General features: G+C 41.9%; 50 protein-coding genes (2 of these 50 only partly in view). 35 read left to right on the top strand and 15 right to left on the bottom strand.

The genetic code is table 11. The features are described 5' to 3' along the window. Positions 1-774, bottom strand: partial view of a tRNA nucleotidyltransferase gene (locus IMPJCBKJ_RS12350; RefSeq protein ID WP_138619270.1) — the 5' portion only. 336 nt of this gene lie to the left of the window's left edge; 774 of the gene's 1110 nt are visible here — the first part of the coding sequence; the start codon lies at positions 772-774; the stop codon falls past the left edge of the window. A 125-nt stretch (positions 775-899) separates the two neighbouring features. On the opposite strand from IMPJCBKJ_RS12350, the gene IMPJCBKJ_RS12355 reads away from it, so the two are divergent. Both IMPJCBKJ_RS12355 and IMPJCBKJ_RS12360 read left to right on the top strand, forming a co-directional pair. Further along, positions 900-1820 carry an AAA family ATPase gene (locus IMPJCBKJ_RS12355; protein WP_166340591.1) on the top strand — a complete coding sequence of 307 codons (921 nt, stop codon included), beginning with the start codon at positions 900-902 and terminating at the stop codon, positions 1818-1820. A 13-nt stretch (positions 1821-1833) separates the two neighbouring features. Then, the gene (locus tag IMPJCBKJ_RS12360) at positions 1834-2883 is read left to right on the top strand and encodes a general secretion pathway protein GspB (RefSeq protein WP_166340592.1); all 1050 of its coding nucleotides are present in this window, start codon (positions 1834-1836) and stop codon (positions 2881-2883) included. Between the two features lie 20 nt (positions 2884-2903). Here the strand turns inward: IMPJCBKJ_RS12360 and IMPJCBKJ_RS12365 are convergent, their stop codons facing one another. Next, a complete protein-coding gene (locus IMPJCBKJ_RS12365) occupies positions 2904-4112 on the bottom strand; it encodes an HD-GYP domain-containing protein (protein ID WP_054551117.1) in 1209 nt (402 codons plus the stop codon). Positions 4113-4264: 152 nt separating this feature from the next. After that, entirely contained in the window at positions 4265-8068 is a 3804-nt protein-coding gene (gene putA / locus IMPJCBKJ_RS12370) for a bifunctional proline dehydrogenase/L-glutamate gamma-semialdehyde dehydrogenase PutA (protein ID WP_166340593.1), read from the bottom strand. Positions 8069-8234: 166 nt separating this feature from the next. Between putA and IMPJCBKJ_RS12375 the strand changes: the two genes are divergently transcribed. Beyond that, positions 8235-8717 carry a winged helix-turn-helix transcriptional regulator gene (locus IMPJCBKJ_RS12375; protein ID WP_054551119.1) on the top strand — a complete coding sequence of 161 codons (483 nt, stop codon included), beginning with the start codon at positions 8235-8237 and terminating at the stop codon, positions 8715-8717. Between the two features lie 72 nt (positions 8718-8789). Here IMPJCBKJ_RS12375 and IMPJCBKJ_RS12380 read toward each other — a convergent pair whose 3' ends face one another. Beyond that, on the bottom strand, positions 8790-9317 hold the full coding sequence (locus IMPJCBKJ_RS12380; RefSeq protein WP_166340594.1) for a TetR/AcrR family transcriptional regulator: 528 nt from the start codon (positions 9315-9317) through the stop codon (positions 8790-8792). Positions 9318-9437: 120 nt separating this feature from the next. Here IMPJCBKJ_RS12380 and IMPJCBKJ_RS12385 point away from each other — a divergent pair, with 120 nt between their 5' ends. Then, complete coding sequence (locus IMPJCBKJ_RS12385) at positions 9438-9638, top strand: hypothetical protein (protein ID WP_054551121.1); 201 nt, start codon at positions 9438-9440, stop codon at positions 9636-9638. A 74-nt stretch (positions 9639-9712) separates the two neighbouring features. On the opposite strand, the gene IMPJCBKJ_RS12390 is transcribed toward IMPJCBKJ_RS12385, so the two are convergent. Further along, positions 9713-10312, bottom strand: coding sequence for a TIGR04211 family SH3 domain-containing protein (locus IMPJCBKJ_RS12390; protein WP_054551122.1), 600 nt, complete (start codon positions 10310-10312; stop codon positions 9713-9715). 213 nt (positions 10313-10525) lie between these two features. Between IMPJCBKJ_RS12390 and IMPJCBKJ_RS12395 the strand changes: the two genes are divergently transcribed. Both IMPJCBKJ_RS12395 and IMPJCBKJ_RS12400 read left to right on the top strand, forming a co-directional pair. Further along, entirely contained in the window at positions 10526-12046 is a 1521-nt protein-coding gene (locus IMPJCBKJ_RS12395) for a CYTH and CHAD domain-containing protein (RefSeq protein ID WP_166340595.1), read from the top strand. A 37-nt stretch (positions 12047-12083) separates the two neighbouring features. Continuing rightward, positions 12084-12695: an START domain-containing protein gene (locus tag IMPJCBKJ_RS12400; RefSeq protein WP_166340596.1), complete on the top strand. Its 612-nt coding sequence runs from the start codon at positions 12084-12086 to the stop codon at positions 12693-12695. A gap of 40 nt (positions 12696-12735) precedes the next feature. On the opposite strand, the gene metK is transcribed toward IMPJCBKJ_RS12400, so the two are convergent. Continuing rightward, positions 12736-13887, bottom strand: a complete 1152-nt coding sequence (gene metK / locus IMPJCBKJ_RS12405; RefSeq protein WP_054551125.1) for a methionine adenosyltransferase — start codon at positions 13885-13887, stop codon at positions 12736-12738. Between the two features lie 266 nt (positions 13888-14153). On the opposite strand from metK, the gene tkt reads away from it, so the two are divergent. The 7 genes from tkt (at position 14154) to IMPJCBKJ_RS12440 (ending at position 22441) form a co-directional block, all read left to right on the top strand. Beyond that, entirely contained in the window at positions 14154-16145 is a 1992-nt protein-coding gene (tkt, locus tag IMPJCBKJ_RS12410; protein WP_166340597.1) for a transketolase, read from the top strand. A gap of 264 nt (positions 16146-16409) precedes the next feature. Continuing rightward, the gene (locus tag IMPJCBKJ_RS12415; protein ID WP_240921030.1) at positions 16410-17084 is read left to right on the top strand and encodes a winged helix-turn-helix domain-containing protein; all 675 of its coding nucleotides are present in this window, start codon (positions 16410-16412) and stop codon (positions 17082-17084) included. Positions 17085-17257: 173 nt separating this feature from the next. Next, positions 17258-17584 carry a hypothetical protein gene (locus IMPJCBKJ_RS12420; protein ID WP_166340599.1) on the top strand — a complete coding sequence of 109 codons (327 nt, stop codon included), beginning with the start codon at positions 17258-17260 and terminating at the stop codon, positions 17582-17584. An 89-nt stretch (positions 17585-17673) separates the two neighbouring features. Next, positions 17674-17985 carry a pyrimidine/purine nucleoside phosphorylase gene (locus IMPJCBKJ_RS12425; RefSeq protein ID WP_054551131.1) on the top strand — a complete coding sequence of 104 codons (312 nt, stop codon included), beginning with the start codon at positions 17674-17676 and terminating at the stop codon, positions 17983-17985. A gap of 182 nt (positions 17986-18167) precedes the next feature. Then, positions 18168-18524, top strand: coding sequence for a ribosome-associated translation inhibitor RaiA (raiA, locus tag IMPJCBKJ_RS12430; RefSeq protein WP_054551132.1), 357 nt, complete (start codon positions 18168-18170; stop codon positions 18522-18524). Between the two features lie 324 nt (positions 18525-18848). Next, positions 18849-20081: a divalent metal cation transporter gene (locus tag IMPJCBKJ_RS12435; RefSeq protein WP_166340600.1), complete on the top strand. Its 1233-nt coding sequence runs from the start codon at positions 18849-18851 to the stop codon at positions 20079-20081. 182 nt (positions 20082-20263) lie between these two features. After that, positions 20264-22441 (top strand): putative Ig domain-containing protein, encoded by a 2178-nt coding sequence (locus IMPJCBKJ_RS12440; protein WP_166340601.1) that lies wholly within the window; start codon positions 20264-20266, stop codon positions 22439-22441. A gap of 34 nt (positions 22442-22475) precedes the next feature. Here the strand turns inward: IMPJCBKJ_RS12440 and IMPJCBKJ_RS12445 are convergent, their stop codons facing one another. Genes IMPJCBKJ_RS12445 through IMPJCBKJ_RS12455 form a run of 3 tightly spaced genes read right to left on the bottom strand, consistent with a single transcriptional unit; the run spans position 22476 to position 24784 of the window. Further along, positions 22476-23663 carry a VWA domain-containing protein gene (locus tag IMPJCBKJ_RS12445; RefSeq protein WP_054551134.1) on the bottom strand — a complete coding sequence of 396 codons (1188 nt, stop codon included), beginning with the start codon at positions 23661-23663 and terminating at the stop codon, positions 22476-22478. Position 23664: 1 nt separating this feature from the next. Further along, a complete protein-coding gene (locus tag IMPJCBKJ_RS12450; protein ID WP_138618538.1) occupies positions 23665-24513 on the bottom strand; it encodes a MoxR family ATPase in 849 nt (282 codons plus the stop codon). A 52-nt stretch (positions 24514-24565) separates the two neighbouring features. Beyond that, positions 24566-24784 (bottom strand): DUF1653 domain-containing protein, encoded by a 219-nt coding sequence (locus IMPJCBKJ_RS12455; RefSeq protein ID WP_138599734.1) that lies wholly within the window; start codon positions 24782-24784, stop codon positions 24566-24568. A gap of 78 nt (positions 24785-24862) precedes the next feature. On the opposite strand from IMPJCBKJ_RS12455, the gene IMPJCBKJ_RS12460 reads away from it, so the two are divergent. Genes IMPJCBKJ_RS12460 through rpoS form a run of 11 tightly spaced genes read left to right on the top strand, consistent with a single transcriptional unit; the run spans position 24863 to position 32439 of the window. After that, complete coding sequence (locus IMPJCBKJ_RS12460; protein ID WP_138599731.1) at positions 24863-25345, top strand: DUF2947 domain-containing protein; 483 nt, start codon at positions 24863-24865, stop codon at positions 25343-25345. Positions 25346-25404: 59 nt separating this feature from the next. Next, the gene (locus IMPJCBKJ_RS12465; protein WP_054560904.1) at positions 25405-26037 is read left to right on the top strand and encodes a hypothetical protein; all 633 of its coding nucleotides are present in this window, start codon (positions 25405-25407) and stop codon (positions 26035-26037) included. 22 nt (positions 26038-26059) lie between these two features. Continuing rightward, the gene (gene ftsB / locus IMPJCBKJ_RS12470) at positions 26060-26350 is read left to right on the top strand and encodes a cell division protein FtsB (RefSeq protein ID WP_054551139.1); all 291 of its coding nucleotides are present in this window, start codon (positions 26060-26062) and stop codon (positions 26348-26350) included. Then, the gene (ispD, locus tag IMPJCBKJ_RS12475; protein WP_054551140.1) at positions 26340-27041 is read left to right on the top strand and encodes a 2-C-methyl-D-erythritol 4-phosphate cytidylyltransferase; all 702 of its coding nucleotides are present in this window, start codon (positions 26340-26342) and stop codon (positions 27039-27041) included. The genes ftsB and ispD overlap by 11 nt, the downstream gene beginning before the upstream one ends. After that, entirely contained in the window at positions 27038-27520 is a 483-nt protein-coding gene (gene ispF / locus IMPJCBKJ_RS12480) for a 2-C-methyl-D-erythritol 2,4-cyclodiphosphate synthase (protein ID WP_166340602.1), read from the top strand. The genes ispD and ispF overlap by 4 nt, the downstream gene beginning before the upstream one ends. Beyond that, entirely contained in the window at positions 27517-28545 is a 1029-nt protein-coding gene (locus IMPJCBKJ_RS12485; RefSeq protein WP_166340603.1) for a tRNA pseudouridine(13) synthase TruD, read from the top strand. The genes ispF and IMPJCBKJ_RS12485 overlap by 4 nt, the downstream gene beginning before the upstream one ends. Then, positions 28546-29310 carry a 5'/3'-nucleotidase SurE gene (surE, locus tag IMPJCBKJ_RS12490; RefSeq protein WP_138599729.1) on the top strand — a complete coding sequence of 255 codons (765 nt, stop codon included), beginning with the start codon at positions 28546-28548 and terminating at the stop codon, positions 29308-29310. Next, on the top strand, positions 29300-29938 hold the full coding sequence (locus tag IMPJCBKJ_RS12495) for a protein-L-isoaspartate(D-aspartate) O-methyltransferase (protein WP_054551144.1): 639 nt from the start codon (positions 29300-29302) through the stop codon (positions 29936-29938). The genes surE and IMPJCBKJ_RS12495 overlap by 11 nt, the downstream gene beginning before the upstream one ends. Positions 29939-29949: 11 nt before the next feature. Continuing rightward, positions 29950-30528 (top strand): YqaA family protein, encoded by a 579-nt coding sequence (locus IMPJCBKJ_RS12500; RefSeq protein ID WP_166340604.1) that lies wholly within the window; start codon positions 29950-29952, stop codon positions 30526-30528. Positions 30529-30570: 42 nt separating this feature from the next. Then, on the top strand, positions 30571-31395 hold the full coding sequence (locus tag IMPJCBKJ_RS12505) for a peptidoglycan DD-metalloendopeptidase family protein (RefSeq protein WP_166340605.1): 825 nt from the start codon (positions 30571-30573) through the stop codon (positions 31393-31395). Between the two features lie 60 nt (positions 31396-31455). Continuing rightward, on the top strand, positions 31456-32439 hold the full coding sequence (gene rpoS, locus IMPJCBKJ_RS12510) for an RNA polymerase sigma factor RpoS (protein ID WP_054551147.1): 984 nt from the start codon (positions 31456-31458) through the stop codon (positions 32437-32439). A 101-nt stretch (positions 32440-32540) separates the two neighbouring features. Here rpoS and mutS read toward each other — a convergent pair whose 3' ends face one another. Next, on the bottom strand, positions 32541-35114 hold the full coding sequence (gene mutS / locus IMPJCBKJ_RS12515; protein WP_138618548.1) for a DNA mismatch repair protein MutS: 2574 nt from the start codon (positions 35112-35114) through the stop codon (positions 32541-32543). 21 nt (positions 35115-35135) lie between these two features. Here mutS and IMPJCBKJ_RS12520 point away from each other — a divergent pair, with 21 nt between their 5' ends. Together IMPJCBKJ_RS12520 and recA are read left to right on the top strand one after the other, a co-directional pair. Then, the gene (locus IMPJCBKJ_RS12520) at positions 35136-35633 is read left to right on the top strand and encodes a nicotinamide-nucleotide amidohydrolase family protein (RefSeq protein WP_138618550.1); all 498 of its coding nucleotides are present in this window, start codon (positions 35136-35138) and stop codon (positions 35631-35633) included. Between the two features lie 58 nt (positions 35634-35691). After that, complete coding sequence (gene recA / locus IMPJCBKJ_RS12525; protein ID WP_054551150.1) at positions 35692-36738, top strand: recombinase RecA; 1047 nt, start codon at positions 35692-35694, stop codon at positions 36736-36738. A gap of 201 nt (positions 36739-36939) precedes the next feature. Here the strand turns inward: recA and IMPJCBKJ_RS12530 are convergent, their stop codons facing one another. From IMPJCBKJ_RS12530 to IMPJCBKJ_RS12540, 3 genes are all read right to left on the bottom strand, one after another. After that, positions 36940-37293: a hypothetical protein gene (locus IMPJCBKJ_RS12530; RefSeq protein WP_166340606.1), complete on the bottom strand. Its 354-nt coding sequence runs from the start codon at positions 37291-37293 to the stop codon at positions 36940-36942. Between the two features lie 153 nt (positions 37294-37446). Then, positions 37447-39564, bottom strand: coding sequence for a TonB-dependent siderophore receptor (locus IMPJCBKJ_RS12535; RefSeq protein ID WP_138618552.1), 2118 nt, complete (start codon positions 39562-39564; stop codon positions 37447-37449). A gap of 191 nt (positions 39565-39755) precedes the next feature. Next, complete coding sequence (locus IMPJCBKJ_RS12540; protein ID WP_138618554.1) at positions 39756-40922, bottom strand: DcaP family trimeric outer membrane transporter; 1167 nt, start codon at positions 40920-40922, stop codon at positions 39756-39758. 292 nt (positions 40923-41214) lie between these two features. Between IMPJCBKJ_RS12540 and acs the strand changes: the two genes are divergently transcribed. Both acs and IMPJCBKJ_RS12550 read left to right on the top strand, forming a co-directional pair. After that, entirely contained in the window at positions 41215-43155 is a 1941-nt protein-coding gene (gene acs, locus IMPJCBKJ_RS12545; protein ID WP_166340607.1) for an acetate--CoA ligase, read from the top strand. Between the two features lie 96 nt (positions 43156-43251). Next, positions 43252-43902: a response regulator transcription factor gene (locus IMPJCBKJ_RS12550; RefSeq protein ID WP_054551155.1), complete on the top strand. Its 651-nt coding sequence runs from the start codon at positions 43252-43254 to the stop codon at positions 43900-43902. Positions 43903-43954: 52 nt separating this feature from the next. Here the strand turns inward: IMPJCBKJ_RS12550 and purU are convergent, their stop codons facing one another. Next, a complete protein-coding gene (purU, locus tag IMPJCBKJ_RS12555) occupies positions 43955-44785 on the bottom strand; it encodes a formyltetrahydrofolate deformylase (protein WP_054551156.1) in 831 nt (276 codons plus the stop codon). Positions 44786-45125: 340 nt separating this feature from the next. Between purU and IMPJCBKJ_RS12560 the strand changes: the two genes are divergently transcribed. Together IMPJCBKJ_RS12560 and IMPJCBKJ_RS12565 are read left to right on the top strand one after the other, a co-directional pair. Continuing rightward, complete coding sequence (locus IMPJCBKJ_RS12560; protein ID WP_166340608.1) at positions 45126-46487, top strand: DUF4397 domain-containing protein; 1362 nt, start codon at positions 45126-45128, stop codon at positions 46485-46487. Between the two features lie 105 nt (positions 46488-46592). Next, positions 46593-49196, top strand: coding sequence for a DUF2339 domain-containing protein (locus IMPJCBKJ_RS12565; RefSeq protein WP_166340609.1), 2604 nt, complete (start codon positions 46593-46595; stop codon positions 49194-49196). A gap of 35 nt (positions 49197-49231) precedes the next feature. On the opposite strand, the gene IMPJCBKJ_RS12570 is transcribed toward IMPJCBKJ_RS12565, so the two are convergent. Next, entirely contained in the window at positions 49232-52672 is a 3441-nt protein-coding gene (locus IMPJCBKJ_RS12570; protein WP_138618560.1) for a PAS-domain containing protein, read from the bottom strand. Positions 52673-53059: 387 nt separating this feature from the next. Between IMPJCBKJ_RS12570 and IMPJCBKJ_RS12575 the strand changes: the two genes are divergently transcribed. From IMPJCBKJ_RS12575 to IMPJCBKJ_RS12595, 5 genes are all read left to right on the top strand, one after another. Then, a complete protein-coding gene (locus tag IMPJCBKJ_RS12575) occupies positions 53060-53323 on the top strand; it encodes a DUF4212 domain-containing protein (RefSeq protein ID WP_054551160.1) in 264 nt (87 codons plus the stop codon). A 10-nt stretch (positions 53324-53333) separates the two neighbouring features. Further along, positions 53334-55058 carry a sodium:solute symporter family protein gene (locus IMPJCBKJ_RS12580; protein ID WP_054551161.1) on the top strand — a complete coding sequence of 575 codons (1725 nt, stop codon included), beginning with the start codon at positions 53334-53336 and terminating at the stop codon, positions 55056-55058. Positions 55059-55177: 119 nt separating this feature from the next. Further along, positions 55178-57016, top strand: coding sequence for a DUF294 nucleotidyltransferase-like domain-containing protein (locus tag IMPJCBKJ_RS12585; RefSeq protein ID WP_054551335.1), 1839 nt, complete (start codon positions 55178-55180; stop codon positions 57014-57016). Between the two features lie 8 nt (positions 57017-57024). After that, positions 57025-57648 (top strand): 3'-5' exonuclease, encoded by a 624-nt coding sequence (locus tag IMPJCBKJ_RS12590; protein WP_166340610.1) that lies wholly within the window; start codon positions 57025-57027, stop codon positions 57646-57648. Next, positions 57645-57671: the start of an isoprenylcysteine carboxylmethyltransferase family protein gene (locus tag IMPJCBKJ_RS12595; RefSeq protein ID WP_166340611.1), read on the top strand. 435 nt of this gene lie beyond the right edge of the window; only the first 27 of its 462 coding nucleotides appear in the window; the start codon lies at positions 57645-57647; the stop codon falls past the right edge of the window. Before IMPJCBKJ_RS12590 ends, IMPJCBKJ_RS12595 begins: the two co-directional genes overlap by 4 nt.

Here is a 57671-nt window from a genome sequence, read left to right on the forward strand (position 1 = left end):
GCTAGCTATCGCTTTTATCTCATTGCTTGAAAGCGCTAAGGTAACTTGGCTGAATAATAACGCAGTGTCACTAATTTGTTGTTCATTCGCATAGGCAAAGCGAGCTTGTAAGGTACGGTAAAGCTCATCACACCATTTACTTTCAAGCTCAGGGCTAATTACATACAGACCATGGATGCTGGCAAGTACATTCAGAAACTCGCTAAATGCGCCATCACTGAGGGATTTTTCGCATTCTAACCAAACGCGTTCAGCAGTTAGCGTGTTCAGTTCACCGGCTTTAACCATCTCGGTCAATAGTGACTGGGTTTCTGGCGCAATAGTAAAACCTAGGTAATGATAACGAGCAGCAAAGCGGGCTACTCGCAATATGCGTAGAGGGTCTTCACTAAAGGCATCTGAGACATGGCGTAAGACACGATTTTCAAGATCCTGCTGGCCAGAGAATGGGTCAACTAAGCTGCCATCTTGGGCTTGTGCTATGGCGTTTACGGTGAGATCTCGACGAACTAAGTCTTGCTCTAATGTGACATCCGGCGCGAAATCACAAATGAAGCCAGTGTAACCTTGACCTTGTTTTCGCTCGGTGCGCGCCAGCGCATATTCTTCTTTACTTTGTGGGTGTAAAAATACCGGAAAATCTTTACCAACTTGTTGATAACCTTGGCTGATCAGTTGTTCTGGCGTGGCACCAACTACCACATAGTCGCGTTCTTTAACGTCACGACCAAGTAGGGCGTCTCTGACTGCGCCACCGACTAAATAAACCTGCATAAAACACCTATAATTTTACCTTTTCGCTATTTTACGTTATTTAACCAATAAAATGTAAACAAGGTTTTAAGTAGCGATGTTTTTTGCCATTATAGACCGTGATTTTAAACGCAAGGAATAACACGGTGTATTTAAGCTATTTTGGCTTGTCAGAAAAACCCTTTTCGATTGCCCCAAATCCTGAGTATTTATTTCTTAGTGAGCGCCACAAAGAGGCATTAGCGCACCTTACCTATGGATTAGGTGAAGCGGGAGGCTTCGTATTATTAACAGGCGAAGTGGGTACAGGTAAAACAACACTAACAAGAAGCCTGCAAGAGCAGTTACCTGAAAACACGCAAGTGGCACAAATTCATAACCCAGCTTTGTCACAGCTTGAGCTGCTTGCCAGTATTTGTGACGAATTAAAGATTGAGTATGACAGCGCGAATGCGACTCTGAAGACACTTACTGATGTGATTAAAAAGCACCTTGAGGTAAATAATCAAGCGGGCGGTCATACCATTTTAATTATTGATGAAGCTCAATTACTCGCTCCTGATGTGCTAGAGCAATTGCGCCTGTTAACCAATATCGAAACAGATCATAAAAAGCTACTGCAAATTGTGTTAGTAGGGCAACCTGAACTGCAAGAGTTATTAAAACGCACTGAATTAAGGCAGCTTGCCCAGCGCATTACGGCTCGTTATCACTTATTGCCACTTACTGAAGGGCAGGTGTTTGCCTATGTTAAGCATCGTTTATTTAAAGCGGGGACAGAGCAAGCCTTGTTCTCAGGGGATGCGTTAAAAGCGATTTATCAGGTTACTCAAGGGGTGCCGAGATTAATCAATTTGTTGTGTGAGCGGTGCCTCGTTGGTGCATTTTCACAGCAAAAGCTAAGTATCGACAGTGAGCTTGTAATGCTCTCTGCTGCTGAGGCTCTTCCTCCAACCAGTACCCCTGTTGCAACAGTAACAAATAAAGAGCCGAGTTATGTTTGGCTTTACCCAGTTTCATTTTTAGCCGTATTAGGAATGGGTATTGGTTTATCCTACCTAATATAACGAGTGTTCATTTATGTCCTTATTATTAGATGCAATTAAACAGTCTGATCAGCATGCACAAACTGCTGTAGATCATGACCAAGCCGCTCTTGCGCTCAAACAACAGCAAGAATTAACGCGCTATCGCCGTTTGGCCTTTTCATTTGGCCTATTACTGGCGGCGATATTAACCCTTATGGCAGGTTTTTCGATTGGTAAATGGTTACAGCAAACTAAAGTTGCTGAGCAGCCAAAGGTTGTTAATAACAGTAATGAAGCCGCAGAAAGCGTTGCGACTGAAGTTGAGGCAAACCCTGAAACACAACAACCAACGATGCAACAGCAAGTAGCACAAAGCCAAACCCCGCAAGTGACCAATAACTCAGGGCAATCAGCTGCCATGCCACAAGTGCAAGTGCAACAATCTGTACCGCAACAAATGATGCAGCAGACTCCGGTGCAAGGTCAGCAATATCAGTGGGTGCAAGTACCTGTCAATTCAGCCCCTGTGTATGCTAATCAAGGTTATCAAGTTCAGCCTCAGTACCAGCAGCAAGCAATGTATCAAAATCAGCCAGTGTATCAATCACAGCCACAGTTTTCGCAGCCAATGCAGCAAATCAATCCGCAGCAAATGAGCAGTAATGGCATTGATTTAAGTAAATATAAGGTGCTAGGCAAGCCGCTTGATGGTCAGCCAAGTCAACCGGCTTCTCAACCATCAACAAATGATGAATTAAGAGATGTGCCAGATACATTGAAAGATGCCTTTGCTAAAGCAGTTGAAGATGTTGATAACAAACATAGTGTTGATATTACCCGTAGCACTAAAAACACGTCTTATGCAGAGCCTATTGAGCTTTTGCCAGATGCATTACAAAGCCTTATTCCTACCATAAAATATCAAGCTCACATTTATGCTTCAGAAACATCGAAGCGCTGGATTAAGTTAAATGGTCGTGAGTTATATGAAGGCGATAACATCGGCGTGTTATCAGTAATTGAAATTACCCCAGAGCAGAGCTTATTAAGTTACGATGGCTATGAGTTTACCTTAAAAGCATTACAAGACTGGCCTGAATAGCCAGTCCTGAGCTTAAGGGATTAAGGTAAAATTGAGTTCTTAAAAAAGCGGATCAGGTCGATGTTGAACTCAGTCGGCCTGACGGCGGCTTCTAAACTGTCGTGACAGCGACTATTTGCTAAGTTTATATCCTGTATTTCGGTATAGCGTGCATGTTTAGCGTTATAGAACACTTTAACTTGAGGTTTTAAAGGGCTAGTAGGGTTACTGTGAGTGACCACACCTAATTTTTGGCTTTCAAGTTTCACTAAGGTGCCGACTGGGTGAACACCGATGCACTGAATAAACTTAGTGACTAGGTCTCCGTCAAAGCTATCGGGGCAGCCATCTTTGAGTATCTTAAATGCCTTAATTGGCTCCATACCAGCTTTATAGACCCGCTCTGCGGTTAATGCATCATAAACATCAACAATCGAAGCCATACGTACGTACAAGCTAATCTCTTCAGCACTTTTACCAAATGGGTAGCCACTGCCGTCTAAGCGTTCGTGATGGAAGCCTGCTATATCAACAGCAATTCCGCTCAAGCCTGCTTGTTCTAAAATTTCTTTACTAAAACGAGCATGGTCTTGAATAGTTTGGTATTCGGCATCGGTTAATTTGCCGGGTTTATTGAGTATTTCATCGGGAATATTTATTTTTCCAATATCGTGCAGTAAAGCACCGGTCGCAAGCTCCTCAATAATGGTTTTTTCGATACCTAAGTGTTTAGCAAAGATACTAATTAAAATCGAAACATTGATTGAATGTTCAAGTAGATAAGTATCTTTGTCACGCATACGGGTGATACAAGCAAGCGCATCTTGGTTACGAAAAACCGAGTCAATAAATCCAGTCGCGAGCTCTTGAAAAGGGGCAATATCAATTTTGTTGCCATTACGAATATCGTCAAAGGCTTTACTTTGTAATGATCTTGCTTCGTTATATAAGTTATTGGCTTTAGTCATTTCTGCCGACACACTGTGAGTGGTGTGCCAAGGATCGAAAGCGGCAGCGTCTCCTACTGGTTGCGGATTGTGTTGCTGCTCAACCACTTTATTGTCACTGTCTAAGGTCAGTGTTTTGTCTGGATCGATCGCAATTTCTAATATGCCAGCTTTGATCAGCTTGTCTATACTTCCCTGTGTTTTAACCCAACCTTGGTTTTTAATACGGATCTTGCCTGTTTGTTTTGTCACGCTCTGTACAAACATGCCCGGCTTAAGTTGATTGATAGGAAGTGTTTTCAAGACCTTTACTTCTAAACGACTACAATAATATAAAATTAGCAGAAAGTTCGTGCATCAGTAAATAATAATAGTAAAAAGGAGGGGTTTTTATGGCTGTAAACAAAAAGCCCTCGACTAGCGAGGGCTTTCTCATTTAGTTATTGCAATACAACTTACTCGTCGTCTTCAACCAAGGTCATTAGTGATGTGTTACCACCTGATGCGGTTGTATCAACGCTGATTGTTTTCTCAGTCAGTAAGCGCTTGATTAGCGTATCGTAGTACTCAGAGCTGATCACTGGCAGGATTGCACCTTTACGTTGTGCTAGCTGCTGGCTAAAGTAGCCTAAACGTGATGAACGAGCTGCAACAACCGCACCTGCAAGGTGAGGGTGCGCTAAGATAGCTTGTAACTGATTAGGTTTAGCAACTTGGAATACGCCTTCAGCGATACCTGTAGAGATAAACTTGTCTCTGAATGCAACCGCTTCGTCAAAGAATAACTCAGAAGCAACCGTGATTACCGTGTTACCTGCAGCAAGTGCTGTGATAATCGAAATTGCCCAGAAGTTAAATGACGTACTCTTATCTGCATAACAAACCACACAACCACGAGGCTCTAAGTGAAGTGTGTTTGACTCACCCGTTGGCCCAGGCAACACAGTGTGCTTACGCATGTGTTTTTCAAGACGGTTAAGTTGCGCACGAGCATCAGCTAGCGTTAATGCTAAGTCATCGGCAAGCTCGTCAATAATTTCTACAGTCGCTACTTTTGCAAGTAATTGACGTACAGCAGAAACTCGGTCGTTTAGTGGTGTCGCACGCCAGATCTTCTCATCGCGTAATGAGTTATCCATTAGCTTAGCAACTTGCTCAGCTGCACCTGAATAGTGGTGAGTATCTAACTCATCAGGTGTTAGGTTTGTCATTTGTACGTTATCTGGTGATGCTTTTTCTTTCACAAGGCGTTGTAGGTAGTTAGGGCCGCCCGCTTTAGGGCCAGTACCAGATAAACCACGGCCACCGAAAGGTTGTACGCCAACAATCGCACCGATCATATTACGGTTGATGTAAACGTTACCTGCACGTGACATTTTCGCTAGGTATTCACAGCGCTCTTCGATACGTGAATGCACACCCATCGTTAAGCCAAAGCCCGTGCCATTGATTTGGTCAATCACGTTATCAAGCTCTGTGCCTTTAAAGCGGATGATATGTACACAAGGACCAAATACTTCGCGCTTAAGTACAGATAAATCTTTGATTTCGTATAAACGAGGCGCAAAGAAGTAAGCACCATTTTCACTGTTATCAGGAATAGCACACTCATAGTGAAGTGTTGCATTACCTTTTAAGTATTCAACGTGGTCACTTAAGTTTTTAAGTGCTTTTTCGTCGATAACCGGGCCGATATCAGTTGAAAGTAATGAAGGATCGCCAACGTGAAGTTCTTTTAAAGCGCCTTTGATCATCTCAATGATGCCATCGGCAACGTCTTCTTGTAAGAATAATACACGTAGTGCAGAACAGCGTTGACCAGCACTTTGGAAACCTGAACTGATCACATCATCAACAACTTGCTCTGGTAGAGCAGTTGAATCAACGATCATACAGTTTTGACCACCCGTTTCAGCAATAAGCGGTACTTGAATATCATTACGCGCAGCCAATGTTTGCGAAATAACAGTACCGGTTTCTGTAGAACCTGTGAACATAACAGCTTGAATACGCTCATCAGGAACGATGGTTTTACCTACTTCGCTACCACGAGCAATAACAGGTTGTACAACGTGCTCAGGTAAACCAACAGATAGCATAAGTTCAATGGTACGAAGTGCAATTAAGCTTGTTTGCTCAGCAGGTTTAGCAATAACTGTGTTACCTGTCACGATTGCCGCAGCAACTTGACCTAGGAAGATTGCAAGTGGGAAGTTCCATGGGCTGATACATAAGATCACACCACGTGCTTCAAAACGCTCATCTTCAGAAAGTTCTTCAGCGCGTGCAGCGTAGTAGCGGCAGAAATCCACTGCTTCACGAACTTCATCGATACCATCTTGAGTTACTTTACCTGCTTCTTTGATACATAGTGCCACTAACTCATCGTGGTGACGCTCTAAGATATCAGCAACGCGGCGTAATAGGTTTGCGCGCTCTTTTACTGGCGTTTGTGACCATGACTCAAATGCTTTTTCTGCATTTTCTAAAAGTGCAGTCATTTCGTCTGAAGATTGTAGCTTCACATGACCAATGATTTCTTTGTGATTCGCAGGGTTCTTCACCGGAAGAGAGCCTTCTGGCACATCGCTTAATTCAATGCGGTGCTCAGCAAACCAGGTATCAAGGTTTTCTTTAAATGGTGTGATTACATTGATATCAGTTAAGTCCATGCCTTTTGAATTAGCACGTTCTTCACCGTATAAATCAATTGGCATCTTAATTTGCGTGTTGTACTTGTTACGTAAACCTTGCAGTGTTTCTACAGGGTCAGGTAACAGTGATTCAACAGGCTTAGTGGTATCAACAATCGCATTTACGAATGATGAGTTTGCACCGTTTTCTAATAAGCGACGTACTAAGTAGGCAAGTAAGTCTTCATGTTGACCTACAGGCGCGTAAACACGACATTGAATTTTTTCTTGGCTTACGATTTGGTCGAATAACGACTCACCCATACCGTGTAGGCGTTGGAATTCAAAACCTTCGTTATCACCTTTTGCAACTTCTAAGATTGTTGCTGCAGTGTAAGCGTTGTGTGTAGCAAATTGCGGGTACAATACATCACGTGCTTCAAGTAGTTTGATAGCACAGGCTTTGTAAGAAACGTCTGTGGTCGCTTTACGCGTGAATACAGGGTAGTGATCTAAACCATCTTGTTGAGTGGTTTTGATTTCTGTATCCCAGTATGCGCCTTTTACAAGACGAACCATTAGTTTACGACCAACGCGACGAGCTAGCTCTGCAACCCATTCAACCACAAAAATAGCGCGTTTTTGGTATGCTTGAACTGCTAAACCAAAGCCGTTCCAGTTACCTAAATCGTCATCACTGAATACTGCTTCAATAACATCTAAAGAGATATCTAAGCGGTCAGCTTCTTCAGCATCAACAGTAAAGCCGATATCGTAGCTTTTCGCTGCAAGTGCAAGTTCTTTTAACTTAGGTACGATTTCAGCAATAACACGTTCACGATGTGTGAACTCATAGCGTGGGTGAATCGCAGAAATTTTAACTGAGATACCAGGGCTCTTGATTGGACCACGGCCATTTGCTGCTTTACCAATTGCGTGGATAGCTGTCATGTAGCTGTTGAAGTAACGCTCTGCATCTTTCATTGTGCGTGCGCCTTCACCTAGCATATCGTATGAGTATACGTAGCCTTTTTGCTCTTTATCGGCTGCACGTTCAATCGCTTCGTTGATAGTACGACCCATAACGAATTGCTTACCCATGATCTTCATCGCGAAGTTCACAGATTTACGAATAACAGGTTCACCTAAACGACCAATTGTTTTTTTAAGAACACCGAATTGCTGCTCTTTTGATTTGTCGCTGTAGTTAACCATTTTACCGGTTACTAACAGACCCCAAGAAGAGGCGTTTACAAATAAAGAATCGCTGCTACCTAAATGCGAGCTCCAGTCACCTTTAGCAAGTTTGTCACGAATTAGTGACTCTTGCGTTGCTTTATCTGGAACACGTAATAGTGCTTCTGCAAGACACATTAATACAACGCCTTCTTCACTCGAAAGTGAGAATTCATTTAGTAATGCATCTACACCGCTTTGACCATCCTGATCGCGACGGATATTTAAAACCATTTGACGAGCACGTTCCCACGCTCGGCTACGCGCTTTCACGCCTACTTCAGCCAAAGGCAAAATATGATCAATAACCGCATTTTCGTCAATACGGTAGAAATCACGGATCTTTTGTCTAATTGGACATTCAGTTGTCAAATCGCCATTAAATAGCATATGTAACCCTCTGGTATGTGGAGTCTAGAAATGAACTTATTGCATTTCTTACCATTGATATAATTCGTGCATTCTAATTAAAATCCAGCAGAATATGCTGGTTAAATTTTTCGATTTACGATAATTTACAGGGCATACCGTTAACTTAGCCGCATAAAATTCTGTTATGACCAGTCCGAATAGATTACGCATGTTAGATCGCATCGATTTAGCAATTTTAGACGCTCTGCAAAAAAATGGCAGAATATCGAACGTAAACCTCGCAAAACAGGTAAATCTGAGCCCAAGCCCGTGTCTAGATCGTGTAAAACGTTTAGAGCAAGAAGGCTACATCGAAGGCTATTACGCAAAGCTTAGCGAAGCTAAACTTAACCAGAGCTTGTTAGCACATGTACAGGTCTCGTTGGTGACCTCGAATACATCAGTTTTTAAAGTGTTTCGCGAATATATATTGAATATTCCGCAAGTGGTTGAATGCGACATGGTCGCTGGTGGCTATGACTACCTATTAAAAGTACGGGTCTCAGATATGGATGAATATCGCCAAGTACTGGGTGATTTAGTTGATATTCCCGGAGTGGGTACGCATCACACCTATATGGTGATCGAAAAAATAAAACAGGACACAGGCCTTAGATTCGATATTTAACGTAAGGAAACCGAGTGGTTTCCTATCTTTCTGTCGCACTGAACGAACGGCGCTACAGTTTATACAACTAACCTAATTGATATTAATTTTTGATAGTTTTGCTTTGAGTGTTGCCAGCATCGAATCGACAGAACTGTCTTCCTGATTAAGCCCTTCCATGAGCGTCATAAAGTAAATATCAATAATGATATCTGCATCTAAAGGGGTTGCTTCATTGTCATTGATCAGGCGCTTTTTGAATGCTTTAAGCTGCGGTTCAAGCTCGTTCTGTTGCCACATAATTTCTTTAAATAACTCTCGGCTAAACTCCTTTTTTGCAAGGTAAAACTCATAAAGAAAACAAGCGTAATGGTACATTCTATCTGTCGCTGTAGTACTCGAATCTGAATGTTTAGCGCGGCTTAGAATGTCTTCTAGTTCACTCTCAAAACTGTATTTAAGAATCTCAACTTTAGTCGCAAAGTGACTAAATACTGTGCCATTGGCGACATTAGCTGCTCTTGCAATATCTCGTGTGCTGGTCTGGTGGTAGCCGAGCTCTGAAAAAAGCTGCCATGAGGCTGTAAGTATCTGTTGTTTTGTTTGCTCTTTTTTGGTCACTGAACACTCCAATTTTTATGCTATTTAACCAGAAATTAAAAAAAACTCAATCAAAGGTGTTGTAAATTGAGCGCGCTCAATATTAAAATGAGCGCGCTCAATTAAATGGATGGTTGCACTATGAATAAATTAAAACGCTTAATTGGTTATGTATTATTCGTACCTGGTATTTGCTTTTATAGCTTTATCTTAGGCCCTCTGCTTATTGCAGTGCTATTGCCTGGAGGCTTGATATTGTTATTGCTTATCTTAGGTTACAAAGAGGGGTTTTTAGTGTTAAAGCAAGAAGTGTTTAATACTCTTAGACAAAAATGCTCTTGAGTAAAAAGTGGATAAGTTTAAAAAATAACCCCTGCAAAATGCAGGGGTTATTTTTGTCAAAATGGGGAGGAGGTTTATGCCCAGCCGTCGTAACGTTTACGACGAGATAACACCACGGTTAGGATAATACCAAGTAGTAAGCCGATGAACGCAATTGCGCCGCCATAAGTTAATAACTGACGTTTCTCTTTGGCACTGGCTGTTTGCTTAGCATTACGCTCAGACTCAATAGTACTTTTAAGTGCTTCAATTTGCTTGCTAAGCGCTAGGTTTTGCTCTGTTAGTGATTTGTTCTGCTCTTGTAGTTGTGGTAGTTCAATTTCAGCTTGGCGAAGCTGTTCTTGCATTACCGTCATGTCGTTATTCAGCGCTTGAAACTGTTGTTGAATACCTGCGTTTTCAGTAACAAATTTTGACTCTACCCAACCTTCACGATCTTTATCATCACGAATTTTAAAGTAGCCATTATCTTCACCCGACAATAACACTATTTGTGTGCCTGCATCGACTGAACCTAAAATGCGGTAGTTTTTGCTTGGACCTGAGTGCATAAAGGTGTACAGGTTATCGACTATGTAGGCGGTGTTTTGGCTGTCGCTGCTTGGTGCTTCTTCTGCGTAGCTAATAAAAGAGGTGGCCGCAAGGAGCAACCCAAAAATACACTGTTTTAACATCAATCTACCTTGTTAATGTGATCTTGCCTAGAAGTGGCTAAATTTATAATTTCTTTATGTATAGAGATAGTAGGGATTTCAACTATTAATAGCAAGGCTGATATTGTAATCCGTGCGTGGGCTTAACCGCAAAAAACAGGAAAAAATTTGCATTAACAGTCTGCTTTGTTTATTTTGATCACTTATTTATTTTAAATGTACTCCGCAAAGCGAATGGATACTGAGATAGAACTGAAGTTTTTGGTGTCAGATGCCGTTGTTCCACTGATCCCCGCATTAATTACCCAATTTGCAAAAACCGTTACCAATAAACCGTCACGCAACTTACAAAATGCTTATTACGATACGCCAAGCCGAGAATTACGAGCTTTAGATATTGGCCTTCGTACTCGCTGTTGTGATGGTGAGAGTGAGCAAACCATCAAGCTTGCTGGCGAAGTGGTGGGTGGCTTACATCAGCGCCCTGAATACAATTTGCCACTGTCAGGTAATCGCCCTGATTTACTTGCATTTGATGCTGCTATTTGGCCGCATGGTATGCAAGTGCCTGCCATCGCAGAAAACCTATACCCAATTTTTAGCACTAACTTTATACGCCGTACTTGGTTACTCGAAACCGAAAATGGCGCAAAAATTGAAGTGGTATTAGATAAAGGTGAAGTGGCGGCATCGAGCCAAGTTGAGCCAATCTCTGAACTTGAAATCGAACTGATTGAAGGTAGTCGCAATGAGTTGTTTGCTTTGGCAGATAAACTGGTAAGTGAAAGCCATGTTCGCTTAGGGCTTTATTCTAAAGCTGCTCGAGGTTATCGTCTTGCAGATGACAAACCATTAAAAGCAAGTAAATCAATTGGTTTTGTACCACTAAAACGTGGTGCAACCCAAGAACAAGCCTTAGTAGAAAGTATTAACTACGCGATTCGCTTTGTACAAAAACATGAAGCCTGCTACTTCATAAAACCAAGCTTAAAAACCCTTAAGCGTGTCACCGACGGTATTCGTTTAATTCGCCATACATTTTGGCTGTTTGACGATATTGTTAGTAAAGACGATACCGACTCATTACGTACAGAATTAAAGTGGTTATTAAGCGAATTAGCATGGGTTGAAAATGCTATTCAGCTAAAAACCTACACATCTAAGCGCCACGCGTACTACAAAAAAATCAACAGTGCGCCTGAGCTCACTCAAGTTATTAATGACTTAAAAGAGTTGCAGCCAAGTATTGAAGATATCGAAAAACTTTTCCATAGCACCCGATACAACCGCTTATTATTACAATTAACAACCTGGTTGATTGAAAAACAATGGCGTAAGTCATGGGGGCAAACTGAGTTTCAAGCTGCTGAAAAACCTGTTGCCGATATTGCTAAGCGTTTATTTGCTAAAGATTGGCACGATATGCACGAACTTATTCCTGAGCAGCAAGTGTTTACAGATAAAGACTATTTGGCACTGCGCACCCGCCTTGAAAACTCATTACTCAGCGGCAACTGCTTAGGCGCTTTGTTCGATAAAGAAGATCGAAACGAGTTTCGTATGCCGTGGGTTGATATCTCTCATGGTATTTATGAGTTAAGCACCCTTGAGTACTTAAAGCAGTTATGTGCAGGGCAAGACGACTTAGAGCTAACAAAAATTCAATCATGGCTTGATCAAAAGTCAGAGTTTTTGGTCAGTGCAATGGAGCAAAGTCGCCACGCGTCATTTAATACAGACCCTTATTGGTTTTAAATAAATGCGCTTGTGCCTATGGGTAGGGTTAGCATGTTTGAGTCTCTCGGCAGTGGCTAACCCTATTGAATGGCAAACCTACAAACAGCAAGACGATATAAAGGTTAGCTATAAAAAGCACGAAACTGGCATTATAGAAATTAATGCTTCTGTGCTGGTAAAAAATGCTAAGGCCAGTGACTTTATGGCGCTGTTAAGTGATACCGACAACGCGCCCAATTGGCTCGAAAATGTTAAAAGCGTGACTTTAATGGAGCGCTTAAGCCCCTCTGAAACCCTTGTTTATACTCATTTTAATTCACCTTGGCCGGTGTCAGACCGTGACTTGGTGAGTTATTCTTGTTATCACGCTTTAGATGAGCACAAAACCGAGTTACAAATCAAAAGTCAGCCTTATGCAAAAGCCGAAGTTGCAGGACTTGTACGCATCAAAGATCTCACCGCTTATTGGCGCTTAGAACAGCAACAAAGTAACTTGTTAGTAAGCCATCAAGCCTATGCTGATCCAAGCGGTTCGATTCCGCATTGGTTAAGTAACAAGGTGTCGTTAAAAAGTGTTTATAAAACTCTGCAAGCACTGAGAGAGCAATTAACCAATAATCAGTTCTCGCGAGATAACTTAATAAGTCAGTTAGGTTCGTGTTCATAAAAAAAGCGCCAAAAGGCGCTTTTTCATTTTATCTAACCTATTACAGGCCAGCAGCTGCGCGAAGTGCGTCTGCTTTGTCTGTACGCTCCCAAGGGAACTCATCACGACCGAAGTGACCATAAGCCGCAGTCGGTTGATAGATAGGACGCTCAAGATCAAGCATTTGGATTAAGCCGTAAGGGCGTAGGTCGAAGTGCTCACGTACTAATTCGATTAGACGCGCTTCTTCTAATTTACCTGTACCAAATGTCTCGATGCTGATAGATGTTGGCTCTGCAACACCGATAGCGTAAGAAACTTGTAGCTCACATTTGTCAGCAAGGCCTGCAGCAACCACGTTTTTAGCAACGTAACGAGCAGCATATGCAGCTGAACGGTCAACTTTTGATGGATCTTTACCTGAGAAAGCACCACCACCGTGACGAGCCATACCACCGTATGTATCAACGATGATTTTACGACCTGTAAGACCACAGTCACCCATTGGGCCACCGATAACGAAACGGCCAGTTGGGTTGATGAAGAACTTAGTTGCGCTTGAGATTAGCTCAGCAGGAAGAACCGGCTTAATGATTGTTTCCATTACCGCTTCAACTAAGTCGTTTTGTGAGATTGAATCACAGTGTTGAGTTGAAAGAACAACTGCATCAATACCAACAGGCTTGCCATTTTCGTATGCAAACGTTACTTGAGATTTTGCATCTGGGCGTAACCAGTTAAGCTCACCGCTTTTACGAACTTCAGCTTGGCGCTGAACTAGACGGTGCGAATAAGTGATTGGTGCAGGCATTAAAACGTCAGTTTCATTACATGCGTAACCGAACATTAGACCTTGGTCACCAGCGCCTTGCTCTTCAGGGCGAGCACGGTCAACACCTTGGTTGATGTCTGGAGATTGTTTACCGATAGTGTTTAGGATTGCACAAGAGTCAGCATCGAAACCCATGTCTGAGTGCGTGTAACCGATTTCACGTACTGTTTTACGTGTGATTTCTTCGATATCAACCCAAGCGCTAGTTGTGATTTCACCACCAACCATCACCATGCCAGTTTTAACGTAAGTCTCACATGCAACACGGGCATGAGAATCTTGCTCTAAGATAGCATCTAGAACCGCGTCAGAGATTTGGTCCGCGATTTTATCCGGATGACCTTCAGAAACAGATTCAGAAGTAAATAAATGTTTTGCCATTGTATTTCTGCTCACAAATATTGCGCTTCACAAACGTCGGTAATAGCGCTAAAAAATTAAGGGGCGTATTTTATCTAAAACAAATATGTTTGCATAGTAATTTTACGCCTAGACGTCCATTTAAAATTAGTAATAACGTATTGTTCTTAACAAACGCCCATAAATGGTGCATTTAATGCGGATTTTTAATTGCACTGTACCCTTACAATAAGTAAGAATGGGGCTTCATAAACAACCAGCGCAAATACATAAAGGTAGGAGAATTCATGCCATCACGCAAAGAACTTGCAAATGCTATTCGCGTCTTATCAATGGACGCAGTACAACAGGCCAAATCTGGTCACCCTGGCGCCCCTATGGGCATGGCAGATATCGCAGAAGTACTATGGCGCGATTATCTAAAGCACAATCCAACGAATCCAGAGTGGGCAGACCGAGATCGATTTATTCTTTCGAATGGCCACGGTTCAATGCTGATCTATTCTCTACTGCACTTAAGTGGCTATGACTTACCACTAGAGGAAATTAAAAACTTCCGTCAAATGCACTCAAAAACACCGGGTCACCCAGAGTATGGATATGCACCAGGTATTGAGACTACTACGGGTCCATTAGGTCAAGGGATCACAAATGCAGTGGGCATGGCAATTGCCGAAAAAGCGCTAGCTGCACAGTTTAACCGTGAAGGCCACGATATTGTTGATCACTTCACGTATGCATTCATGGGTGATGGCTGCTTAATGGAAGGTATTTCACACGAAGCCTGTTCATTAGCCGGTACATTAGGCCTAGGTAAACTAGTTGCGTTTTGGGATGACAACGGCATCTCAATTGATGGTGAAGTAGAAGGTTGGTTCAGCGATGACACACCAGCGCGCTTCAAAGCATACGGCTGGCACGTAGTTAGCGATGTTGATGGTCATAACCCTGATGCAATTCGCGCCGCTATCGAAGAAGCGCGTAGCATTACTGATAAGCCATCATTAATCTGTTGTAAAACAGTGATTGGTTATGGTTCACCTAATAAATCAGGTAGCCATGATTGTCACGGTGCACCACTAGGTGAAGACGAAATTAAAGCATCTCGTGAGTTCCTTGGTTGGACTGGCGATGCATTCGAAATCCCAGCTGATATCTATAGCGAGTGGGATGGCAAAGAAAAAGGTAAGCAACTAGAAGCAAGCTGGGACGAAAAATTTGCAGCTTATGAAAGTGCATACCCTGAACTTGCTGCTGAGTTTAAGCGCCGTACAAACGGTGAGCTACCGGCAGATTGGGCTGAAAAGTCACAAGCTTACATCGAAGAGCTACAAGCAAATCCTGCAAACCCTGCAACACGTAAAGCATCACAAAATGCATTAAACGCGTTTGGTCCGTTACTACCAGAATTCATGGGTGGCTCTGCTGACCTTGCTGGTTCTAACTTAACACTTTGGGATGGCTCAAAAGGCCTAGAAGCTAACGATGCTAGCGGTAACTACATTTTCTACGGTGTACGTGAATTTGGTATGTCAGCGATTATGAATGGTATTGCACTACATAAAGGCTTTATTCCTTACGGTGCTACATTCTTAATGTTCATGGAATACGCACGTAACGCAGTACGTATGGCGGCATTAATGAAGCAGCCAAGCATCTTCGTATACACGCACGATTCAATTGGTTTAGGTGAAGATGGTCCGACGCACCAACCAGTAGAGCAAATCGCAAGCATGCGATTAACGCCTAACTTAGTTAACTGGCGCCCATGTGACCAAGTTGAGTCTGCGATTGCATGGCAACAAGCTATTGAGCGTAAAGACGGCCCAACATCACTGATTTTCACTCGCCAAGGCCTTGAGCAACAAACGCGTACTGCACAGCAGTTAGCCGATGTGAAAAAAGGTGGTTACGTACTTAGCTGTGACGGTGAACCAGAGCTTATCCTTATTGCAACAGGTTCTGAAGTACAGCTTGCACAAGATGCCGCTGCAGAACTTCGTTCACAAGGTAAAAAAGTACGTGTGGTATCTATGCCTTCAACTGATTTATTTGATGAGCAAGACGCTGCGTATAAAGAAAGCGTACTACCAGCAAGCGTTACACGCCGCGTAGCAATCGAAGCGGGCATCGCAGACTACTGGTACAAATACGTAGGTCTAAATGGTGCAGTAGTCGGCATGACGACATTCGGTGAGTCAGCACCTGCAGGCGAGCTATTCAAGCACTTTGGTTTCACTGTTGAAAACATCGTAAACAAAGCAAACGCCTTGTTCTAAGCTTAAGCCGCTAAAATTTTAAAGCCCGCCCTGTATAGCACAGCGCGGGCTTTTTTGTGTTTGACTGGTAGGTTGGGTAGAACGGAGTGAAACCCAACACATTTGCTAGCACATAAACCTTACTCCTCGTGGCGTGCTCAAGTACGATCTTCAATTATCACATCATGCAAATTGTTAAGCTTTCCCTATGTATTATAAGGGATTGGTTAATAGTGGCTTTCTGCTATATTATCGTCCAGTCAAAGTAATATTTAAGGAATGAAAATGAAATGGTTGTATATGCTGGCTTTACTGTTAGCTAGTTTTAATAGCTTTGCTTTATGTTTTGATATGTCGTTTTTTCGAGTGGGTGTTTGTGGAGACGATCTTGAAAGTATTAGTATCGATTTACCATTTATTTTATGGGTGCTTGCGGTTGTTTTATTTGGGCAGTTATTAGTAAAAAGCAAGGTTAATGCTTACTTAATATCTTTACTTTTTATTCTCTCTCTACCACTTAGCCCAATTGTTCTTTTAGTGACTTACAGCTTTAAGTTAATTAGTAGAAATTATAAAAAAGTATTGAGAAAAAGTGAGCAAGAAGATACTCAAGAAGTAGAGGAAAAAAGCTTTTCTCTTTCAGACCAAAGCACTTTGATGATCGGTGAATATACATTTAATTACGAAGAAAAAAGCATTTCAAAAGATGAGCAAGTAACTTATTTAGAACCAAAAATGATGCAAGTACTTAGCTATTTAATAGAGCAACAACCTAGAGTCGTCAGCTTAGAAGAGCTACACAGCAATGTTTGGCAAAATCAAATAGTCACCGACACTGCTATTCGCCGAGTAATTAGTAAGTTGCGAAATGCCTTTTCAGATACTGATACAAAAAACCCTAAATATATAAAGTCCCAGATGAAAAGAGGGTATCAATTCATAGCTGAAGTTTTTAGCTAACTTATTGATTTATTAGTGTTATTGTTGGTGTGATTATAGTTATAACTTTGGTTATAAGTAAGTGATGATTAAGTAATGGCTAAATTATGGTGTAATTTTCAGAGTCATTTAAATTGAAATGACAGAGGCAGTTGCTTGCTTCTTTTTACTTTTAATTTAATAAGGAAATGACCATGAAATACATCGTTACAGCCATCGCTTTAATATCTATGGCAGCACTTACTTTTTACGCACTAAATACAAGTCAGTGTATATCTTTCGATCTTTTATTAGTCGAAGTTGCTTTCGGAAGCTGCGAATTGAAGGCTGAAAATACGAGCTTGTTATCGTATCTTATTCTCGCTGGCTGGCTAATTTGTAATTTCTTATATGGTAAGTTTTACATTAATGGAACATCTCCAAGAGTATTAACTCCATTGTTGTTTATTGTTGGTCTACCTGGAACTTTCTTTGTTTTCTTACTTGTTCAGTTTATTAAAGATAATAAAAAGCCAGCTTAAATATAAGTATTAATTGAATTATCTTCAGTTGCTGCACGCTTAAAATTCGGGCAGGGTGGATTAGATTTAACAAAACAACAGGAGTGAGGATGTCTCAGTTTGATAATGTAAGTGTGCTGAAAAAAGCCAATGTGTATTTTGACGGTAAAGTGTCTAGCCGTACTGTGGTATTTGCTGATGGCAGCACGAAGACGTTAGGCTTTATGCAACCGGGTGAGTTTGAGTTTGCTACGAGTAAAAAAGAGTTGATGGAGCTTAACGGTGGCAGTTGGCAAGTGCTATTACCCGGTGAGAGCGAATGGCAAACGATGCAAGCTGGAGAGTCTTTTACCGTTGATGCAAATGTTACCTTTCTAGTAAAGGTCAGCGAATTTGCTGATTATTGTTGTTCGTACAGTTAATGAGCAGTTGTTAACCTCTCTGAAAAGCCCGTGTGATGCGGGCTTTTGCATATTTTATCCGCAACGCATGATCTAAATCATCTGTGGTTACAATCAATTACTAATTATCTGCAATTTTCGCTTGTGTTAATTCAATTCGCCCCCAATACTAATTGTGAGGTAACAAGAAAAAAGGATACCCTATGAAGATTAATATTTCTGGTCATCATGTTGACGTTACTGAGGCTGTTAGAGCTCATATCAACGAGAAGTTCTCGAAAATTGCTAGCCATTTTCCATCATTAATATCACTCGATATTATTCTTTCAAAAGAACACAATAAGTATCAGGCTGAGATTAGTACAACCTATGAAGGCGCACGTTTATCAGTAAAAGCTGAAGATGATGTGATGTACCCAGCTATCGCAGGTGCTGCAAAAAAACTCGATGCATCACTGAAACATCGTAAAGGGCAAATGAAAGCCAAGCTACACGAAAAGCCGGTCAGTACAACTCCGGAAATTGCCCACGAAATCATTCAGGAAATGAACCTGAGCTAATTACAGAGCACTAGCCTAAGCGGCTAGACTTAAAACTAAATCTGAAAAAGCCAACCGTTGCGAAACGCTTGGCTTTTTTGGTTTTAATATTTAACTATCAGCTATCAGTCGTTAGAAGTCAGATTTTAAAAACAACGGCTTGACACAAGTGGTTGGCAGTCTAGTGTTGCTAACTTGCTAACTTGCTAACTTGCTAACTTGCTAACTTGCTAACTTGCTAACTTGCTAACTTGCTAACTTGCTAACTTGCTAACTTGCTCTGCTTCCAATCTCACCTAAAACGCTGTAAGTTGCTTGTAATTAAGAATAAAACACACACAACTTATGCAATCAGCAGTATCAAATTGGCAGTCTAAATTAAATGCTTTAGGGCCGGGGATTTTAATGGCTACAGCCGCCATTGGTGGCTCACATCTAGTAGCATCAACACAAGCCGGGTCGTTATTCGGCTGGCAGCTATTTTGGCTAATCATTGTAGTTAACGTATTGAAGTACCCATTCTTTCGATTTGGCATGGAGTACACCCTTGCGACCAAACAAAGTTTAGTTGAGGGCTACAAGCAAAAAGGACCTGGGTATTTCTATAGCTTTATTGCGCTTAATATAGTCGCCGCCGTAGTAAATACTGCGGGAGTTTTATTATTAACGGCCAGCCTACTGCACTATGCATTACCTGTCACAGTTTCTGTAACCTTATTATGCTGGCTGATTTTGGCTGTGTGTTTGCTCATTTTATTATTAGGGCACTTTAAGGCGCTCGATAACGTTTCAAAGCTCATTATGGGGCTGCTAACAGTTACCACTTTAGCTGCGCTTGTTGTTGCTATTAATAATGGCCCAATGGCACCGGTTGACTATGTGGGCCCGTCGCCGTATGAACTTGCAATGCTCGGCTTTATGGTCGCTCTCATGGGCTGGATGCCTGCGCCTATCGAAATATCAGCAATTAGCTCACTGTGGCTAAAAGAAAAGCAGCACCAACAACCAGTGACAAAACAACAAGGCTTGTTTGATTTTAATTTGGGCTACTGGCTTACCGCAGCACTTGCGTTAGTGTTTTTCTCATTAGGCGTATTAGTGCAATATGGCCAAGCACAAGCAGTGCAATTAGGTGGAGTCGCCTTTGCAAAGCAATTAATTGATATGTATGCCCTTACCATGGGCGAGTGGGCAAGGCCGCTGGTTTCAGGTATTGCTTTTTTATGTATGTTTGGCACCACGCTAACAGTGCTTGATGGCTACGCCAGAACATTAAATGAGTCACATAAACTGCTACCGATTAAACAATCTAAACACAGTTTAAATATGTGGTTATTACTGCAAGCATTTTCAGGCATGGCAGTGATTTTATTCTTTAAATCAGCCCTTGGCCCAATGCTTACTTTTGCCATGACCCTCGCTTTTGTAACCACTCCTGTATTTGCATGGCTGAACTTTAGTTTAGTGCGCTCAGAACCCAGCATTCATCACTCACCTTTATTACGCACCCTAAGCTGGCTAGGTTTGCTTTATTTAGTGGGCTTTGCGCTAGTGTTTTTGGTTTGGAAGGGAATGTAGATTACTTGGCATTTAACTATGCGTAAGGAATATTGTGGTTTAAGGCTACAAAACTATAAAGTTCAAGGTTTGACTACTCAATAATAAAATAGCTTGAGAATTAGGTGTTTCTTATGTGTTGCCAAAAGTGGTACTTTTTGGTTAACATATGTTTCGATTTGTAACTATATAAGGAAATTCCTATGAAAAGGATATTTAAGCTCAAACCTTTTGTTATCGTACCCGCTTTTGCTTTTTTAACAGCATGTGGCTCATCAGACTCAAATGATGATAAAGATACATCATCTGGTAATTCTATCCCAACCATCACTTCAGAAGCAGTAACTACTGCAACTGAAGACGAAAACTATAGCTACACGGTTTTAGTTCAAGACGACGACTCTGAGTTAAGTTTTGCATTAGATACAGCACCTACAGGCATGACCATATCTCAAACGGGTAAGATTGAGTGGCTGCCTACAGAAGGCGTTTTAACTTCAGGTGAGGTGATCGTAAGTGTTAGTGATAATCACAACGATAAGGTGACTCAAATATTCGAAATTACGGTGACACCAGTCAATGATGCCCCTATGGTTGCTGATATCGAAGATCAGATTATCAAAAATGGTGAGTTATTTAATTACCAGCTTAATGTAACAGATCCTGATGATACTATTGAAGGTGGGATAAGTTTCACATTATTGTCTGGTCCTGAAGGCATGGCTGTTTCTGACACTGGCTTATTAAGCTATCAAGCCAATAATACTGAAACAACAGCATATAACGTAAATATTAAAATAAATGATGGCGGTGAAGATAATGCTAGTGCTGCAACCGCGTCTTTCAATCTTGATGCTCAATATTTTGTAGATGTTACTGCGCGAATTAAAGATTACTACACAGAAGATGCTATCTCTAACGCAACCGCATCGATAACAAATGGTAATGGTATATTGGCAACAGGAACTACCGATGGTAACGGTGAGGTATCTTTTTCAGTCCAAGATATAACAATTACTAACCATATGGTTATAACAAGTCATGCTAATGGTTATGCAGAAATGGCTGCACTATTAAACGAAACACGTTTATCTTTACCCACTGATATTTTATTGCAACCTATACATGCGCAAGTAACATTTGATCCCACCATTGCCAGCAACTTACAAGTAGAAGGTGCTGTGTTGGTTGAACTACCAGCGAATAGTTTAGTTAGAGCTGACAACTCGCTAGTAACGGGGCCTGTGAGCGCAGAGTTAACGATTATTAATCCTGCGGTTGATGTGTCTTTGATGCCGGGTGAAATGCTCACAACGGATGAGAATGGAGAAATAAAACCAATCGAATCATTTGGAGCTATAACTGTCACATTTGAAGATGAAAATGGTGAACCCCTAAATCTTGCTGAAAATAACCAAGCTATTATCAATATTCCTGCTGTAGGAGAGCTAGCGAGTACCGTGCCGCTTTACTATTACAATGAGCAGACAGGTTTATGGGTTAAAGAGGGTGAAGCCCAACTTGTTAACAGCGCAGAAGGTAATTTCTACACAGGTTCCGTTTCGCACTTTACTACTTGGAATGCCGACCGAATTTATGAAACGGTATTTATTCATGGTTGCTTAGAAGATAATAACCAAAATCGAATCGCGGGTGCTTTAGTGAACTCCCAAGGACGTGATTACATCGGGTCATCATCTGCTGTAACAGACGTTAACGGAGACTTTTCAATTCCTGTTAAGATGGACAGTACCGTCTTAATTTCATCAACTTCAGGTGGTTTGAGCCGCACATTCTCTGTCGAAACGAATTTAACCGATTTAACTCTTGATGAATGTATTGTGTTAGATGAAGTATTTACCAAAATTAAGCTTAACTGGGGGGCGACTCCATCGGATCTAGATTCTCATTTATGGGGCCCAACAGCGACAGAAGGTGAACAGTTCCATATTTATTTTGGTAGTGATACAGCGACTGTAAACGATATTATTATGTTTTTAGACGTTGATGACATAACAAGTTATGGCCCTGAGGTTATTTCAATCCCAGAATTTCCGCTACCTGGAACTTACACCTATAAAGTACACAATTATTCAAATACACCAGAGATTGACAGCACCACAGCAAAAGTAGAGCTTGTTATAAACAACCAACGCCGTGTGTTTACACCTCCGAGTAGTGGAGTCGAGGATTTGTGGTATGTATTTGATTTGGTTGTAAGTGAAACAGGGGCTGTTGAAATTGTCGAAGTGAATAAGTTTGAAGATGACTTAATTTTGTATACTTCAGCGCAAAATCGTCAGTTTTCAACTCAGAGAAAAGCTCAGCCTTATGAGCAAATGTTCAAAAAGTTAGTTAGTGGTAAGTATTACGCAAAATAACTAATAATAAGCCTCAATAGGTACTTGAGGCTTATTAACTCAACTCCCTAATCGCATTACTAATCCCATCTAGCGTGAGTGGGTACATGCGGTTATCCATTAACTGCTTTATAAAATCAATTGATTGATAATAGCGCCAGTGTTCAACGGGCTGTGGGTTGAGCCAAGCGACTTTATCAAAGTGATTGGTTATGCGGTTTAACCAAGCGCTACCGGGCTCTTCATTCCAATGCTCAACGCTGCCACCGGGGTAGGCGATTTCGTAAGGGCCCATGGTGGCATCGCCAACAAAGATCACCTTGTAGTCGCTGGTGAACTTGTTAATCAAGGTCATGGTATCAATGACGTTTGAGTGACGACGCTCGTTGTCTTGCCAAACATGCTCATATAAACAGTTATGAAAATAGTAAAACTCAAGGTGTTTAAACTCGCTGTGGGCGGCGCTAAATAGCTCTTCGCAGGTATGAATGTAATCATCCATTGAACCGCCGATATCAAACAACATCAATACTTTTACCGCATTATGGCGCTCTGGTGCCATTTTCACATCGAGCATGCCGCCTTGTTTTGCGGTTGCGCGGATGGTTTCGGTTAAATCGAGAGTGTCGCTGGCGCCAGTACGGGCAAATTTACGCAGTTTTTTTAGAGCGAGTTTAATGGTGCGCGAGCCGATTTCACGGTCACTATCAAGGTTTCGGTAGCTGCGCTTATCCCACACTTTTACCGCACGGCGATGTCGGTTACCGTCTTGACCAATGCGCACACCTTCAGGGTTATACCCATAGGCGCCAAATGGTGAAGTGCCACCGGTACCCACCCACTTATTACCCCCAGCATGGCGTTTTTGCTGCTCTTCAAGGCGTTGCTTGAGGGTTTCCATGAGTTTATCAAGGCCGCCCATGGCTTGTAATTGCGCTTTTTCTTCTTCGCTTAAGTGCTTTTCAAACTCTTTGCGTAGCCAATCATCAGGCAAGGCATGTTGCTGTTTTAAGCTTTCGAGCAGATCAAGGTCGGCCACGCCACTAAAGTAATCTGCAAAGGCTTTATCAAAACGATCAAAGTGGGTTTCATCTTTAACCATGATGGTACGCGCTAAATAATAAAACGCGTCAACGTCAGCAAAAATAACCCCTTGCTTGAGCGCATTGATCAAATCAAGTAGCTCTCGCAAACTAACTGGTAAGCGGTATTCGCGAAGCTTAAAGAAAAACGCAATTAACATCTTAACGTCGGCTCATAAACGCAAGTTTTTCGATTAAGCTAATGTCTTGCTCGTTCTTTAATAACGCGCCAAACATGGGCATTAGGCCGCCTTTTTGGCTTTTATCATGCAGTGTTTTAGCATCAATGTCTTCGGCCATTAGTAGCTTTAACCAATCGAGTAATTCGCTGGTTGATGGCTTTTTCTTAATGCCGTTTACGTCACGTAGATTAAAGAACACCTCAAGTGCTTGGCGAACTAAATCTTGTTTAACATGCGGGTGATGCACATCGATAATTTGTGCCATTTCTTCACTACTTGGAAAATCAATGTAATGGAAAAAACAACGACGTAAAAAGGCGTCTGGCAGCTCTTTTTCGTTATTTGACGTGATGATTACAATCGGGCGTTGCTTTGCAACAACGCGCTCGCCAGTCTCATAAACATGAAACTCCATTTTATCGAGCTCTAATAGCAAGTCGTTGGGAAATTCAATATCGGCTTTGTCTATTTCATCAATCAATAGCACAGGGCGCTTGTTATGTTGCTCACCATAGGTAAAGGCTTGCCATAATTTCCCTTTTACAATGTAGTTGCTGATATCGTGCACACGCTCATCACCTAACTGGCTGTCGCGAAGACGAGATACCGCATCATATTCATACAGGCCTTGCTGCGCTTTAGTGGTTGATTTGATATGCCATTGAATTAGCGTAGTGTCTAAGCTTTTTGCAAGTTCCTCGGCCAGCATAGTTTTACCTGTGCCGGGTTCACCTTTTATAAGCAGGGGTTTTTCAAGCAAGATCGCTGCGTTAACCGCTTGTTTTAATGAGTTACTGGCAATGTAGTTATCGGTTGAATTAAAAAGCACGATGTCACCTTATCTGGTCTGAGCAGTGATTAATAACGTCATGATGCCACAGTTAGTCGGCGTCTGAAAGGTATGCAAAACGCGGTACCGTTTTGCCCTCTACAGTAACTACTTCTGTAAACATACTAAGTGGGCGTGCCCACATACCAAATTCGCCGTATAGCGCTTGATAAATTACCAGTGGCTCATTCGTTTCGCTGTGGGTAGCAATATATTCAACTTTGTATTTTGGGCCTTTGTAATGTTGGTAAATACCGGGTTTGATTGTCATGTGTTTATCTCGCATCTTGGAGTCATTTGGGTATAATTGCAGTTTGCACATTTTACGCTGAAACAAACTGCCTAAACTATGAATTATATTTCGTTAGATGAATACAAAAAAGCCTGGGTTTTTCGTCATAAAGATATGCCGATAAGCAGCGAAGACGCAGCACAAATTAAACCAATGAGCGCTGAACGCGCTGCGGTCTTATGGACTACTATGGTGAGCCGCGAACATGATCACCCTGACTTTTTTGATAAAACAGATTGGTGCGGCAAAGACGACAGCTTTTCAGAGACCATTAACTGGGAAAACGCATGGGAAGCGGGCGACGAGCAGTTACCTGAAGAAATCCTAAACCACTTAGCGTGGGAAGCTAATACCACTGTTTATTTTTGTATGGCTCGCGATAATATCATTGAAACCAGCTTTGCCGTTTTCAAGCGTTGTTGGCAAAACTTTATGTTTTTAGCTGATGGTAGTTTGTTGTTAGGTAAAAAGCGTGATGCAGTAGTGCAGTTTTTAGAAACTGGTAACGCAAAGTTGGGTAAAAAAGGCGCAGTAAAGTAGCGCTCAATAAACGCTCTATGCTATAAAACAGTCAAGCAATTGTTTTATAAGAGCGCGCATTGTCTAAACCAACTTCACAGAGCGAACACTCGCAACAAGCCGAAATTTGGCAAACTGATGCCGAACGTGCTTTGTATGCGCAGTTATGTAATGCATTTTATGCTCGTGAGATCCCGCGTTTAGTCGATGAACCTGATACTGCAAGGCTTAAACGCTTATTAGCAAGTTTGCCTTACTATATTGAGCGTTTAGCCATGCGTATAGTTAGTGGCGATGCACCATTACAGCTTGATTCACAAAATGGCAGTTGGCTTGAAAAACAAAAAACAACGCCACCTGTTTATAATAAAAAAGACTCAAAAGACTTTTATAGTCAACATGCTAAGCGCGGGTTAATTGTTCCCGTGCTAATTAATGACGAGCAATGTACAACTGTGCGCATAGACAGCTTAGATCAAGTAAGCGACAATAAGGTACATTGCAACGAGCTTGGTTGGTTTGATACTTCAGGTGAATCGCTAGAAAACACGCATATTCAACTGCTTAAGCCTGCAAAGGCAGTGATGGCGGCGGCGTGTTGCGGTCATCAATGGCAATTTAATAAACGCATCACACCTAAGCGTTTGTCATTAAGAGAAATGCTACTAGCAAGCAATATAAATTGGCGTAATTTAAAACGCCCTTTGACTTAATTTAACCGCGAAGGAGTGTTCAATGCGGGTTTTTCAATTCGCCTTGTTATGTTTGGCTTTATTTCTGCAATACCGTTTATGGTTTGGTCATAATGGTGTGCAAGATTACACTCGTCTGAAACAAGCGGTTACCTCTCATCAAGACACTAACGCGAAATTATTAAAGCGCAATACTGTACTTAAAGCAGATATAAAAGATCTAAAGCTTGGTCAAGAAGGTATCGAAGAGCGCGCGCGTAATGAATTAGGAATGATTAAACCTGGCGAAACCTTTATTCGCGTTTTGCCGGGCCAACAACAAAATGAAAATTAAGCAAACTATAACCGCCATTGTTCCCGCTGCGGGGGTAGGGAGTCGAATGCAGCATTCGGCGCCAAAGCAGTATATTGAACTGGCGGGTAAAACTATTTTAGAACACACCCTGAGTAAACTTGCAGAACTTAACGAATTAAACACCATCAAAGTAGCAATTAGCGATGATGACGGCTACTTTGCTGATTTACCACACATAGATAAGCGTATTGAGCGTGTGAGTGGTGGTAAAGAGCGCGCTGATTCAGTGCTTAACGCCTTGCTATCACTTGCAGATAATCCACCTGATTGGGTACTTGTGCACGATGCGGCAAGGCCGTTAGTGTGTTTGGCTGATATCCAGCGTTTAATGACAGAATGCATCGCTGCCAATGAAGGCGGTATCTTAGCGTCAAAAGTAAAAGACACCATTAAGCGCGGTCATACCCACAGTGAGCAAACAGTGCCTCGTGATGATTTATGGCAGGCACTCACTCCTCAGTTTTTCCCTTATCAAGCGCTGACTAATGCGCTATCAAGTGCCCTTAAAAATGGTGTGACTATCACTGATGAGGCATCGGCAATTGAATGGGCTAAGCAGCCTGTTAAGCTGGTTGCTGGTCGCAGTGACAACATTAAAATCACCACCCCAGAAGATTTAGATTTAGCAGCATTTTTACTGCAAAAACAACAAAACGAGAGTACCTCATGATTCGAATTGGCCATGGCTTTGATGTACACAAATTTGGCGGCGAAGGCCCGTTGGTGATTTGTGGTGAAAAAATTGATTACCCACAAGGCTTTTTAGCACATTCAGATGGTGATGTTGCTATTCACGCATTGTGTGATGCCATTTTAGGCGCATTGGCAATGGGTGATATTGGTAAGCATTTTCCAGACACTGCGAGCGAATACGAAAATATTGATAGCCGAATTTTACTACGCCACGTAGTTGGGCTTGCTAAAAAGCAAGGCTATGTACTTGGTAATGCCGATGTGACGATTGTTGCGCAAGCACCAAAAATGTTGCCGCACATTCAAGCAATGCGTGAAAACTTATGCCAAGACCTTGAAGCTGATATTTCTCAAGTGAATGTGAAAGCGACAACTACTGAGAAGCTTGGGTTTGAAGGCCGCAAAGAAGGTATTTCAAGCCACGCAGTGGTGATTATGAGCAAACAAAGCGCATGAGTGATTTAAACTACCTTTACGGTAAACCCCTTTCTAAGGCTGACTTTAAAACTCACGCCGAAGACTTCATGGTTGATGAAGACTTAGGTATTGAGTTTACCGGTTCTGGTGAGCATGTTTGCTTGCAGGTTGTAAAAAAAGGCGAAAATACTCAGTTTATTGCTAAACGCATTGCCGAAAAAGCGGGGGTATCACCTCGTGACGTAAGTTATGCGGGCTTAAAAGACCGTCATGGCGTGTGTACACAATGGTTTAGTGTTCCCGTGCCAATTAAAAAACACATAGAATTTAGTGAGTTGAATAACGAGCAGTTTTTTGTGGTATCGCAACAGCGTCATAATCGTAAGCTCAGAACTGGCTGCCATAGAGGCAATCGCTTTACCATTATGTTACGCAACGTGACTGAGCCGCTGGATATTTTGTGCCGTATCAACGCGGTGCGCGCTGGTGTGCCTAATTACTTTGGTGAGCAGCGCTTTGGGCATGGTGGTCACAACCTTGAAATGGCAAAGCGCATGTTTGCCGGAGAGCGTATCCGCGATAAAAAATTGCGTGGCTTAGTTATCTCAGCTGCACGCTCTTATGTGTTTAATGAAATCGTGAGCATGCGCGTTGCAGAGCATGGCCTTGCAAAAACAATGCACCGCGAAGTGTTTATGCTCAGCGGCAGTAATGCATTTTTTGAAGACAATATTAGTGATGACAATATTGCCCGCCTAGCGTCTGGTGATATTGTGATGTCAGCTCCTATGGTTGGTAAAGGCGAAAAAGGCCTAACCGAAACTGAAAAAGAGTGGCTCGAGCCTTATCAGTCTTGGATAGAGGGTCTTAGCGAACTTGGCCTTAAGAATGAGCGTAGAATGTTACGACTGATCCCAGACTCATTAGCCGTTGAAACGATAGATGAAACGACCTTAAAGTTAAGCTTTGGTTTACCAAAAGGGTGTTTTGCTACTGCCTTACTGCGTGAGTTGGTGGACTATCAAGATGCAAGCCCCAGAGAACAAAAACAAAAGGATGCGTAAATGAAAATCTTATTGAGCAATGATGATGGCGTACATGCTAAAGGGATTGCGGTTTTGTATCATGCATTAACGCAAATTGCAGATGTGACCTTAGTGGCGCCAGATCGCAATTGCAGTGGCGCAAGTAATTCATTAACGTTAATGAATCCGCTGCGTGCAACTACCCTTGATAATGGTTTCATTTCAATTAATGGCACGCCGACTGACTGTGTGCACTTAGGGGTTAACGAGTTAACCGAGCAGCAGCCAGATCTCGTGGTAGCCGGAATAAACCACGGCGCAAATCTAGGTGATGACACCTTGTATTCAGGTACTGTTGCCGCCGCCACTGAAGGTCGCCACTTAGGACTTCCTGCCATTGCTGTGTCGTTATGCTCTAAAGAAGGAAATCACTTTGAAACTGCAGCTGCGATTGCGGTGAGTATTATCAAAGAGTTGGCATCGCACCCATTACCGAAAGATCAAATCATCAACTTAAACGTGCCAGATATTCCACTTACTGAGCTAAAAGGAGTTAAGGTAACCCGTTTAGGTTCGCGCCATAAAGCTGAAACCATGACGAAACAACAAGACCCATGGGGCCGTGACATTTATTGGTATGGTACCCTTGGTGCTGAAAGTGATGCAGGTGAAGGCACTGATTTTTACGCCATAAATAATGGTTACGCATCAGTGACCCCGCTTAGTGTTGATATGACAGCGAAAGAAAGTTTACAAGCAGTCGATAGCTGGTTAGCAAATATGGAGATTAATAGTGCTGACTAATTATAATCGCAGCGCACTGGCATTAGCAGAGTTATTGAAACGCGAAGGTGTAGAAGACAGCACTGTGCTTGAAGCGATAGCCTCAACACCCAGACACATTTTTATCGATGATGTTTTACAGCACAAAGCTTATCAAAATACCGCATTGCCAATTGGTCAAGGACAAACGATTTCGCAGCCTTATATTGTCGCACGTATGACTGAGCTACTTCGCTTAGCGGGCGTACGTGATAAAGTGCTCGAAATTGGCACAGGGTCTGGCTACCAAACGGCAATACTGGCAAAAACGTTCACTAAAGTGTGCTCGGTAGAGCGTATAAAAGCACTACAGTGGCAAGCAAAACGCCGTTTGCACAAACTCGATTTATATAATGTCACCATGAAACATGGTGATGGTTGGCAAGGCTGGCAATCACAAGCGCCGTTTGAGGGGATTATTGTTACAGCTGCAGCCGCCACTATGCCACAAGGGTTACTTGCTCAATTGGCTGATGGGGGCGTTATGATTGCACCTATCGGTGAGCAAGATCAGCAATTAATGATGGTCGTTAGAAATGGCGATACTTTCACAGAACATAAAGTCGCACCAGTAAGATTTGTACCTTTGGTACCTGGTGATATTGAATAGGACGTTAAACTTTGAAGTTGTTTACTAAGTTATATGATATGGCACTGGTATGGGCTAAACATCGCCATGCAGAGTGTTATTTAGCAGGGATGAGTTTTGCTGAATCTGTTTTTTTTCCGGTACCACCGGATGTCATGCTAGCACCTATGTCACTTGCTCAACCAGATAAAGCATGGCGTTTTGCCAGCTTTACGACGATTGCTTCAGTGATTGGTGGTATTTTAGGTTACTTACTTGGCTTTTGGTTATTCGAACCAGTAGTTGAACCGTTGATTGCGCAAATGGGTTGGCAAGCCAAATTTGACACAGCGCTAAGTTGGTTTGAAAACTATGGTGTATGGGTGGTGTTTTTAGCGGGCTTCTCTCCTATACCTTATAAGGTTTTCACCATAGGTGCAGGTTTGATGCAAATGGCATTCTTGCCGTTTTTAATTGCCTCGGCAATAGGTCGTGGCGCGCGTTTCTTCTTAGTGTCGGCTTTAATGAAGTGGGGCGGCGTTAAAATGGAGCAAAAATTACGTCAATATGTTGAAGCGCTTGGCTGGGGATTAGTTGTTTTAGTTGTGGTTGCGTACTTTTTACTACGATAACCCGCAAAACCATTAAACTAGTACGATAAGGAGCATTTTACGATGAGCAGGCAGTTAACAGTCTATGTTACTTTGTTTCTTAGTATTTTGCTCTTTGGTTGTACTTCTCGCGAAGCGCCAGCACCGGTGAGTAGTTTAGACAATAAAGTTAAACCCGCCACACGCAAAGTTAATATCTCAGGTTCAAAATATGTAGTTAAAAAAGGTGATACATTGTATTCAATTGCCTTTAGTGCTCAGCAAGATTTTCGAACCCTCGCAAAAATAAACGATATTCCAGCACCTTATACCATCTTCCCTGGGCAGAATATTTCGCTCATAAAATCGGCACAAAAACAAAAAAAGACGAAAAAATATACGAATTCGAGTAAAAAGTCTACTGTTTCTATACAAAAAAATAACAAAAAATTAAAGAAAGAGCTTGATCAGCCAAAACAACGAGAGTATGTTCAGAAACAAGCCAACAAAATAATTAGTGAAAAAAAACGTAATTCTAATGCAAAAGTTGTATGGAACTGGCCTGCTAAAGGTAAAGTAACGCAACGCTTCTCTAATAAAGAGAACGGCTTTAAAGGGTTACAGATCACTAATAAACAAGGGGCTTCTGTTGTAGCTGCTGCACATGGAACTGTGGTATACGCGGGCAACGCATTGAGGGGGTATGGTAATTTAATCATTTTGAAACACAATGATGATTACCTAAGTGCTTACGCGCACAATTCAAAGTTGCTTGTAAAGGAAAAACAGGAAGTAAAGGCGGGGCAGAAAATAGCAGAAATGGGCAGTTCAGACTCTACGGTTACGGCTTTGAGATTTGAAATTCGTTATCGGGGTCAAGCAGTCAATCCTGCTAAGTATCTACCTTAGCCATTTAGGGTATTGATAAAGTGATTTAGCTCAATCACATATTTGCTCGGGAGGACGCTTATGGGTCACACAGCAAAACTTGAGAAAAAAACTGACGCGATTGACGATAAATTTGATGACACGGTAGTCGAAGAAGAGTCTTCTGAATTACTTGAAGAAGTCGACAACGAAGATGAAATTTTTGCAAAAGAAGAAGTTGCCAAGAATTTAGATGCTACACAGCTGTATCTTGGTGAGATTGGTTTTTCTCCGCTGTTAAGCGCAGAAGAAGAAGTCTATTTTGCTCGAAAAGCACTGAAAGGCTGTGAAGCCTCTCGCAAGCGAATGATTGAAAGTAATTTACGTTTAGTGGTGAAAATTGCCCGCCGCTATAACAACCGAGGCCTTGCGCTACTAGACCTTATTGAAGAAGGTAATTTAGGCCTTATCAGAGCCGTTGAGAAATTTGACCCAGAACGTGGTTTTCGTTTTTCAACTTATGCAACTTGGTGGATACGTCAAACCATTGAACGTGCCATCATGAACCAAACACGTACGATTCGTTTACCTATTCATGTGGTCAAAGAGCTTAATGTTTATTTAAGAACAGCCCGTGAATTAACGCAGAAACTTGACCATGAACCAACCGCAGAAGAAATTGCAGAGTGCTTAGATAAGCCGGTTGAAGATGTCACTAAGATGCTGCGTTTAAACGAAAAAATCACCTCGGTGGATACACCTATCGGTGGTGAAAATGACAAAGCGTTATTAGATATTATCGCCGATGAGAAAGACTACGGTCCAGAAGGCGAAGTACAAAACAATGACATCAACAAGCACATTGTTGATTGGCTTGGAGAGTTAAACCCGAAACAGCGTGAAGTACTTGCTCGTCGTTTTGGTTTACTGGGCTATGAGCCATCAACCCTTGAAGATGTTGGTCGTGAAATTGGCTTAACACGTGAACGTGTAAGACAAATTCAAGTGGAAGCATTACGTCGCTTAAAAGACATTTTGCAACACGAAGGTTTAAGTACAGATAGCCTATTCGACCAATTCACCTGATTTGACAACAATGTATACCTGATCAAGGGTATCGAACCCACGGGTTCAGAACACACAAAAAAGCTGACGTTACGTCAGCTTTTTTTATATCCACTCAAAATTTAAAGTAAATCTTTTAATTGATACAGTAGTTGGTGTGCTTGTCTTGGCGTTAGGCTATCTGGATCAAGCTGTTTTAAGGTTAATTCAAGCTCTGAAGGTTCATCATCAAAACTTAATGTTTGCTGTTGTTGCTCAATAGGGGCAGTAACAGGTTGATGATTCTCAAGCATTTTAAGCTTTTGTTTTGCTTGTTGGATAACCGCTTTTGGTACACCAGCCAAAGCAGCAACTTGTAAACCAAAGCTCTTGCTTGCTGCGCCTTCAAGCACGGTATGCATAAAGGCAATGGTGTCGTTATGCTCAATGGCATCGAGGTGCACATTAACCAGCCCCGTTTTTTGCTCGGCCAGTTCGGTTAGCTCAAAATAGTGGGTTGCAAACAAAGTTTTAGCAGCAATTTTTGATGCTAAATAATCAGCCGTTGCATAGGCAAGCGATAAACCATCATAAGTTGAAGTACCGCGACCAATTTCATCCATCAGTACCAGTGATTGCGCTGTGGCGTTATTTAAAATTGTTGCCGTTTCGGTCATTTCAACCATGAAGGTTGAGCGCCCTGATGCTAGGTCATCACTTGCGCCAATACGCGTAAAAATACGGTCAATATTACCAATTTCTGCACTATCAGCAGGAACGTAACAACCAATGTGAGCCATCAAAACAATAAGTGCGGTTTGGCGCATATAGGTCGATTTACCACCCATATTTGGACCTGTGATAATCAACATTTTACGGTCGTTATTAAGCTCTACTGGGTTGGCAATAAACGGGTCTTTCATTACCTGTTCTACCACTGGGTGGCGACCTTGTTTAATGCTGATATTATCGTTATCGCACAGTGTTGGCTTAGCATAATTAAGCGCTTGCGCACGTTCGGCTAAATTGTTCAGTACATCTAAATCTGCTAAAACAGCTGCCATTGTTTGTAACTGCTCAATGTGCGGAGCAATAAACTCAAAGAGTTGCTCGTAAAGCTGTTTTTCAAGTGCTAGCGCTTTTGACTGGCTACCAAGTACTTTATCTTCGTGCTCTTTAAGCTCAGGGATAATATAGCGCTCATTATTTTTTAGCGTTTGACGGCGAATATAATCGGCAGGAACCAAGTGCGAGTTAGCGCGACTTACTTCAATAAAAAAGCCATGCACCTTGTTATAGCCAATTTTTAAAGTGCTAATGCCTGTGCGTTCACGCTCACGTTCTTCAAGCTTTTCGAGAATATCGGTTGCGCCTTGGCTTAGGGCACGCCATTCATCAAGCTCACTGTTATAGCCCGGGGCAATAACACCTCCATCACGAATAAGCACCGGTGGGGTTTCGATGACAGCACGTTCTAGTAAGTCTTGTAGCTCAGGTAATTGCTGTGATTGCGCTATTATTTGACTAATACGCGGATCGTTGGCGTCCAGAAGTAATTCGTGTAATGGTGCCAGAGCTTGCAGTGCGCTACGCAGGCGCGTTAAATCACGCGGGCGTGCTGTGCAAAGCGCTAAACGGGCGATAACACGCTCAATGTCGCCAATTTGCTTTAATGACTCTTGTAGCTCACCACATAATTGCGCATCGATAATTGCACTAATAGCGTTTAGTCGAGAGTTGAGCTCTGTTTTGCTGCGCACTGGTGTATGAATACGACGCTTTAATAAGCGTGAACCCATCGCAGTCGCTGTTTTATCAAGTACTTGCGCAAGCGTGTTTTCGTAGCCGCCTGATAAATTAACTGTTAGTTCAAGGTTTTTACGGGTTGCGGCATCTAAGATCACCGCGTGTTCGTTTTGCTCAAGGGTAATCGCACGAATATGCGGCAGGGCAATACGTTGAGTGTCTTTTACATATTGCATTAAGCAGCCCGCAGCCACCAAAGCAGCGTGTGCTTTGTCTACACCAAAACCAACTAAATCTTTGGTGCCAAATTGGTCGCAAAGTAAATGCTGTGCAGTATCTAAATCAAATTCCCATTCTGGGCGACGACGTGCGCCTTTGATATGTTCAATTAAATGCACATTTGCAAATGTTTCACTATAGAGCAGCTCAGCAGGGGCTAAACGTTGTAATGTTGAGCTAAATGCTTCATCAGTATTTACTTCTAACACATTGAATCTGCCAGAGTTAATATCTAAATAAGCAATACCATATAAGCCTTGTTTACTTTGCCAAACGCTGGTTAGCAAGTTGTCTTGGCGTTCTTGTAATAACGCTTCGTCAGAAATAGTGCCCGGTGTAACAATGCGCACAACTTTACGCTCAACAGGGCCTTTGCTAGTAGCTGGGTCGCCAACTTGTTCACAAATAGCCACCGACTCACCCATTTGTACAAGGCGAGCTAAGTAGTTCTCTACGGCGTGATAAGGCACACCTGCCATTGGAATGGGATCGCCACCGGCTTTACCTCGGTGGGTTTGAGAAATATCAAGAAGTTGTGCTGCACGCTTGGCATCATCAAAGAAAAGTTCATAAAAGTCGCCCATACGATAAAACAATAAAATATCCCGATGCTCGGCTTTTATTTTTAGATACTGCTGCATCATAGGGGTTTGTTGTTTTATAGTGTGCGGTGCATAAAGATCAAACGACATGTATTTACCCAAAGGCTGAATATGGAATTACATCAAGAGATTAAAACACTTGCTGCGAAATTAGGAGCTATTTTAACGGATAAACGCTTATGGATCACTACCGCAGAATCATGCACTGGCGGTGGAGTGAGTTATGCGCTTACCGATACCCCAGGCAGTTCTAATTATATTGACCGAGCGTTTGTTACTTATAGTAACCAAGCAAAACATGAGCTCATTGGCGTTAGCGAGCAAACCTTAAACAGCTTTGGTGCGGTGAGTGAACAAACCGTTGTTGAAATGGCATCGGGGGCGGCAAAAGCTGCAAACGCCGATATTGCAATAGCTATTTCGGGGATAGCAGGCCCAGGTGGTGGAACACTGGATAAACCTGTGGGATTAGTGTGGTTTTGTATTCATTTGGCTGGTCAAAACTACTCAAGCAAACAGGTTTTCGCTGGTGATAGAGCTGAAGTTAGACTGCAAGCTATTGTTTATTCATTAAAAAACATAATTGAATTGATAAAATCTGAAAATTAGCTTGATACTGTGATTTCATACAGTATACTGTCTGCATTAGCCGGATTTGGAGAACAGAATGAACGATAACAAACAAAAAGCCTTAGACGCTGCTTTATCACAAATTGAGCGTCAATTTGGTAAAGGCTCAATTATGAAACTGGGCGACAACAAAGCCCTAGATATTGAAGCAATCTCAACAGGTTCACTTGGTATCGATATCGCACTAGGTATTGGTGGTTTACCTACAGGCCGTATTGTTGAAGTGTATGGTCCTGAATCATCAGGTAAAACAACACTTACTTTACAAGTTATCGCTGAAGCTCAAAAGCAAGGTAAAACGTGTGCATTCGTAGATGCTGAGCACGCTCTAGATCCTGTATACGCACAAAAATTGGGCGTAAACATTGATGACTTACTTGTTTCTCAGCCAGACACGGGTGAGCAAGCATTAGAAATCTGTGACATGTTAGTTCGTTCAAGTGCTGTTGATGTTGTGATTGTTGACTCGGTAGCAGCTTTAACACCTAAAGCTGAAATCGAAGGTGACATGGGTGACTCACACATGGGTCTACAAGCTCGCTTAATGTCACAAGCTTTACGTAAGCTTACAGGTAACATCAAGCGTTCAAACACACTATGTATTTTCATCAACCAAATCCGTATGAAAATTGGTGTTATGTTTGGTAACCCTGAAACAACAACAGGCGGTAACGCACTTAAATTCTACGCTTCAGTACGTATCGATATTCGTCGTATTGGTTCAGTGAAAGAAGGCGATGAGGTTGTTGGTAACGAAACCCGCGTTAAAGTTGTTAAAAACAAGGTTGCTCCGCCGTTTAAACAAGCTGAGTTCATCATCATGTATGGCGAAGGCATTTCTAAACAAGGCGAACTAATCGATCTAGGCGTTAAGCATAAGATTGTTGAAAAATCAGGTGCTTGGTACAGCTACAATGGCAGCAAAGTTGGTCAAGGTAAAGCAAACTCAATTAAGTTCTTAAAAGACAACCCAGAGATCGCAGATGAGATCGAAGGTAAGTTACGTGAGATGCTATTACTTCAAGCAACTGTGCAACCAGAAGATGGTGAAGATGCAGGCCTATTAGCTGAAGACGAGCTATAAACACCGCAAAAGAGTATAGTTAAGCGTGATTTGACCCGCACTTAACACAAAAAGACCGCTACACAGTTAGCGGTTTTTTTATGGTTGCTTGTAGTTGCGATTTTATATCGCGTTTAATTGCAGAACTTAATGCGGGATATACCCGCAGTTGTTGGAGTAGGAAGTAGTTTGTCTCATTTTCAATTCAGTGACAATTTTAAGTTATTTTACACGTTCAATATATTCGCTACGACGCCATAAAATAGCAGCAAGAGTTGCCAGAGGGATTATCAAAAAAATCGCTATTGTTTCAAATAGCGCATTATCGTCATATATGAATGCCAAGCTGGTAGCTGGTATTGTCATCAGCGTGAAAATTCGATACATAAGTTCTGTATCAGTTCGATATATGAGAGCTGTTTGGCAATCAGGGCAAGTGAATAGTTTACCGTCAACCCTGTCTATTGGTGTTCTCGCTTTGGCTATTGGAAACTTCCATCCACAATCTGGACATCTTCTAGAGCGTTTCGATTTTTTAGCATCCATTAATCTGTACCAAATAACTAAAATATTCATTTTTTAATACACTACAGAAAAATTTATAAGGTGCAATGAAGTGAAGGTTATTCGCTATGTTTTTTGCTCTTAGAGTAAAATGGGGTGATAAAAAAGCCGCATATGATGCGGCTTTTCATGTACTTAAAGCTTAAAACTTGTCGCTTTATAAAATTATAGCTGCCAGTTGAAAGATACTGAATAACTACGTGGTGCACCGTAATAACCTTGCTCCCAGAACAAGCTATGTAAGTACTTTTCGTTAGTTACGTTATTAACGTTTAAGTTAACGCTCATGTGGTCATTAATATCGTATGTTGCCATTAGATTTAATAAGCCGTAAGCATCTTGCTTAGTAACAGGAACAACGCCAGACGGCTGAGTAGGTTGTACACGTTTAGTGTCGTCTTGCCATTGGTAGTTTAAACCAAAGGTTAAACCATCAACTTCAGGCACTTTATGAGTTACAGCAAGTTTAAATTGGTTTTCAGGTGTGTAGTTTTTAACTAATTCATCACCATCAATGTTTAGATTGCTGAAACTAAAGCTCGCGCTCAGCGTTTCGTTGATTTTGCCACTAAGCTCTACTTCAATACCATCACTGTTAATACCATCTGCGCCATAGTAGCGAGTGTCATCAGGTAATGAACCTGGGATAGCAACAGCAAGGCCAACTTGTTTTGCATCAAAGTAGGCTACAGTTACAAATAAGTCGTCATCAAGTAGCTGTGCCTTTACACCAATTTCGCTACTTTTACCTGTGATTGGATCTAAATAATCACCGTTTACGTCACGCTCTGTTTGCGGAACAAAGGTTTCTGTGTAGCTTGCGTAAGTTGAGAAGCTTTCGTTGATATCATAAACAACACCGAAGTACGGCACTGTTTGGTCGCTATCTTTGTCTTTTGCAACGCCGTAAGAGGCACCTTCCGTTTCCCAATTTACTTGGCTTACACCCGCTAAAATGCTGAATGCGTCAGTTGCACGAATGCGTGTTGAAATATATGCAGAGCGTTGTCGACTAGTGATATCAGCACCTGTTAAACCATCAGTAAGTGTTGGTACTGGCGCAACACCGTCCCAACCACCTAGCTCAGGCATCGCAGGGAAACCATTGCCTGTTGTACGGTCATACAATGATTTATCTTTGTTATCCATATCTGCTTGGTTTACACCAAACGACAGATCATGTTCCATACCAAATAAATCAAATTTACCTGTTGCGTAGATATCTAAAATGTCGTGCTTATCTTTGTGGTCATATTCACTCGCATAACCAGTTAGGCCAAGACCTGTTTCTCTGTCTGGTGTGCCGTAAACATAGAAAAGCTCAGAATCTTGCTCATTTTCTAAGTGCGCGTAGCTGGCTTTTAAGAACCAAGTATTGGTGATTGCTTGCTCAATTGATAAGAACAGCTGCTCAGTTGTGTTATTCCAATATGACCAATCTGAAGCAGTGCTGGTTGACGCATCAAAGTTTGTTGCTGAACCATCGCTGTAATAAAGTGGTAAGGCACCCCAAAGTGGGCTGTCGGCATCTTTCTTTTGATTTACATAGTTTGCAGTGACTACTGTGCTATCAGTTAATTGACCTTCGTAGGCTAGGTAATAAATTGTTTTATCTTGCTCGTAACGGTCAAGGTATGACTCAGTTTTGTGCTTAGTGAATACTGCACGTACAGCGTGGTTTTCGTTGATAGCTGTTGAAGCGTCAAGCTCTAAACGTTTGTTGTCCCAAGAGCCATACGATACAGACGCATTTACTTGTGTTTGATAAGTAGGGCGTTTTAGAACCATGTTCACGGTTGCTGAAGGGTTACCCGCACCTGTCATTAAACCATTGGCACCACGTACAATTTCAACACTATCAAAAATAGAGGTATCAAGAGTACCTTGGATTGAACCGTTGTCTTGTGGCATACCCATGCCATTAACCTGGAAGTTAGTGATTTCAAAACCGCGAGCTTTAAAATAAGTACGATCAGTTTCAATTTGCTCAACAGTCACACCCGGTGTGCTTTCAAGTACAGCGTTTAGATTATCGAGTGAGAAGTCATCCATTAATGCACGTGAAACAACAGAGATTGACTGTGGTGTCTCTTTAATTGTTAGCCCTAATTTGGTCGCAGACTGTGCTTCTTCAGTGATGTAGTTTTTATGATGCTGGCCATACACGGCAATTTTTTCAATTGCTTGTTCTTCTTTTTGTTGTTCTGCAAAAGCGTGGCCACTTAAAAGTGCTGAGGTCACAAGGCTTAATTGAGATAAGCGCAAAATTTTTGTTGATGACATGCAAAGTTCCAATTAGTTCAATGAATCGTGAAATTAATGCGTAATCTAATCTAAATGAAAATAATTTGCAATTAAGGTTTGCTGTTTTAGTGAATAATTGATTGCAAAAAAGTTTAAAGGGCACAGAAATATAAAAAGGAGATATAAAAAAAGCGGCCGAAGCCGCTTCAGGAAGTAAATAAGTTTAAATCTTAAAAAACGTATTTTGCAGAAAATTGTAGACGATCCATATCTCCGTCAGCACCGCTTTCTAACTCACGCTCGGCATGTTTAAACTCAACACCAAAGGTGAGCTTTTTAACAGGCGAGTATAAAAGGTTGGCACTATAGCTTTGGCTCATTTCTGTAGGGTCGCCAGTCACTGCAAGTAAATCTGTGTTGTTATCTGCTGAGAAGAATGAGTAAAGGAAAGTAGAACGCCATTGGCTGTTCCAGTGTTGTTGGTAGGCAATAAAACCTGATGTTGAATCAATCGCATCTAAATCATCACCATCAAGCACAGCACCATTTGCTACGTTTAAACCAATGTAGCGGCCTAAACCTGAGCCTTGAGTTAGCATGAATTTTAGGTTGTTTTGGCCAAAATTAACTTTACCTGAGGCGCTGATACCGAACGATGATGTATCTGCATCAATGCCATTTTGCTTGTAAGTTAATTGACGAGCAAGACCGGTAAATACTAATTCACCCCAATCAGCTTTATGTGCATAACGTGCTGTAAAGTCAGGCATTGATGCATCATCAGTGGCTACGCGAGCGCCGTCTACTGTGACTGTGCTCTCTGGGTTTTCGATAGAGAATGACCAGTTGCCAGTAGTGTAACGTGCCTGTGCTTGGCGTACGAACACGGTACCCTCAGCAGGTCCCACGAAGTCGAGTGTTTCAGGTAATGCGCCTACGTTTTGAAAGTTTGACCATGCTTGACCAAATAACCAGCCATCATAAGTTACAAATGCTTGACGAATACGTGGCGCATAAGAGTTACTAACGCGTTCGTTACCGCCTGGTGCTGAAGCAATAAAGTCGATTTCAATTTTAGTTTTGATGGTTTTGCCATCGTCTAACTTTGTTGCGGTACCTAGGTTAAAGCGAGATTGGCGCGCGTGCATGTCAAATACAGCATCGCTGTCGCTGTCTGCGCCTACTGGTGTTGTACCTGGTACATAGAAGTCACGGCCAATACTACCACCGGCTGGTACGCCTGCTGAGTAATCACTCCACATGGCATCAAGTTTTACATAGCCACCATAAGAAACCTCTGTGTTACCAATGTTTGCAGCGTTAGCATTGCTGGCAAGTGCTGATAAAACAGCTGAAGCTGCTAGTGTTTTTAATGCGGTTACTTTTGTTGTTGTCATAATGTGTATTCCTGTCGAAGCTACTTGTTGCATTAATGATTTTTTAATAATGTTGTTGTACCACTGTTGTTTAAGATAAGACTTCTCTCAATTATCTATTGGTCTATTAGACTAAGGTGGAATATCTGGTTAAATCACAACCAATCTAACATTGAACTAGATTATAGAAGGCGATTTCGACGTTTTTTGTTAAATGACAAGATATACAACTAAGGTCTAATACTTTCAGGGGCTTTGCTGAGTGATCCTTGATGCAGGCCGTAGGCAAGTAATTAAAATGGAGACGACAACAATGTCAGAAAGTATCTATCCAGTACCAGCGCATATCAAGAATGCTGCATTAGTTGATAACGATAAATATAATACACTGTATAAGCAATCGATTGATGACCCTGAGGGATTTTGGCGAGAACACGGTAAACGTCTTGATTGGTCAACTCCTTATAATAAAGTAAAGAATACTTCATTCGACAAAGGCCACATCAGTATTCGCTGGTATGAAGACGGCCAACTAAACGCATCTTATAACTGTATTGACCGCCACCTTGCTACTAAAGCCGATAAAACAGCCCTCATTTGGGAAGGCGACAACCCTGAACATAACGAAAACATCAGCTACCAAAAGCTTCACGACGAAGTCGCTAAATTAGCTAATGGCCTTAAAAAATTAGGTGTATCGAAAGGTGACCGTGTCGCTATTTACATGCCAATGACACCGCAGGCTATTTACGCTATGCAAGCGTGTGCGCGTATTGGTGCGATTCACTCTGTAGTATTTGGTGGTTTCTCTCCATCAGCGATTGCTGACCGAATTAATGACTCAGGCGCTAAAGTGGTAATTACTTCAGACGAAGGTCGCCGTGCTGGCAACTGCGTACCACTTAAAGCAAATGTTGATGAAGCGGTATCACAAGACTCGGTAACCACCGTTGAGCACGTTATTGTTCATCAGCTAACGGGTGGTGAAGTTGAATGGAATAGTCATGATGTTTGGTGGCATGAGCTTGTCGCTGACTTACCAGCTGAGTGTGAACCAGAGCCAATGAATGCAGAAGATCCGCTTTTCATTCTTTATACTTCAGGCTCAACGGGTCAACCAAAAGGTGTGGTTCATACTACCGGTGGTTACCTTGTTTATGCATCGATGACACATGAATATGTGTTTGATCTTAAAGAAGACGATATTTTCTGGTGTAGTGCCGATGTGGGCTGGATCACAGGTCACAGCTACATTGCTTATGGCCCATTAGTGAATGGCTGCACGCAAGTCGTATTTGAAGGTGTACCAACTTACCCTACGGCGGGCCGTATGGGTGAAGTAATTGATAAGCACAACGTGACTATCCTTTACACAGCACCAACTGCTATTCGTGCTCTAATGGCGAAAGGCGATGAGCCAACAGCGACTTCAACTCGTAAAAGTCTTCGTGTTATGGGTTCTGTAGGTGAGCCAATTAACCCAGAAGCGTGGGCATGGTATTACGAGCACATTGGTAATGAAAACTGCCCAATCGTTGATACTTGGTGGCAAACAGAGACTGGCGGCATCATGATCACACCATTACCAGGTGCGACAGATATGAAGCCAGGCTCAGCAACACGTCCATTCTTTGGTATTGCACCAGCACTATTTGATGCTGAAGGTAATACACTAGAAGGCGCAGTTGACGGTAACCTTGTTATTTTAGATAGCTGGCCATCACAAGCACGTACAGTTTATGGCGACCATGAACGCTTTGAACAAACTTATTTCTCAGCATACCCAGGTGTGTACTTCACAGGTGACGGTTGTCGTCGTGATGAAGATGGCTACTACTGGATCACAGGCCGTGTAGATGACGTACTTAACGTATCAGGTCACCGCCTAGGTACTGCAGAAATCGAAAGTGCATTGGTTGCTCACGAAGCAGTAGCAGAAGCTGCAGTCGTAGGTTACCCGCATGATATTAAAGGTCAGGGCATCTATGTTTACATCACTCCAAATGAGGGGATTGTAGTAAGCGATGAACTAACAAAAGAGGTACGTAACTGGGTTCGTAAAGAATTAAGCCCAATTGCTTCACCAGATATGATCCAATGGTCTCCAGGTTTACCGAAAACTCGTTCTGGTAAGATCATGCGTCGAATTTTACGTAAAATTGCGGCAAATGAGCACCAACAGCTTGGAGATACTTCTACACTAGCCGATCCGAGCGTTGTTGATGAGCTAATCGAAAACCGATTAAATCGTTAAAATCGCGTTAAAAACTTGATTAGAAGTTGATTCTAAACGTAGTATATCGGCTGTCACTTAGAAATAGGTGTCAGCCGAATTTATTAGGAGTGAACCATGAGTCAGTTTTTAATAGCGGACGATCATCCGTTATTTCGTGAAGCGCTGAAAGGGGCATTGAGTGCTAAGTTCGCTGATTTAGAAGTGTTTGAATCGGAAAACTTTGATACCACCTTGCAGGTGCTGAGCGAGCAAGAAGATCTTGATATCTTACTACTAGACCTTCACATGCCAGGCAATGGCGATTTATACGGCCTTATTCGCATTCGCGAAGACTATCCAAGCTTACCAATAGCTGTTGTTTCTGGCAGCGAAGACATCAACGTAGTTTCTAAAGTAATGGGTTATGGTGCGATGGGATTTATTCCTAAATCATCTTCATCAGATGATATTGCGCTAGCAATCAACCACATTCTTGAAGGCGATGTTTGGCTTCCACTTGAACTTAAAGATAAAGTGGCTGCCGTAGATGGCGAAGACAAGGAAATTGCAGCGCAAGTGGCTTCACTGACGCCGCAGCAATACAAGGTGTTGCAATACTTACACGAAGGCTTGTTAAACAAACAGATTGCTTACGAGTTACATATCTCTGAAGCAACAGTCAAAGCACACATTACAGCAATTTTTAGAAAGCTAGGTGTGTATAACCGTACTCAAGCAGTATTAATTGCCTCTAAGTTACAATTAGAGCCTATTGAGTCGGCATAACAAACGATAATAAAAATAATAAAGAGGCCATTCAGCCTCTTCATTTTATTGCTTAAGCGAACACCACGGTTCGATTACCATTGATAAACAGTTTATGTTCAGATGCGAGTTGCAGCGCTTTACAGAATACTGTTTTCTCTACATCTTTACCCATTTTTGCCATCATCTCTGCGGTATCCGCATGGCTGACATGCGTCACATCTTGTAAAATAATCGGCCCTTCATCAAGCTCATTATTAACAAAATGGGCGGTCGCACCAATAATTTTTACACCGCGTTCAAACGCCTGATGGTAAGGCTTTGCACCAATAAAGGCAGGCAAAAATGAATGGTGAATATTAATAATCTTACCTTCAAAGCGCGCCACAAATTCAGGGCTTAAAATACGCATATATTTTGCAAGGCCGATAATATCAGGCTGATAGCTGGCAATTAAATCACCGACTTGTTGATCATGCTCCGCACGGCTTAAACCTTCGTGCGATACCACATGAAATGGCACGCCAAAGCCTGCAGCCAATGGCGCTAAATCAGCGTAGTTGGCAATCACAGCCAGTACTTCGATGTTTAAGGCTTTTTCGAACTGCTTAAGTAATACACCACCTAAGCAGTGCGCTTCTTTAGTGGCAAGCAATACCACTTTCGTTTTTTCGCTGCTGTGCAGGGCAAGCTCTGCGCCATCAGGAAGTAGCTCAGCAAGCCTTGGTAAAAAGTCCTCAGCAATAACACCGCTTAACTCTGTACGCATAAAAAAGCGTTTAGCGTCTTTATCTACAAATTCGTTATTACGCGTAATGTTTAAATTATGCTGATGACAAAGGCCAGTGATCTTGGCAATTAGACCAACATCATCATCGCATTGTGTGGTTAAAATCGTGTTCATAGTCCTCATTCTAATCCCGTTTGTGTGAACACCATTATTTGCTAATTTTTTTGTGCTGCATAGCGCAAATTTAACTATCTAATAATTTATCTGATTTGATTGCATAAACGCCTAAAATGTAACCATTATTTACTTTTCGTGTAAAAGTAAGCTGCTTTCACTATAAATGTGATTTTCTGTCCATAATTATGATTAATTAAGTGCTTTTCTACATCATTTTCTACACTTTTTAACCTTATCGTAAGTAACTGTAAGTGAAGGTAATAGTTTGTAAAACATAGAATTTTTTCGATTTATTCGAGTCAGAATGGGGTATTACAAACAATAAGGAAAAAATTCCATGAAAAGCACTCTGCTTAAAACAATTGTTGCCTCAAGTTTGCTTTCGGTACTAGCTGCCTGCTCAAGCGATGACAGCAGCAGTAGCAATAGTGGCTATGTGCAACTGTACAATGGCTCTTACAACAGCCCATACACGCGTTTATTTGTTGATGACACTGAGCGCTCGGGGGCAGACTTTGGTGATGTATCAACTCGTCATAACTACAGTTCGGGGGAGTATGATCTCAGTTTTGAATATGTTGATGCCAACGACAGTTATATTACGATTGACGAAGAAACTATCAATATAAAAAATGATCAAACTCAGTTATTAGTAATGAATGGTGACTTTGCTGAACCAATTTTTACAGAGCTAAGTGTGCCGACGTCAAGCGATGAAGATGAATTCAATGTCGGCTTTTTTAATATTGTTGGCGAAGACAATCTTTACGATGTATATGTTGCCACTGACGACGGTGTATTTGATACCGCAGAGTTATTAATGACTTCGCAATACCTCGTTGAGCCAGAATTAGCGACGCTTGAGGAAGGTTATTACACTATTTATATTACCGCTAGCGGCAGCACAGATGTGATTTTTGAATCACCAACCGTGTATTTTAATGATGAAGCAACGTACATGGTGATGATCCGCCCAAGTTATGCAACAGAAGAAGATGGCATTACGCTTGATGTCGTTACGGCAAGTAGCTCTGTAACACAACTAAACCACCAAGACGCGCAAGGTCAGCTGCGTTTTATTAATACCATTGATGATTACACGCAAACCCAGTTTAAAGTAACCCGAGGCACAACGGCGACTAACACCGAAGTTGTTAGCAACGATAGTTACTCTGAATACATGAGTATGTCGCCAAATAGTTACAGCGTCGCCATGTTAGATGAAGCTGGCGACACGATTGTAGATAATTTCTTAATGACATTAGAGCGTGAGCAAAGTGCGGTTGGTCTTTTCTACAATGACAAAGATTACGGCCCTCGTATGATGACCATTGAAGAAAATCTAACACCAAGCAGCTACAGCCACGCAGTTACTGTGGTTAACTTAATTGATAGCTATGCAGGGCAAGAGATAGACGAAGTCGATGTGTACTTTACCCTCAATGGCGAAACGGTTGAAGATACTAGCAATGTTGTTGAAGGGTTAGATCAATACGACCAACAAGAGCAGGTGGTTGATAACGAAGTTTATACAACTTATGTGGTGTTTGAAGATAACGGCCAACAGATTGTGCTCTTGCAACAAAGCGATATGGATTTTACCGAAGAAGGTAACTATATCTTGGTGATTGAACACGATGAAACCACTGATTCAGGTTACAAGATGACCTTAGAGCGTACGGTGACTGAACAGTCTTAACCGGCTAAAACGCAATATCGTTGTTTATTTACTCTTGCTAAGTGTTTATTGTATAAACAATTAAGGCTTTTGCTTTTTTGTTTAAAGTATACACAAGGAGAGAGTATGGACGGCGGTATTGCGTTACTAGTCTTACTAGCACTAGTTGTTGTAGGTGGCTCAATTGCTGGCATTATTGCCCTTTTTCAACTCTCTAGTTTAAAGCGAGAGGTGGCTGCTCTTCGAGTAAAACTTAACGCGACATATGTTAATAACCCTCAAACAAATACTGCAAACACGTTTGAAAATTCAAACGAAGATCTGACTGACTCAGCAAAATTTGAACCAAAGCCGAAAGTCATTATTAAGCCGATTGAGGCTATCCCTAAAAAGCCAGAGCCAACAAAACCCAAGCCTGCCATTTTAAATCCGCTAGTAAGCCAACTCGTTACACAAATCAAAGCCAATTGGCTAACTTGGGTAGGAGCGGTTGCACTTGCCTTTGGTGGTATCTTTTTAGCCCGCTATTCACTGGAAGCAGGCTTATTATCCGAAACTATGCGACTCACACTTGGGGCTATTTTTGGTCTGAGCTTAATTGTTGCGGCTGAGGTGTTACATCGTAAAGGTATTATCTTTGATGGGTTTAGTAACTATATTCCCGCTGCGCTTGCTAGCGGCGGCTTTATCAGTTGTTTTGCGCTCACTTTACTGGCCTACAGCCATTATGGCTTACTCCAAGCATTACCTGCATTTAGCGTTTTAACCTTAATCTCTGTAGCTGCAAGCTGGATGGCGCTGCGTTTTGGTCCAGTGCTTGCGGTCATTGGTATTATTGGCGCCTACAGCGTGCCGGTTTGGGTCAATACTGGGAATAATGATTTTATAGCGCTGCTTACCTATGTTGCTTTTGTTAGTGTTTCTGCTTCGCTGGTAGCGCATTATGTAAAACGTCATTGGCTGTGGTATCTGTTATGGGCAGGTCATTTAGGTTGGTACATTTTAGTTGCATTGACAGTATCTAAAAACCTGCATTGGTTTATTAATCTTTATGCTCTATTTAGCATCATATTGTTAATTGCTATTCCACGCCTTGGGCTGGGCTTTAAGCAAATTGAATACCGCCCACATCGCTTTAAAACGCTACTGAAACAACTGCCCGACAACCCTTTGTTATTAGCGGTTGTCGTACCACTTTATCTTTTACTCATGAGTAGTAACCAACTGCTTACTTGGCAATTGAGTATGTTGTTGTTAGTGGCTTTACTGTTGTTTTTGGTATTAAAAAACAGTACATGGGATCACTGGCTAATAATATCTGTGGTGAGTGTGGTGTGTTTGCTGACAGGGCAAAATAATACTGTTGATTATTCTGAGCAACTTTTTGTATTTCGGCAAAACTACGGAGCAGGGCTGTTCTTTATTGCTCTGTTTGCAGGCTATGGTTTTTTATTTGGTCGTAAATACCCTAAACGCTTTGGCTTTACGTTACTTGCATCACTTTCAAGTTTTGTGATTATTAGTTGCTTATATCTCATCACTCCCGACCATGCCTTGATGACGGCATACCCGGTTTGGTGCTTTGTATTACTGGCACTGTCTGCCTGGCTATTTAAGTTATCCATCAATAGCACAAATCCAATGCGAGTATTTAGTTACTGGCTCGGCGGTAATGCCAATATTAGTTTGGCATTAACCATGCTCCTTGAAGGTAGCAGCTTGACCTTAGCGCTTGCTGTGCAAGTGTTGTTGATCAGTTTTTATGTGATTAAACAGTCACTCAGCATACTGACTTGGCCGCTTAAAGGTTTAGTTGGTGCTTTACTCATTAGATTAAGTTTTGCACCTTGGTCAGCGGATTACAGTGATGCGCTGCTGCTCGGTGTACATTGGAGTTTGGTTGTTTATCCTGTATGTGCTTGCTTATTTTACTTGGCAGCAAGGCATTGGCAGCAGCAATCTGTTCGAATGTGGCTAGAGGGTGCAGCCCTACATTGCATTGCTTTATTTATTACCACAGAGACGAGCTATCAGTTAGTAGGGCGCTATCCTGACTTTGAGAATTTGTCTGTGTATGAGCATATTTTACTGACCTGTAACTGGGGCATCTTGGGCTGTGTTTACTTACTGCGCTCACGCTTTACTGCGCAATTGGCTGAGCTCTATCAAATGGCTGGTTTTGCGTTATTAACATTAAGCGGTTTGCTAGTAGTGAAAAGCTTTACCGCTGTAAATCCGTTTTTTGAACCGATAAATATAGGCAGCTGGCCGATTATTAACTGGTTACTATTACTTTGGTTAGTACCAGCTTTAATTGCAATTTGGGCAAGCCGACTGACGAAATCTCAACACTATTTACAAAAGCTGTTTACAGCACTTGCAGGTGTGATGAGTGTTTTATATATCAATGCGGAAATTCGCCACAACTGGCAAGGCGAGTTTATAAATATTGCTTTGCCAACCTCAGATGCCGAGCTTTACAGTTATTCTTTAGTTTGGCTTATTATCGGTGCTATGTTAGTTGTGATAGGGCATTTAAAAACCATTACGTTATTACAAAAGCTTGGCCTTGGCTTATTGGCGCTGGTAGTGTTAAAAGTGTTCTTGATTGATATGGCAAACTTAACTGGATTATTGCGGGCTATTTCGTTTATCGGCTTAGGCTTGTCGTTAGTTGCGCTTAGTTGGTTGTTCCAAAAATTTAAGGCAAAGCCTACTGCTTTGCCTTAAATCTATGTTTTAAAAACGTTGGTTAAGCACTATTGTTAAGTACTGTGGTTAAGCAGTGCTTTAAGTTTTGCGGGCTTAACAGGTTTACTAAGGTAATGAATTTGCTCTTCTTTGGTTTGCTGTTTTAGCGCTTCATCACGTACCGCTGTGATTAAAATCGCCGGTACTGGGCTTTGCCAAATTTCTCGTAGGGTTTTAATAAGCGTGATGCCATCGCAATCATGACCGAGCTGATAATCCATTAAGATCACATCGGGCGCTCGGTGCTCTTTGGCATAGGCCATCACGGTTTCAACTTGATCAAAGAGCTGGTAATTGGCCTGCCACTTTTGCAATAGGCTTGCCATGGCATTAAGGTTTTCAGGGTCGTCATCCACCGCAATAATATTCATTGCACTGCGGTTCTCAACACCTTTTTTAGGTGCCTCTTTTTGTTGAATAAATTGGCTTTCACCATAAGGTACTTCAATACTAAAGCGGCTACCTTTGCCAGGCTTTGAACTGACATCTAATCGTAAAGAGAGTAAGTCGGCCATTCGTTTTACAACTCCTAAGCCAAGGCCCACCCCTTTGTTATCACCGGCTTCAATACGATAAAAGTCATTAAAGATCTTCGCTTGCTCTACTTCTGTAATGCCGGGGCCTGTGTCCCATACTTCAATACGTAAATGATGTTTGCGTTTGCGACAAGCAATTAAAACTCGGCCACTATCAGTGTATTTAACTGCATTTGACACCAAGTTTTGAATAATTCGTCGTAAATAAGTGATATCACTGTGAACGATAACTCCTTTTGAACGCACCGTGAGTTTTAAGCCTTTTTCGCTCGACATAATGGCGTATTCGTTCTTAAGCGGGGCAAGTATGTCATCAATACTAAAGTGACGTGGAGTTGGCGTCATTGCCCCTTGCTCGAGCTTGGCAATTTCTAACAGCGCAGACATCAAATGCACCGTTGAATCTAAACTTGCGCCAAGCTTTTCAAAGTTATTTAAGTTGTTGTTCGAAAGGGTTTTATCATCAATGGCTGCAAGGTACAGACGCGCCGCATTTAGCGGTTGTAAAATATCGTGACTTGCTAAGGCTAAAAATCGCGTCTTACTGTCATTAGCTTGTTCTGCCTCTTTTTTAGCTAAAGTAAGTGCTTGCTCAGTTTGTACTCGGCTGTCGATTTGTGCTTGTAAATCTTTATTGATAGTACGGATTTCTTGAGTACGCGCTTCAATACGGTTTTCAAGGTCCATGTTTACTTCTTCAAGCGCATTTTGCGTTTCGATATGCGTGGTAACATCAGAGAAACTTGTTACAAAGCCACCATCTGGCAGTGGGTTACCAATCATTTCGAACACTTGGCCATTACGGCGGTGGCGAATAAAGTGGTGGGGCGTGCCGTTTTTAAGATGCTGCACGCGCTTTTCTACATGGCGCTCAACTTCACCTGGGCCACACTCGCCGCGCTCGGCATTGTAGCGGATCACTTCCTCTATGGGTTGACCAACCTCTAAAAAGTTTTCTGGGTAGTCAAACATTTCTGCGTAGCGCTTATTCCATGCCACTAAATTAAGCTCTTTATCAACAACAGAAATACCATGGCTGAGGTTTTCAAGTGAGGTGAATAATAGGTTTTGGTTAAATTGCAGAGCTTGTGTGGTTTCATCAAAAAAGTTAACGACTTCTTCAAAGGCCATGCGTTTACCAGAGGCAACTGTGTGGATCAGCGCCTGTGCTGAAGAGGCACCAAGCACACCAGTTAAGGCGCGTTCACAATAGGCAATAAACTCAGGTTCTGGGTGTGCGTTATTATTATCTAAGTTATGAGTTAAGGAGTAATGGGCTAAAACTTGTTGCGAGCGCTGTACGCCCAAGAAGGTTTGTAGCAGAACCTTAAAGTCGTAGACGGTGGCTTTCACATTTTTATTCAAGCGTCTAGCAAACACAGCTTGATCTTTAGGATTAACAAAGGCAGCTGCCTGAATTTTATCAATTAAACGCTCATCTGCACCGAGCGAAAAACTAATGTAACAGCCAATATTGGCAAATAAAGCAATGAGGGTGCCACGAGTAATGAGTGTTTGTTGTAGCTCTGCGTTTAAGGTATTGCCTGCATCTAAAATAGGTAGCATTAAGAATAAAACCCAGCAAATGAAGCCTGCTAATAATCCCGCATAAACCCCATAAGCATGGCCTTTTCGCCAATATAGACCACCCACAATAGCAGGCAGTAATTGCGACACTAAAGAAAAGGCCACTAAACCCATACTAGCCAAAGCTTTACCATGACCAAACCATTGCTGGTAGAAATACGACAAAATCAAAATGCCAGCAATTGTGAATCGTCTAACTAACAGAATTTGTGATTTATAGCTGCTGGTGATGAGGTTACGTTTAAACTTACGACGCAGCATTAGCGGCAATACCACATCGTTTGAGATCATGGTGCTGAGTGTAAGTGTGGCTACAACAATCATCGCTGTAGCCGCTGATAGACCCCCGATAAATACAAAGGTCGTTAAAAAGGCGTTTTCGTGCATCAGCGGTAGGGCTAATACAAAGCTATCTGGAGAGAAGCCACTACCAATGCCTGGGTGTATAGCTGCCGTTGCAATAGGGAAAATCATTGCAGCAGTCAGTAACAAATACAGGGGGAATGCCCAGCGGGCTGTATAAAGATGGCGTTTATCTTGGTTATCGACCACAGTTACATGGAACTGCCTTGGTAAACAGATAATCGCCGCAGCTGCCATTAATGACTGACCGATAAAGTTAAAGCTAAAAAAGTCGAAGTTATGCCAGTGCTGCCAAATAGAGCCCTTTAGTTGCTCGGTTTGCACCGTAGTTAAATTAAATAATGTGTATAAAGCAAGCCCAGCAACGGCCACTAAAGCCAGTAATTTAATCATCGATTCAAAGGCAACAGCCAGCATCAGCCCCGAGCGATATTCGGTTACATCCACCTTACGAGTACCAAAGAATATCGCAAACATTGCCATGATAAGTGTTGCTGAAAGGGCCAGCATAGATCCCGAAATACGATCGTCGTTTTGCAGCAGTAAGAAGCTGCTACTTAGTGCTTTTAATTGCAGTGCGATATACGGAATAGTCGCTAATAAAGCGATAATCGTTACCATAATCGCGGTGGTTTGCCGTTTACCATAGCGAGCAGAAATAAAGTCGGCGATAGTGGTGATATTTTGCTTTTTACTGACCAGTACTAATTTACGTAAAAACCCTTGGCCGAAGAAAAATAGCAGCGCAGGGCCAATTAAAATAGGTAAGTAGTTCCAACTGCTGGTGGCTGCTGTACCAACCGAACCATAGTAGGTCCAAGACGTACAGTAAATCCCTAGTGAAAAAGAATAGACAAATGGGTGGTGACTAATTCTTTTTGCAAGAGGAGTGGTTTTGTCTCCCCAATTTGCCAACCAAAACAACACGCCAATATAGGCGAGTGCAACAAATAAAAGCGCAGCTGTCATGTTTAAATTCAGTAATTATTGTAATAACACTACCTTACCAGAATTATGCGCGATTTCGATGGCTAGATTTTTTGCAATAAAAATTAATAAAAAGCAAGTTGTTGATATTTAAAAGATAGTGCTGTTTTATGCGCTGTTATTAGACTAATGTCGCAGATCATTCGTTTTTACTATTTTCGCTATTTCGCAAATTTATCTTTATAGGTTAAGTTGTTGTTAAATATTGTTTTTTACCATTCGTTAACAAACGGTGTTTTGCAGTTTACGTAAACGTAAACTAACTGTTACGACTATGGTCTCAATTCCATAAATCAGAACCCTTGCTAACTTAGTTAATGACAACTAATACCACTCATTACTTTTTTGTAATGCATAAGGGGATAAAAAATGGCTTTTAAAGATGAAGAACAAGCAAAAGCTTATTGGGCGGAAAACCTCGCACTGCTATTTAAATTATTAGCAATTTGGTTTGTCGTGTCATTTGGCTTCGGCATTTTACTGGTAGACGTACTTAACGAGATACGTTTCTTTGGGTTTAAACTCGGCTTCTGGTTCTCCCAGCAAGGCGCTATTTACACCTTTGTTGCTTTGATTTTTGTTTACGTTTTCAAAATGAATACGTTAGATAAAAAATACGGCGTAGACGAATAGGAGCTAAGCAATGGATGTTCAAACACTCACGTTTATTATCGTCGGTTTAAGCTTCGCGCTTTATATCGGCATCGCAATCTGGGCTCGTGCTGGGTCAACAAATGAATTCTATGTTGCAGGGGGCGGTGTACCGCCGCTAGCAAATGGTATGGCAACCGCTGCTGACTGGATGAGTGCAGCATCGTTTATCTCAATGGCGGGTATTATCTCGTTTGCGGGTTATGACGGTGGTGTATATCTAATGGGTTGGACAGGTGGTTATGTACTACTTGCACTTTGTTTAGCTCCTTACCTACGTAAGTTTGGTAAGTTCACGGTACCTGATTTCATCGGTGACCGTTATTACTCACAAGCTGCACGTGTTGTTGCAATTTTATGTGCTATTTTTATCTGTTTCACATATATCGCAGGTCAAATGCGTGGTGTAGGTGTGGTTTTCTCTCGCTTCTTAGAAGTAGATATTGAGACCGGTGTTTACATTGGTATGGTGATTGTATTCTTCTACGCTGTATTAGGCGGTATGAAGGGGATTACATATACGCAAGTAGCTCAGTACTGTGTACTAGTATTTGCTTACCTTGTTCCAGCAATCTTCATTTCAATGATGATGACAGGTCACTTCTTCCCACAAACCGGTTTCGGTGCAACCCTTAGCGATGGCTCAGGACAGTTTGTACTTGATAAACTAGATGGACTCAGTACCGAGCTTGGCTTTGCGCAGTACACCGAAGGCTCGAAGAGCATGATTGATGTATTCGCAATCACAGGCGCGCTAATGGTTGGTACAGCAGGTTTACCGCACGTAATCGTTCGTTTCTTCACTGTTCCACGTGTTAAAGACACGCGTATCTCAGCTGCATGGACACTTGTTTTCATTGCAGTTGTTTATACAACAGCACCTGCTGTAGCGTCATTCGCTCGTGTAAACATGATTGATACAATTAACGGTAAAGACGGTAGCGGTACAGAGTACGCAGAAGCACCAGCTTGGGTTAAAAACTGGGAAAGAACAGGCCTAATCACCTTTAACGATAAAAATGGTGACGGCAAAATGTTCTACTCAGCAGGTAAGATTGATGATCCAAACAGCGCAAACGAAGTTAAAGTTGACCGCGACATCATGGTACTTGCAAACCCTGAGATCGCAGACTTACCAGCATGGGTGATTGCATTAGTCGCAGCAGGTGGTATCGCAGCAGCGCTATCAACAACAGCAGGCTTACTATTGGTGATCTCGACCTCGGTATCCCATGACTTATTAAAACGTACCTTAAAACCAGATATAAGTGACAAACAAGAGCTACTTGCAGCGCGCTTAGCTGCGATGATAGCGATTGTGATTTCAGCTTACTTTGGTATTAACCCGCCAGGGTTCGTGGCCTCGGTTGTTGCCTTCGCCTTCGGCTTAGCAGCGGCGAGCTTCTTCCCAGCCATCATTATGGGTATCTTCTCTAAGAAGATGAATAAAGAAGGTGCGATTGCGGGTATGGTGACAGGTATTACATTCACAGCGGCTTATATTATCTACTTCAAGTTCGTAAGCCCTGAGTTGAATACACCGGCAAACTGGTTATTTGGTATTTCACCTGAAGGTATCGGTCTTATTGGTATGATTGTTAACTTTGTAGTTGCAGCTATCGTACTTAAACTAACGGCTGAAACACCAGTTGAAATCCAAGAAATGGTTGAAGGTATCCGTAACCCTAAAGGTTCGAGCGCAGCACACGCGCACTAATAATACCATTTTATAAGAACACACTCTTGACGTTTAAAAGCCCGACTTAAGTCGGGCTTTTTATTTATTTCAAACAGGGGTAGTGTAGATATTGTCTCTATTATATAGCGAGAATGACCATGAATACCGAGCAACAGGAAGTCGCCCAATTTGTGATGCAGCAAACGCCATTTAATCAGCTTGATGGCGCTGCCAGTGAGTATTTTGTAAACCATCTCGATATTATTTATTTGACCCGTGAGAATCAAAATCAGTGGTTAAGTTCGGATAATCTAAGATTATTTTTAATTCGCTCTGGCGATTATGATTTAGTTGACCCAAAAGGCGATGTGATCACTAAGTTATCAAGTGGCGATTACTTTGGTTTTCCTTCATTGTTAACTGGCGAAGCAATTCAAAATAGCATTTCAGTGCAAAAGGAAGGCATTGTTTACATGCTTAACCAAGCGGCATTTGATTACTTACGCCGTGAGTATAAAGTGTTTGAGCAATACTTTGTTCGTGCCCATAAAAACCGTTTATTGTCGTCTCATTATAAAAGTCAAAACGACAGTTGGTCGGAGAAAAAAATTTGCGAGTTGATGAATCGCAAAGCCGTCACCTTGGCGCCAGATGCAAGTATTCGTCAAGCCGCTAAAAAAATGAAACAACAGGGTGTTTCATCGATTATGTTGACTGAACATGAGCGTCTTGTAGGAGTCGTGACCGACAGAGACTTACGCAACCGCGTATTAGCCGATGAGGTTGACCCACAAGAGTCAGTAAGTAGCATCATGACGTGTAAGCCCAAGTTTATTTTTGAAAATAACCGCGTGTTTTCGGCGCTACACTTAATGCTTAAGCACAATATTCACCATTTACCTGTGCTTGATGAACATCACAAACCGCTTGGTATGCTCACCAGTACTGATTTACTGCGTCAGCAAAAAAGCGACCCAGTACAATTGATTGGACGAATTTACAAAGCGCACAGCGTGGTTGATTTAAAGCGTTATTCGCAAGAGATACCCGGTTTATTAAAAGGTTTTTCAAACAATATTGATGACATCTCCTTGATTGGTAAATTATTAAGTGGCTTAACCGATGCGTTGACTTCGCGGTTAATTCGTTTGTTCCAAGAAGATAATGGTGCGGCACCAACCAGCTTTAGTTTTATTTGTTTTGGTTCACAAGCACGAGAAGAACAAACACTGCATTCTGACCAAGATAATGGCCTGTTGCTACCTGATGATTTAACAGAAGAACAACACGATTACTTTAAGCGCATGGGCGAGTATGTCTGTGAGCATTTAATTGAGTGCGGTATAAAACGTTGCCCTGGCAATATTATGGCGAGCAATGCACAGTGCCGTATGGGCATTAATGCTTGGACAGAAAAGTTTCATAAGTGGATCACCTCACCTACACCAGAGGCGATGCTCAATTGTAAGATATTTTTTGACCTACGTTTTATTGAAGGTTCCACTACCTTATATGCGCGCTTTTGTGAGCAGCTAAAACGCATTTCTAAAAATGACTTATTCTATGCGGCTATGGCCAGCGACATTAAAAATACGCCAGTGCCCATTGGTTTGTTTAATCAATTTAAATTAGAGAAAGACGAAAAGCAGCATAAGTACCTCGACTTAAAAAAACGCGGTGTGGTGATCATCAACGACATAGTACGTTTATATTCCCTCAAAGCGGGTATTCAGCGTGCTAATACGCAAGAGCGTATTGATGCGTTAATGAAATTTTCGTTACTCAATAAAGATGACTTGTATAACCTAAAAGACTGTTGGCGTTTTTTAACTCAACTGCGTTTAGGCACGCAAATTAACGAAGAGGGATTGCCTAGCAACTGTATTAACCCAAATGCGTTGAATTCATTAGAGCGACATCAATTAAAAGAAGCATTTTATTTGGTTAAACAAGCACAGCAAGCCGCCGCATTTAAGTTTGCTCGCGGTAGTTTATAGGAGAGGGTATGGTTAAACGCTGGTTAAGTCGGTATTTAGCGCGCAAGCAACTCTTGGCAGCCAATGCCTATAAAGAGCGCTACGTAGTGATAGACATGGAATTAACGGGCCTAGATCCTCGCCAGCACGAAATTGTCTCGGTGGCGTGGGTGATGATAGAAGATCAATGCATTAAACTCAGCGGTGCACAGCACTTAATAAATAAAGACGTGCAAAGCTTAGAGCAAAGCCCGATTTACCACGGTATTGCAAAACAAGACATAGATACAGGTGAAAGCCTCGAAAGCATTCTTGGCAAGCTGCATCAGCATTTTGGTGAGTGCATTTTAGTGTTTCATAACGCGGCACTTGATTGGGGGTTTTTAAAACAGGCCTGCAGAACGCTTGGGTTAGATGCAAAGGCGCGTTTAATTCTTGATACCTTTGTTATTGAAAAAAAACGCCTGCACCAGCAAGGCCACGAAATTGGGCACGATGATTTAACACTTAGCGAATGCCGTAAGCGCTACAACTTACCGCATTATAGCTCGCACCATGCCCTCACTGATGCGATGGCAACGGCCGAGTTATTCTTAGCACAGTGTCATCAAATTAGTCGAGGTAAGGCATTGAAAGTAGGGGAGCTGGTGTGAATCAGTTAGAATTAAAAGTGCCC

The organism is Pseudoalteromonas sp. MB47 (assembly GCF_011319765.1).
GTDB lineage: Bacteria > Pseudomonadota > Gammaproteobacteria > Enterobacterales > Alteromonadaceae > Pseudoalteromonas > Pseudoalteromonas simplex.

Excerpts from the sequence above, each read along its gene's own strand:
- IMPJCBKJ_RS12375 (WP_054551119.1), top strand. The coding sequence starts at position 8,235 with ATGACCAGTCCGAATAGATTACGCATGTTAGATCGCATCGATTTAGCA.
- IMPJCBKJ_RS12520 (WP_138618550.1), top strand. The coding sequence starts at position 35,136 with ATGGAATTACATCAAGAGATTAAAACACTTGCTGCGAAATTAGGAGCT.
- IMPJCBKJ_RS12570 (WP_138618560.1), bottom strand. The coding sequence starts at position 52,672 with ATGACAGCTGCGCTTTTATTTGTTGCACTCGCCTATATTGGCGTGTTG.
- IMPJCBKJ_RS12565 (WP_166340609.1), top strand. The coding sequence starts at position 46,593 with ATGGACGGCGGTATTGCGTTACTAGTCTTACTAGCACTAGTTGTTGTA.
- tkt (WP_166340597.1), top strand. The coding sequence starts at position 14,154 with ATGCCATCACGCAAAGAACTTGCAAATGCTATTCGCGTCTTATCAATG.
- IMPJCBKJ_RS12580 (WP_054551161.1), top strand. The coding sequence starts at position 53,334 with ATGGATGTTCAAACACTCACGTTTATTATCGTCGGTTTAAGCTTCGCG.
- IMPJCBKJ_RS12440 (WP_166340601.1), top strand. The coding sequence starts at position 20,264 with ATGAAAAGGATATTTAAGCTCAAACCTTTTGTTATCGTACCCGCTTTT.
- mutS (WP_138618548.1), bottom strand. The coding sequence starts at position 35,114 with ATGTCGTTTGATCTTTATGCACCGCACACTATAAAACAACAAACCCCT.
- IMPJCBKJ_RS12575 (WP_054551160.1), top strand. The coding sequence starts at position 53,060 with ATGGCTTTTAAAGATGAAGAACAAGCAAAAGCTTATTGGGCGGAAAAC.
- IMPJCBKJ_RS12455 (WP_138599734.1), bottom strand. The coding sequence starts at position 24,784 with ATGACAATCAAACCCGGTATTTACCAACATTACAAAGGCCCAAAATAC.
- IMPJCBKJ_RS12485 (WP_166340603.1), top strand. The coding sequence starts at position 27,517 with ATGAGTGATTTAAACTACCTTTACGGTAAACCCCTTTCTAAGGCTGAC.
- IMPJCBKJ_RS12420 (WP_166340599.1), top strand. The coding sequence starts at position 17,258 with ATGAAATACATCGTTACAGCCATCGCTTTAATATCTATGGCAGCACTT.
- IMPJCBKJ_RS12460 (WP_138599731.1), top strand. The coding sequence starts at position 24,863 with ATGAATTATATTTCGTTAGATGAATACAAAAAAGCCTGGGTTTTTCGT.
- rpoS (WP_054551147.1), top strand. The coding sequence starts at position 31,456 with ATGGGTCACACAGCAAAACTTGAGAAAAAAACTGACGCGATTGACGAT.
- IMPJCBKJ_RS12535 (WP_138618552.1), bottom strand. The coding sequence starts at position 39,564 with ATGTCATCAACAAAAATTTTGCGCTTATCTCAATTAAGCCTTGTGACC.
- IMPJCBKJ_RS12415 (WP_240921030.1), top strand. The coding sequence starts at position 16,410 with ATGAAATGGTTGTATATGCTGGCTTTACTGTTAGCTAGTTTTAATAGC.
- IMPJCBKJ_RS12505 (WP_166340605.1), top strand. The coding sequence starts at position 30,571 with ATGAGCAGGCAGTTAACAGTCTATGTTACTTTGTTTCTTAGTATTTTG.
- IMPJCBKJ_RS12445 (WP_054551134.1), bottom strand. The coding sequence starts at position 23,663 with ATGTTAATTGCGTTTTTCTTTAAGCTTCGCGAATACCGCTTACCAGTT.
- metK (WP_054551125.1), bottom strand. The coding sequence starts at position 13,887 with ATGGCAAAACATTTATTTACTTCTGAATCTGTTTCTGAAGGTCATCCG.
- IMPJCBKJ_RS12395 (WP_166340595.1), top strand. The coding sequence starts at position 10,526 with ATGGATACTGAGATAGAACTGAAGTTTTTGGTGTCAGATGCCGTTGTT.
- purU (WP_054551156.1), bottom strand. The coding sequence starts at position 44,785 with ATGAACACGATTTTAACCACACAATGCGATGATGATGTTGGTCTAATT.
- IMPJCBKJ_RS12390 (WP_054551122.1), bottom strand. The coding sequence starts at position 10,312 with ATGTTAAAACAGTGTATTTTTGGGTTGCTCCTTGCGGCCACCTCTTTT.
- IMPJCBKJ_RS12530 (WP_166340606.1), bottom strand. The coding sequence starts at position 37,293 with ATGAATATTTTAGTTATTTGGTACAGATTAATGGATGCTAAAAAATCG.
- recA (WP_054551150.1), top strand. The coding sequence starts at position 35,692 with ATGAACGATAACAAACAAAAAGCCTTAGACGCTGCTTTATCACAAATT.
- acs (WP_166340607.1), top strand. The coding sequence starts at position 41,215 with ATGTCAGAAAGTATCTATCCAGTACCAGCGCATATCAAGAATGCTGCA.
- ftsB (WP_054551139.1), top strand. The coding sequence starts at position 26,060 with ATGCGGGTTTTTCAATTCGCCTTGTTATGTTTGGCTTTATTTCTGCAA.
- IMPJCBKJ_RS12385 (WP_054551121.1), top strand. The coding sequence starts at position 9,438 with ATGAATAAATTAAAACGCTTAATTGGTTATGTATTATTCGTACCTGGT.
- surE (WP_138599729.1), top strand. The coding sequence starts at position 28,546 with ATGAAAATCTTATTGAGCAATGATGATGGCGTACATGCTAAAGGGATT.
- IMPJCBKJ_RS12435 (WP_166340600.1), top strand. The coding sequence starts at position 18,849 with ATGCAATCAGCAGTATCAAATTGGCAGTCTAAATTAAATGCTTTAGGG.
- IMPJCBKJ_RS12560 (WP_166340608.1), top strand. The coding sequence starts at position 45,126 with ATGAAAAGCACTCTGCTTAAAACAATTGTTGCCTCAAGTTTGCTTTCG.
- IMPJCBKJ_RS12585 (WP_054551335.1), top strand. The coding sequence starts at position 55,178 with ATGAATACCGAGCAACAGGAAGTCGCCCAATTTGTGATGCAGCAAACG.
- IMPJCBKJ_RS12540 (WP_138618554.1), bottom strand. The coding sequence starts at position 40,922 with ATGACAACAACAAAAGTAACCGCATTAAAAACACTAGCAGCTTCAGCT.
- IMPJCBKJ_RS12425 (WP_054551131.1), top strand. The coding sequence starts at position 17,674 with ATGTCTCAGTTTGATAATGTAAGTGTGCTGAAAAAAGCCAATGTGTAT.
- IMPJCBKJ_RS12590 (WP_166340610.1), top strand. The coding sequence starts at position 57,025 with ATGGTTAAACGCTGGTTAAGTCGGTATTTAGCGCGCAAGCAACTCTTG.
- raiA (WP_054551132.1), top strand. The coding sequence starts at position 18,168 with ATGAAGATTAATATTTCTGGTCATCATGTTGACGTTACTGAGGCTGTT.
- IMPJCBKJ_RS12550 (WP_054551155.1), top strand. The coding sequence starts at position 43,252 with ATGAGTCAGTTTTTAATAGCGGACGATCATCCGTTATTTCGTGAAGCG.
- IMPJCBKJ_RS12360 (WP_166340592.1), top strand. The coding sequence starts at position 1,834 with ATGTCCTTATTATTAGATGCAATTAAACAGTCTGATCAGCATGCACAA.
- putA (WP_166340593.1), bottom strand. The coding sequence starts at position 8,068 with ATGCTATTTAATGGCGATTTGACAACTGAATGTCCAATTAGACAAAAG.
- ispF (WP_166340602.1), top strand. The coding sequence starts at position 27,038 with ATGATTCGAATTGGCCATGGCTTTGATGTACACAAATTTGGCGGCGAA.
- ispD (WP_054551140.1), top strand. The coding sequence starts at position 26,340 with ATGAAAATTAAGCAAACTATAACCGCCATTGTTCCCGCTGCGGGGGTA.